The organism is Acinetobacter sp. 197 (assembly GCF_048148385.1).
Taxonomy (GTDB): Bacteria; Pseudomonadota; Gammaproteobacteria; order Pseudomonadales; family Moraxellaceae; genus Acinetobacter; species Acinetobacter pecorum.
Map to the genome: position 1 here is coordinate 115,344 of NZ_JAYWZK010000006.1, position 57,671 is coordinate 173,014.

Consider the following 57,671-nt stretch of genomic DNA (forward strand, 5'->3'; position numbering starts at 1 on the left):
CTCAAAACACAAGAAAAACCCTTATTCGGATATGCTGGCCAAACAGGCTTTAAGATTACTGAATGCCAATCTGCAACGTGTGCTGCAAGACGGCCATGATTTAGATGCGCGTCAAAATATGCTGGTCGGTTCCATGCTGGCTGGACAAGCTTTTGCCAACGCACCAGTCGCTGCCGTACATGCGCTGGCTTATCCGCTTGGTGGACATTTTCATCTGTCACACGGGCATAGCAATGCGCTGGTTCTAACTGAAGTATTAAAGTTTAATGCGCCAGCGGCTAAACAGCTCTATGCGGAATTAATGACCTGGCTGGATCCCCGCAGTAAAGGTTGTCATGATGGTCTGACCGATCTGTTTATTGATCATTTTAATAATCATCTGATGCAAAGCGGTTTGACTCTAAAACTAAATGAGTTGAATGTTCCGGAACATATGCTGCAGGTCATGGCAGAAGATGCGATGCAACAAAGCAGGCTGTTGCAGAATAATCCACGTGAACTCAAGGTGGAGGATGCTTATCAGATTTATCAGGCGATCTATGCCTAGACCAATTTCTACCTAAGCCTGAATAGCTGAGGATTTAATAATAATGAAAGCTACGATCAAACAGCGTGAACACTATATTTTTTTCCTGCCCATTCAAACCCGATGGGCAGACAATGATCTGTATGGCCATGTCAACAATGTCACTTATTACAGTTATTTTGATACCGCCGCCAATGCCCTGCTGATTCAGGAAGCTGCTTTTGACCCAAAATACTCACCCATGATTGGACTGGTCGTCAGCTCCAACTGTCAGTTTAATCAGGAACTGTCTTATCCGGAAATTATTGAAGTGGGCGTAGCCATTGAAAGCATGGGAAGCTCATCGCTCAGCTATGATCTGGCTATTTTTAAACGCAACTCAGATACAGCCGCTGCGCAAGGCAATTTTGTCCATGTATTTGTCGATCGTGAGACACGAAAAAGCTCCACGATTCCAGTTGAAATGCGGGATGCTTTATCTCGATTTGTTGTGACTTAAAATCCAGCCTATTTCAGCTGAATATTTTGCAGTTCACCGTCAAACTGCTGTAACAGATCGCGTACTGCCGGTTCAGTATGTAACAATTCTTCGGCACGTTTAAAAGCACGTGCCTTACGCTGATGCTGCATGGTATACGGCGTTAACTGTTCCACATTCTCAAATTTCACCTGGAAGTTAGTTTGCGGCCATTGCTGTTGCAAAGCTGCTTCCAGATGATGTTGCAACTGGGTTAACAATTGCTGGTACTGTTCAGGAATATGGAAAACGGATTCGCCATTAATCTGACCAGTCATGATGCCATACTGCGCCAGTTCCTGTACGGCCGGAGAAAGCTGGCTGTTACGGAACCAGTACTCCCATTTTTCTACGCTCCACTCGCCTTCTAAGGCTTGCTCAGGTATTTTTAAAATATCCTGTGGCATCAAATTCTGCGTATTTACGTCTTGGGAAATGTCTTCCGGCAAAACTGTCTGTGCAACTGGCTGAACCGGAGCTGTATTTTCAAGAGCAGGCTGATCGGTTGTTTCCTGTGAAAGCTCTATTTCCGGTGCAGCAAGACTAAATTCCTCATCAGCAGACATGATGTCTTGTACTGGCTCACTAGGAATGACGGCATCTGCAGGAATAAAATCTTCAAGCAGGAAATCATCCGAACTGTTGCTAGTAGCCGGTGCTTCTGGCGTACTCTCGATTTCATCAAAACCAAATAAGCCTTTATCATCATTTGGATCAAAAACAATTTGATCACTAGACCGCACTTCTTCAATCACTGTTTGAGTTACTACAGGCTGGACAGGTTCAGGTGCATTGATGCTGGTGGGCTCGTCTTCATCCAAAAAATCATCCGAAGAAGGTTCAGACGCTGATGCGGCATCAATCTCCTCATCCGTATCATCGTCTAGAGAGAAATCATCAAATACCGGTTCTGCCTCCAATGATTGTGTTTCTACTGATTCAGATTGAAGTTGTGTCTGAACAGGTTGCTGTAGGCGTGTTGTATGGGTTGTTGCCTGTTGCGGTGCAGTATCCTGCATCACCGGAATTTCACTTGGTTGTAATGGACGGAAAGCCAGTAAGCGTAGCACCGTCATTTCAAAGCCTTGTTCCTGCGTAACTGCAAGCTGTAAATCGGCACGACCCTTACAGGCAATCTGATAATACAGTTGCAGGTCCTGAGCAGAAATCAGACCGGATAATTGCATGATCTTTCGATTGATCTCAGCACTGTATTTCAGGCTCAGATCTGGCAGATACTGCAATAAAGCCAGTTCATGTAGGGTTGAAATCAGCTGGTCGAGCACCAGTGACACATCCAAAGCTTGCTGACGGAACTGTAGCAATAACTGACTGACTTGCGCTTTCTGATTCTGGTGAATCGCCAGAATCAGATCATAAATAATGGTACGGTCAATCAGCCCTAGCATGTCTTTAACATCCTGATGCTGAATCGCTCCCTGACCATAGGCAATCGCCTGATCGGTCAACGACAAGGCATCACGTAATGAACCTTGCGCAGATTCAGCAATCTGCCAGATGGCATCCTGATCAGACTGAATGCTTTCTTTGCTAAGAATATGGCCCAGATGTTCGGTAATTTCATCGACTGCCAATGGGCGCAAGGTAAATTGCAGACAGCGAGAAATTACGGTAATCGGTAGTTTTTGCGGATCGGTAGTTGCGAACAGGAATTTGACGTGTTCCGGCGGTTCTTCCAGCGTCTTTAACAGCGCATTGAAAGAATGCGTGGACAGCATGTGCACTTCATCGATCAGGTAGACCTTGAAGCGTCCTTGAGTCGGTGCATAAGGAACATTGTCGAGCAGCTCGCGGGTATCTTCCACCTTGGTGCGTGACGCCGCATCAATTTCAATCAGGTCAATAAAACGACCTTCATTGACTGCGGTACAGGTCGCACAGACTTCACATGGGGTCGAGGTAATACCTGTCTCGCAGTTCAAGCACTTCGCCAAAATACGTGCAATCGTGGTTTTTCCGACACCACGCGTTCCCGTAAACAAATAAGCATGATGCAAACGGCCACGTTCGAGCGCGCTGGTTAAAGCACGAGAAACGTGGTTTTGACCCACCAATTCATTGAAATTACGAGGACGGTATTTTCGCGCAAGTACTTGATACATGTATGCTCCTTTTTACAGGTCTAAGCATACTGTTTTTTTATGAAATAGTGAAATGAATGCCGGTTTATAAAGAATAAAAATCCCTTGATCAAAATCATTGAAAAAGGGATATAAAACAAATGCTTTTTTAAAATTAGACCGATTCAAACAGGATAAAGTCACTTTGCATCTGGTAGCGTTTGCCTGTTTGATCTTCACGAATTTCCAGAACATGCTTTTTCAGATCGACATAGAGCAGATTTCGGGTATCGACATTCAGCAGTTCGATCTTTTGTTGTGATTCATCCTGAAACCGAATCTGCCCGCTCATCGTTTCAATTTCATTATGACCACTTAAACTTTCACGCTGTAAAGTAAAGGTCTTATCTTCATTTAAAGTTAAAGCCACTGCCATGCCGGGACAGTCTTCACAACTTGAAAAGCATCCCATACATGGCGTTGTGCCCTGATAATTTCCCACCCATGTGGGTAGCTGCACCTTGGCTTCAGCGACAGTATTTGTAACTGATTGATTTTGATCCTGACAACCCAATAAAGCACCGGTTACCACCAAAGGAATCAATATCACTTTCTTCATGCTTTCATTTCACAGAACTGGAATTCGCCACAAAATAGCACATTTTAAAGGATAGATTAATCCTGGATCAGGGTGATCTAACGCCAGCCTTTGCGCCCGGTCAGTACCGCATCCGCACAGCGCAAGGTTTCCTGAGTCAAACCCCAAAGACGGTAGTCTCCGGTCAATGAACCTGTAGGAAAGTTATGTGTATAGGCAAAACTTAAACCACGCTCAGGATCGCACCAGGCACCAGAGCCATTAAAACCCATATGACCAAAACCTTTAGAGGCTTTTCCTAAAGTGAGAACACGGTGATAACCCAAGCGCCAGTGCATCGGTAAAGGCATAACCCGATCTCTTGTTTTGTATTGCACCTGACTAAGTCGCTGGAATACCTCCTGCGAAATCAGTTGCTGTCCTTGCCATTCACCACGACTGGCCAGCATGGCATAGATTTTTGCCAGACTCTCTGCGGTAAATACTCCATTAGCAGACGGAATAATGGCCTGTAGACCCTCATGACTAAAGAAACTAAAGTTCTTCATGCCCTTAGGAATCATGCCATCCTGAAAATCCTGTGGACTCTGACCACTCCATACCAAGGCTCGTTCCATCAGGCTTGGTTGCCTTGACACAGTTTTTTTCGCAGTCTGTGTTTGAGACTTGGTTATTTTAGGCTTTAAAATAGGTAAGGCCACCCGAGCTAACTCATGCGTCGGTACGCTAAAATAAGCGCCATTTAACTGTAGTGGCTGTACCAGATATTCCTGCATCAGTTCACCCAGTTTTTTACCCGTCGCTTTTTCCAGTACACCACCTACTTGCCAGCCAAAAGTCAGCGGTTGATAGGCTGCATCTGTTGCAACTCGAAAACGTGGTTCCGCTGCCGCAATCCGGTCCAGCATATGCGACCAGTCGGCCATTTCAGTGGCATCATCAATCATATTACGGATATCAAACAGGCCACTTTGATGACTGAGCATATGCGCCAGAGTAATATTTTCTTTACCCTTTTGTGCAAATTCAGGCCAGTATTCTGCAACCGGTCTATCATAATCCAGATAACCTTGACTGACCAGAATATGCGCCAAAGTCGCCAGCACGCCTTTGCCGGTGGAATAACATAGCGACATGGTATCGGGTTGCCAGTTTTCAGTTAAAGATTTTTTACCGGTATAAATATCGACGACCTTTTGTCCCTCAAAATATACCACCAGTGCGGCACCACCCTGTCCGGTACGTGCATCCTGCAAACGGCTAAACTGACGGGCAAGGTCACTGAAACGCTCATCGACATTGCCCTGATAATTATGCTGATCAGCAAACAGATAATCTTTAATTGGCTGCATCATTCTATCCATAGAATATTGATCCCTTAAAATGAAAAAGCCTAAATCGGGTTTAGGCTTTTGATTCAGATTTAAATCGCTTTGATATGACCGGTGACATGCGGTTTTTGATTCTTACTGCTTCGTATCAGAAAATCTGTATCATTCGCTGCCTGCGCGGTCAGGAATTCAACTTTAGATGGCAAGTACATCGGTAACTTGAACCAGACATCAGCTTCATAGGCATCTGGCAATGACAGATTCGCCAGTGCTTTGGCCTTGCTCCACATGCCATGTGCAATTGCCTGTTTAAAGCCAAAGGCTTTCGCTGTGACTGCATGAATATGGATCAGGTTAAAATCACCTGAAGTCATAGCATAACGACGACCAGTATTTTCCGAGATGTTCCATTCATTGTTCAGCTTAAATTCTGATGCCTTACTTTCTGCAGGTTTAGCAGTAGCTTTACCATTAGTCTTTTGACGTGACAGATAAGTCGTTAATCCTTCAACTACGACCTCGCCTCCCACTTTCACTGTAGTAATGAAATCAAACTGAACGCCTTTATCGTGCGGCTGCAATTCGCCAAACTTACATGACAGCGTCAAAGTCTCATTCACACCGATTTTACGGTATTGCTTGACCTGATTACGGATATGTACCAGTCCTAAAATCGGGAACGGAAATGCTTCCGAGGTCATCATGTGCATTTGCAGACTTTGAGATAGCACGGTCAAATAAATAGCTGGAATATAACCATTATTTTTAAAGCCACATACTTCATTATAGGCTTTTAAATGTTTCTGATCGACCTTGAATGAATCCACCACATATTCAACTTGCGGCAGAACTTTTTCAGCTTTCGGCTTTTTAAAAATCAAGCCTTGAATCACTTTTGGATAGGCTAAATAAGGTTTTGGAAGTTGACTAAAATGGCGCGTATTCATACTGAACCTTTGGAAATATTATCTTTATAAAGTGACCTCTCCTGAGCATACTTCAATCATTGTATGAAAGTGAAGCACTGGAGAGGTTTTGAGAATTCTTGGAATTTTCTCTTTAGAATTTTAATCTCCCTGAATTCCCCTTTAAAAGGGGGCTTCTCCTCTCTTTAAGAGAGGTCGGGAGAGATTCCATTAAGCCCCTAATAGGCTTTGACCACAGACACGAACCACGTTGCCATTTAAACCTGTTGAAGCCGTAGAAGCAAACATGGCAATTGTTTCTGCAACATCTACAGGTAGACCACCTTGGCTCATTGAGTTCATACGGCGGCCTGCTTCACGGATTGCAAATGGAATCGCAGCCGTCATTTGTGTTTCGATAAAGCCCGGTGCAACAGCATTAATGGTTATACCATTTTTTAAGGTTGGTGCTGTAAATTTCACCACACCAATCACACCCGCTTTAGACGCTGCATAGTTGGTTTGACCCAGGTTACCTGCAATACCTGAAATTGAGGATACACAGATAATGCGACCATTGGCATTTAGACCATCGTTGGAGATTAAATAGTCATTTACACGTTCAATGGCAGACAGGTTGATGTTAATCACCAGATCCCATAGCTCAGGCTTCATATTGGCCAAAGTCTTGTCACGGGTGATACCGGCATTGTGCACAATAATGTCCAGACCGCCTTGCTCAGCTGCTGCCGCTTTGATTTTCTCACCTGCATCTGCAGCAGTAATATCGATGGCTAAAGTTGAACCGCCAATTTCACCGGCTACACGGTCAAGGTCCGCTTGCTGCTGCGGAACATCCAGACAGATAACATGTGCGCCATCACGTGCCAATACATGAGCAATCGCTTCACCAATACCACGGCTCGCACCGGTCACTACAGCAGTTTTACCCGCTAATGGTTTAGTCCAGTCCACATCCACTTTTTCAGCAGGTGAAACACGGATCACCTGACCAGAAACATAGGCAGAACGTGGAGAAACTGCAAAACGTAAAGCAGACTCAAGGTTTGCTTCAGCACCGGCATCTACATAGATCAGGTTCGCTGCAATACCCTTTTTAAACTCTTTACCCACAGATTTTACAAAACCTTCCAGTGCGCGTTGAGCAATTGACTGACTGACTGATTTAGCAGTTTCAGGCGTAGTCCCCACAATCACGACACGGCCAGAACTTTGGATTTGACGCGCAATCGGGTTGAAGAAATCATAAAGTGATTTTAACTGTTCTGAATTTTCGATCCCTGAAGCATCAAAAATAACGACCTTGAATTTTGATTCTTTATCGCCCGGGTTAAATGCACCCAGATTCAGTCCAGATGCTGCAGCTGCCTGTTGCAACTCAGTATTATTGCCTGCATAGCTATTTGCATGAATATTTGCCAGAACCTGAGCAATAGCACCCGTTAATTGACTTGCTGGTGCTGCGCCCAATAATACTGCACCTTTTACCACTGGCGTAGCAGACTCAAAACGGTCTAAAGAAGTTGGGGATGGTAGACCCAAATTTTTAATGACAAATTTACCAATAGGAGATTTTGCAAAAGTTTGGTACTGATCAGTCATGTTTATTATCTCTCATACAAATTAATTTTTGGTTGATCTAAAGTTATCCTTAAACTTCAATATGATGCCAGACACTTATATTTCAACAGATCCACCAGATTCTGCCTAATCATACTTGAGATAATAGGCAGATGACTTGACCTGAGCGCAGTCTGTAATGTCATTGTAGTCAATACAGCCTATCTTCTTCTGTGCTAATGTAAGCGCCAAGAAGATGATCTATTTGCCTGGTCAAGCCTTATGAGCAAAACAACTCAACAAAATCCAGCAGTCGAGAACCCTGCGACAGAAACTGTGTCAAAACCATCAACGCGTGCTAAGCGTAGCACTAAAAATACTGATACAGTGAATCCAGCAGAAAAAAGTCCGGCTAAAACCACGCGTACACGCAATACGGCTACACGTGCCCAAAAAATGACTTCAAGCCAACAAGATTCAAAATCTATAACACAAACTTCTGTTCAACAGGTACCAAACATGAGCCAAAATACAGTTCGCCGCGTTGCGATCATCGGTGGTAACCGCATTCCATTTGCACGTTCAAATGGTGCTTACTTTACGGCATCCAATACTGATATGTTCACAGCAGCCCTGAACGGTCTGGTTGAGCGTTTTAATCTGCAAGGTCAACGCTTAGGGGAAGTTGTTGCCGGTGCAGTTCTGAAACACAGCCGTGATTTCAATATGACCCGTGAATGTGTACTAAATACTGCTCTTGCAGCTGAAACGCCTGCTTATGACATTCAGCAGGCCTGTGGTACTGGTTTGCAGGCGGCATTTCTGGTTGCCAACAAGATTGCCTTAGGTCAAATCGAAGTGGGCATTGCAGGTGGTGTGGATACAACTTCCGATGCGCCAATTGCTTTTGGTGATGGTTTACGTAAAGCACTGCTTGAGCTGAATATCGCGAAAACTGCAAAAGACCGTCTAAAAGCACTGACCAAGATCAATGTGAAAGACCTGATGGATGCACCAAAAAATGGTGAACCGCGTACAGGTCTGTCTATGGGTGATCATCAAGCGATTACCACACTGGAATGGGGAATTTCCCGTGAAGCACAGGATGAACTTGCTGCATCTTCACACCAGAAAATGGCTGCAGCGTATGAAGAAGGTTTCTTTGATGACCTGATCACGCCATTCTTAGGCCTTGAGCGTGATAACAACCTGCGCCCAGACTCTTCAGTTGAGAAGCTGGCAAAACTTAAACCTGCTTTTGGTAAAGGTGATGCACGTACCATGACGGCGGGTAACTCGACGCCGCTAACAGATGGTGCTTCTTGTGTACTGCTCGCTTCTGAAGAATGGGCGAAGGCAAACGGTCATGAAGTGCTGGCTTACCTGACTTTCCAGGAAACTGCTGCAGTTGACTTTGTCGAGAAAAAAGAAGGCCTGTTGATGGCACCTGCTTATGCAGTGCCACGCATGCTTGAGCGTGCGGGTCTGAAACTGCAAGACTTCGACTATTATGAAATTCATGAAGCTTTTGCATCTCAAGTATTATGTACTTTAAAAGCTTGGGAAGATCCTAAATTCTGTAAGGAGCGTTTAGGTTTAGACGCTCCACTGGGTTCAATTGACCGTGCAAAACTGAACGTAAAAGGCTCTTCACTTGCTGCTGGTCACCCGTTTGCAGCAACTGGCGGTCGTATCATTGCCACAGCAGCAAAACTGATTAACCAGAAAGGTTCAGGCCGCGTACTGGTGTCGATCTGTGCCGCAGGTGGTCAAGGTGTAACGGCAATTATTGAAAAATAATCCGTTGACCGATCCAATTAAAAAGCCCCTCATTTGAGGGGCTTTTTTATGTTTTAGCGATTTGGCATTGGATTATTTTTAAAATATTCATCCACTTTGTTCCACGGTGCAGTCGATGCTACACCTTTCACCATATCTTGGTTTACACCCTGACAAAGCGCGCTGCCCGGCGTTAAATGGAAAGCATTCACATTTGGATCCATATAAGGAATCGAGCCTGGACGGCGCTGGAAATAGAAATTCAGCCAGTCTACCATTGGCTCAAAGCCATAATTCGACATGGCCCATGCACTGTTATGCCCGCCCCAATGATGTCCGAATTCATGTGCAATAATACGATAGCCAGATAATCTGTAGTGGCCATAGAATAACCAGGTATCTACTCCTAATACTGCTCCACCTCCCAGACCACCACCCATATTCGTCACGCCAAGATTAATTTCATTGCGGTTAAGAATTTCTCCATAGATCCGGACATAATCTTCTGGCTGAAAGAAACCGTTCGGTCCTTCTACCTGACCATCATTGCCAAAAAAGTCGTGTCCCATGACAGATTTATGATTAAACCATAAGGTTTCAAATTCTGGAGTACTGAGCATATAGGCCAGGTTGGTCATCATCATGACCCATTCCCGGGCATAGACCGGCGTAATACGGCACCATTTCTTCGGTTCATCATAGGTGCCGAAATAAATTTTCCATTTGGCTTTAATCTGGTTCAGCTTTTTGACGTGCTCATCGGTTTCAGAGCTAATTTTCAGATCAAAAATATTACTTGGGTTTTGCGTGGTCTGACTCAGACCTGCCAGCTGGATCGAGCCTGTGCCATCAAGCAACGGGAAACGGGATTGATCGGTCAACTTGAGATCAAAATTTGCCTTCGAAAATGGCGTCAACTGATCCAGCTTAGCCAGAATTACCCAGTCTTCTGAGTTTTTAATTTTGGCACGAATCTGCAAATCACGTACAGGCACAGCACTGTAGCTTTGCAATTGCAGGCGATTGCCATTCAGTGTTGCCGATAAAATCTGGTCCATATAGACATGACGCTGGCTGCTATTGGTCAAGGTTTCCCATGATTCACCATCCTGTAAAACACGGCTTCTCTCGCGTGCCTGAGATTCGGTCAAGATCACAGGTGGACTGAGTTGATTCGATTTATTCTGTTGCAGGGTCAGCATTGGCAGAATATAAATTTTCTGATTGGCCATGTGTAATAGATTCTGACCATAAATATAAAGATCGCTGGCCTTGGCCAGTCGACTGCTCTGATTTTGCCCTTTTAAAATACAATCTCGGAAGGTATCTATACTTTTATTGGGTAAGATAGAGTCAAGATTAAAGGATTTTTCCTTGTAACTTTCTACAGTGCCATCATTCCGTGACACATAGACCAAGCCATCGTTATGGCGATGCATGACTGCCGACAAATTGGTTTCTGTTAAAATGGGCGCAATATTATTTTCATTTTCCTGAATCTGATTGATATCGTGGACATAGGTCATACCATCCGGCAGGCTGGTATACAGATAATCACCTATGACTTCCATGCGTGCATTACAGTTGCGTGCACAGCCCGGCAAGCTGAGCCGTGCAAATTTCTGCGCTTTTAAATGGTTTTGCGCCGTTACATCACTTTGACGCCACACATTAATGCGGCCTTCAATATCAGGCACATAAACGTAACGATCATCGGCAGTCACTGCATTGCTATGTACCAGCGCATAATTAAGCGCATCGCCCCACCATACACCTGTGCCGAGTGCCATAATGAAGCTCGGCTGTTCACCACTAATATCTAGAATATCAATTCGGTTTGAGCCATAGTTGGCCACATATAAACGCCCTGCATGAATTTCCAGATCATTCAGACTGTCCCATTTTTTGGCCAGACCCGAAATTTTCATAGGATCTATAGAGCTCAGTGCACGTTTTTTTCTTAAGTCATAACGTAAAATATTCGATTCTGCCTGGCTGTTGGCAATATAAAGAACATCGCCCTCTACCACCATGGCGGTAGGATTCCAGCTGGTCAGACCAAAATTTCCTGCGCTTAATTCTGAACCTATATCCAGAACCTTAAACTCTGCAATTTTGCTCAGCTGCTCTCCCGTACCTGGTGTTATCACTGAATCTGGTCCTGTTGGCTGTGAGGTACTGCTATCGCTTCCTCCGCCTCCACATCCAGAGACCAATAATCCAATGAATACTGACAAGACCGTATACCTAAACAACATTAAATTCCCCAATAATTTTAAAAATTAAAATAAAAAATCAGAGTCTTATAGCTTAATTTTCAGTAGGGTTCGAGCATAAAAAATGAGGACCTGATCAAGTCCTCATCGCTGAATATTTCACCTTTGGCATTTTCCCTAAAGGAGTCTGAACTGTGTGGTATTTTTTATGGCTTATGTGATGATGAGATTTTCCGATAATCCGGCTCTAGCCCCAGCCTGGCTTCTAGATGATCATAAATCCACTGGAAGATAAAGGTATATACGAGGATACAAAGGGTTAAAGCTAAGTCCAGCAAAAAAGCTTGACCCAGACTCATGTGTAAGGCATAAGCCACCATTGGAATAGTCGCTAGCATCAAACCGCCTTCGAAGCCAATTGCATGGGCAATCCGCACTTTAATAGTCCTTTTCAGGCGATGTTTCGCTTCAAACTTTTCAAAATAATGATTAAACAGCATATTCCAGAGTACTGAAGTCACAGCCATAGCAATCCCGAGAACGCCTGTTACCTCAAGGGGCATATGCATTAATGTACTTAGCAGTACAGCGATCACGACCAGTAAAATACCTTCATATAAGGTGGCATGAATCAGTCTTCTTTTGGTAATTAACATATCAAATCAGCTTAATTCATCAGAGAGTTTAGAAATTATATTTCATTAAATCTGATTATTCGAGTTAGAATCTATCAATAAAAATGAAAGGTTGAGCTATGAATGTTAATCAGGAACAACTGCTGATGTTCAAAACTGTGATGGAAACCGGTTCTTTCTCTGCGGCTGCGCGTCAACTGGGGAAAGTACCTTCAGCAGTCAGTATGGCGATTGCCAATCTGGAAATTGACCTGAATCTGGAGCTGTTCCAGCGCTCAGGCCGTGAACCTAAACCGACCCCGCAGGCACAGGTACTGTATGAGAAAACCCAGCAATTGCTGGTAGAAATGAACCAGTGGAAACAGCACGCTCAAGCCTTAAGTTCAGGCCAAGAATCTGAACTGAATATCGTGGTGGTATCAGAATTGCTGCATACGCGCTGGACCGATTATATCGTCTTGCTGGAACAGGAATTTCCCTCACTGCAAATCAATGTCTTTAGTGCACCTCAGGAAGATGCACATCGTATGCTCTTTGAAGGTTCAGCACAGCTGGCCCTGATGTTTGAACGCGAACAACTGGAAACCCGTGAACAGTTTGTGGAAGTAAAGCGTGAGGTGCTGGTCGCTGTAGTCGCCAAACAGCATCCCTTAAGTCAGTTTGCTCAAGTCAGCTATGAACAGATTTTGCAAAACAGGCAGATTGTGGTGGCCAGTCGCGATCGCACCATCAAGCCAGAACTGCTCTTTTCAAGAAATTACTGGCGCACCGACAACCATCACTCGGCTTGCAGCATGATTCAGCAAGGACTGGGCTGGGGGGTTCTGCCACTCGAGATGCTGAATGAGCAGCCACATTTGCAAGATCAGTTACAGGTTTTAAACCTGCTCGATTTCACGCCAAAGTTTGCATATTTTGTTGATCTGGTCTGGAGCCGGGAAACCCGACTAGGCACAGCTGCTCATTTTTTGATTGATCACTTGCGCAAACAACGTCAAATCGGGCATTAATCACAGAAATTCAACGACAGTCTACTTGGTTAACCGGCTATTTATGATATATAAGAATGCATAAGCAATAACCATAGAACTAGATCGTAATGACATTAACTGCGTTAAACCAATTAAAAAACTTGACGACCATTGTGGCAGATAGCAGTGATTTAAGTGCAATTGAAAAATTTCGCCCTCTGGATGCGACGACCAATCCATCGCTGATTACTGCAGCAGCGAAACAACCTGAAAATCAGGCTTTAATTGAAGCTGCTTTTGAGCAGGCCCAGCAAGAAGGTTATGTGGATAATGCCCTGATCGAACGTACCATTGATATTTTGACGGTCAAATTCGGGGTTGAAATCTTAAAACTGGTTGAAGGCCGTGTTTCGACAGAAGTCGATGCTTCGCTCTCCTTTGATACCGAAGCTACGATTGCCAAAGCCAAAGAACTGCTGGCACTTTATGCACAATATGGAATTGATTCAGACCGCATCCTGATCAAGATTGCCTCTACCTGGCAAGGTATCCAGGCAGCAAAAGCGCTGGAAGAAGAAGGTATTCATACCAACCTGACTTTATTATTTGGCCAGCACCAGGCCCATGCCTGTGCGGATGCAAAAGTAACCTTAATCTCGCCTTTTGTCGGCCGTATTCTGGACTGGTACAAAAAAGCTGAAGGTGTTGAAGCTTACCCGATTGAAAAAGATCCGGGTGTACTTTCGGTCAAGCGTATTTATGAATTCTACAAGGCACACGGTATTCAGACTGAAATCATGGGGGCCAGCTTCCGTAGTATTGACCAGGTTTTAGGCTTGAGCGGCTGCGACCTGCTCACGGTAGCACCAAACCTGCTGGCCGAACTGGAAAATGATCAGCGTGAAGTGCAAGCGCAACTCTCAGCCAAAGATATTCAAGTTCAAGGTGAACTCAGTCCAATCAGCCATGCCGATTTTGATGCACAATTGAAACAGGATCCGATGGCCAGTGAATTATTGCAAGGCGGCATTGATGGTTTCATTAAAGCACGGGAACAACTGGCTGCTTTATTACGTGAAACTTTCCTGAGTACCACTGAAATTTAAAGAAAATTTAGCCAGTTTCTCCAAGCCGATGTTGCTATAATGCCGCATCGGCTTTTTTGTTCTTGCGAGCTTTTCGTGTTTGGTATCACAGATCTAACGACCTTTATCATTGGAACTACGTTGATTGTGTTACTACCCGGACCGAACTCTCTGTATGTCATGTCGATTGCCTCCCGTTTTGGCATTAAAACAGGTTATAAGGGCGCATTGGGGGTATATACAGGCGACCTGATCCTGATTACATGTACAGCACTGGGTGCGGCCTCGCTTCTACATGCCTTTCCGGTACTGTTTATCGCCCTGAAAATTATCGGAGCGATCTATCTCAGTTACCTCGGTATCAAGCTGCTCATTGCAGCCTATCAGACTTTCTTTCCGGCAAAGGCATCGCAACGTGTACAGATTAAAAAGACGACCTCAGATACGGTAGAATCGATTCAGCCCTTTCGTACCGCACTTACCATTAGCATCTTAAATCCCAAAGCAATTCTGTTTTACCTGTCTTTTTTTGTGCAATTTGTCGATCCTGCCTATCCTTACCCTGCCCTGACATTCACGATACTGGCTGTGATCCTGCAATTGATCAGCATGACCTATCTTTCAATCCTGATTGTTTCTGGGGTTAAACTGGCGTCCTATTTCAACCAGAATTATAAAGTAACTGCCAGCTGTGTCGCGGCGGTCGGGATTCTATTTTGTGGTTTTGGTCTTAAACTGGCGACCTCAACATTCTAGAATCCAGGTTTTTCAACCCCTTTCGCCTTTCTTAAATTTGTTAAAAGCATTGTTTTGATACATGAAAAGCGTATGATTTAAACGCATTTAGAAATAGTGTCATGGATGATGCCTAAACTTTTACAAGATCTCTCCTTTCCTGCCATCATGGCCGGTTTTATTACCTGCATGATTGGTATCAGTGTTTCTGCCGTACTGGTCATTGAAGCTGCGCAAAGTCTGGGTGCCAATGCTGCACAAATCAGTTCCTGGTTATGGGCACTGGGTATAGGTATTGGAGTTTCCGGGTTTCTGCTTTCCTGGAAATATCGCTATCCGATTTCAACCGCCTGGTCGACTGCCGGTCTGGCGCTGGTCATTGCTTCTGCCGGTCACTATAGTCTGGGTGAAGCAATTGGCGCTTTTCTGATTTCAGGTATCCTGATTGCCTGTCTGGGATTTTTTGGAATTTTCGAGCGAATTTTCCAGTTTATTCCACAGAGTTTGACCAGTGCCATGCTGGCAGGCGTGCTACTAAAATTTGGCATCTCGGTCTTTGGCAGTCTGCAACAGTCCTGGACATTTGTACTTTGTGTACTGGCAGTTTATCTGGTTTCCAAAAAACTGAGTATGCGCTATAGCATCGTGATTACTGTCTTGATGGCTATCCTCCTATGCCCTTTCTTTATTGATTTCACTATTCCTGCACTGAACTGGAGTATTGCCCAGCCGGTCTGGACTACGCCTGAATTTAGCCTACAAGCCCTTTTAGGCTTGGCCTTACCCTTATTGGTGATTAACCTGGCATCGCAATACCTGCCCGGCTTGGCTGTGATTAAAAGTTATGGCTATCCACCCAAGGTCAATCCGATTTTAGGCTGGACGGGTATTACCCAGGCAATGTTGGCACCCTTTGGCTGTTTCAGTGTCAACCTTGCCGCAATCAGTGCGGCAGTCAGTCTGGATGCCCAAGCGCATCCTGATCCGGCCAAACGTTATATTGCAGGGATGAGCTGCGGCCTGTTTTATATTTTGATGGGTTTTTTTGCTGCGACCTTGACCAGTGTACTGATGACTTTTCCGGGGATTCTGATTACCGTCTTAGCAGGAATTGCCCTGTTTGGCACCATTGGCCACAATATTGCGCTGGCTTTTCAGGACAGTCACGACCGTGAAGCGGCACTGATGACCTTCCTGTTTAGTGCATCCAATATCCAGTTTTTTGGAATCGGTTCAGCTTTCTGGGGGCTGCTACTTGGTTTGACGGTTTATTTGCTATTTAAACTTAAACCGCAAATGGCATAAGCTTATTGTAGAAATGAGGCAGCTACTTTGTCTGCCTTTTTAATGCCCTGCAGTTTGGGAAAACAGGTTAATCACCACCACACCGGAAATGATCAGTGCAATCCCGATAAAAGCTGGCAAATCCAGCGCCTGCTTAAATATGACATATCCTACAATTGCCGTAAGAACGATACCTACTCCCGCCCAGATCGCATAGGCAATGCCTAAAGGAATTACTTTAATCACCTGAGAGAGTAAATAAAACGCAATACAGAATAAAATGACCACAGCTAGAGAAGGCCATAATCGGGTAAAACCTTCCGACTTCACCAGAAATGTAGATCCAGTTACTTCTGCAATGATGGCCAAAGCCAACAATAAATATGCCCACGAGACAGGATTCATCTCTTAAACTCCAAACTATTTTTTAATGATTTGTCGGGGCTATTGACTAAAACTAAACATAAGAAATTCATCCTGCTTAATCCCATCTTTAAGGGGAAAGCTGATGTAAAAAATCCAGCGTCTTGATAAAAGTTTCCTGACTTTCTTTCTTGCCCATAAAAAACTGATATTCATGAATCAGCCAGGCTTTAGATTCCGGATAAAACACTGCAGTCACCGGAATCTGCTGCTCCTTTAAGGCTTTCACAAAAGGCAAAGACTGGGTATCGGTCAGAAAGTCCTTATTGCCTCCACTGATGAACACCGGTGGATAAGACGGCGTAATATACTGAATCGGAGAAATATGCTTTAAAAATGTCGCATCATTCTTGCGCTCACCCGTATAAGCCTGAATCAGGTTATATACCCCCCACTCCACAATTTTCATTTCTTCAGGTGCAGTGCTGGCAAATGCTTCCAGATCATAAATCCCGCAATGCAGAATCAACCCCTTAAGCTGCCCGGGTTGCAGATAAGGCTGAATACCAGATTGCTCGGCAAATGCGGGATTAGTCAAAAGTGCGGCATAATGACTGGCGAGATTGGCTCCGGCAGAATCCCCGGCCAGATATAGGTTCTGGGCATCAATATGGTAGGTGTCTGCATAGGTATCTAGAAATTTGAGTGCCTGATTGATCTGGTGTAGCTGGCTAGGATAGGTAGCTTTAGGCGCAAACTGATATTGTACGGAGACTACATTATAACCTTGAGCGGCCAGAAGCTTGAAATATCCCCGCGCATGTTCTTTAGAACCTGAAATCCAGCCTCCCCCATGAATCCAGACAATAGTGGGGCGTGGGCCAATACTGGCAATATTCTGTGGCTGATACAGATCCAGAGACAAGTTTTGCTGCGGCGCATAGACAATATTTTGCTGCACGATGACAGCACCAGGCGCATAACGATCCATCAATTTTTGCTGCAAGCCCGTGGTCAGGTTAAAAGCACTGGCAATAACTTTACTGTTCTGTACAGTCTGGCAACCGGAGAGGATGACTGAACTTATCAGCAAAAGATGAATAGCGAAAAACCTCAACACTGTCTCCTCTATATATGATCTAAAAACAGGCTAAAGTAGTCTAAACCATCCTTGTGTAAACGAGGACCATTCATCCAATTTTTTTTGATCATCAAAACTGCTATCCCGAGTTTTTTACTCTGTTTTTTTTCATTACTTTTACATTAAAAATATTTGTAATTTAATGAGTTTTTTCAATTTTACCGCTTTTTTGCAATTGCACCTGTTACAGCACTATGCTATCAATAAACCAAGGCAAAAATTAAACAACCTGCGGAGAAAAGCCATGACCTATCAACATATTTTAGTCCCAGTGGACGGTTCAGAAATTTCCTTTTCTGCAGTAAGACATGCTGCCAAAATTGCCAAGGCATTCGGTAGTCAGCTTTCTCTGATCAGCCTGATTGCAGAAGATCCTTTTACCGAGGCTGATTTTTATTACAGCTCTTCTATCATGAAAGAATATTTTGTCGAGGCACATGCTAATGCCAAAAAGGCATTGAAAGAAGCTACTGCCATCGCAGCCGCTGAAGGTATTGAAGCAGATTCCCGCATTGTCACAGGTTTAGTCAATGCAGAGCATATTGCGCAAACCGCCAATGAAGTAAACGCGGACCTGATTGTCATGGGTTCTCATGGCCGCAAAGGCTTCCAGAAAATGATTCTGGGCAGCTTTGCACAGGATGTTTTGGGTGCAAGTGAAATCCCGGTATTGATCGTGAAAAAATAATCCAGTTACTGCGCATCTTCAAGATGCGCAGTACTTATTCATTTAGCTTTTCAGTTATTTTTGAAGTTCAAACAAGACATCCTGTAGCGATTGATTCGCTCAAGCCATATTTTCCCTTAGCACCATAATAAATATGAGGAAGCACCATGAATAACTATGATCATATTCTCGTAGCAGTCGATGAATCCCCGATTTCATATGCTGCCGCAGAGCATGCCCTCGAGCTGGCCAAAGTTTTTCATAGCCATGTTACTTTGCTCAGTGTGATTGCAGTGGACCCCTTCACCGGCGTAGATTTCTACAAAGTTGCTCCGGCAGTCACAGACTACTTTATGCATGCAGAACAAAATGCTCTTGATCGTTTAAACGAGCTAAAATTGAACTTTGTTCGTGATGGCATAGAGGTTACAACAAAAGTCGTACATGGTATGCCACCCTCAGAAGGCATTATGCAGGCTGCAGATGAATCATCAGCTGATCTCATCATCATGGGCTCACATGGCCGTAAGGGCCTGCAAAAACTGATGCTCGGCAGCGTAGCTCAGAATGTTCTGGCAATTTCTCCAATACCTGTACTCATCGTCAGACAATAATAGTACTGATCAAAGCAGAGCCTGCGTCATGCAGGCTTTTAACGGAGCTTTTGATTGAGTTCATTTAAGAAAATTTCAGCATCAAGTTGGCTTTGAAATACTTTTTGTATTCTCCGACCTGCTGAACAGAATGCGGCGTATATTGAATAGAAATTTCAAATAAACCATTTTCAGGATTCTTGCTGACATGTATGGCAATAATATGCTGGCTATTTAAATAAAAACCATCTTCAATTTTCACTAACATATCTTGGACAACCTCTAGTAAGCGAATCTGTAGATCCCTTTACCTAGCTTACAGCTTAATAAACAAATACTCTTTTCCGTATAATCATACTGTAACACCCTTTGATACTTAACTCGGCCTTTAAGGAAATTCAACTGTATTTAAAGACAGCATTTGAAAAAGTAAAAAAAACCGGATCATGTCGATCCGGTTTTTTAACAATGAATGTTATACACTGAGCATACTATTAAGTGTCTCAGACACATTTTTAGATTTGACCAGTGGCTTTAAGGTTTCAAGTTGAGCTTTTACTTCACTACGTTGTGGTTCCGCCAAGGTATACCAGCGTGACAATACCTGTAGCAAACGTGAGCCCACGATCGGATTTTTCTCATCCAGATATTTTGCCAGACCAATAAAATGCTGTACGCCAAAGCTCCAGGTATTAACTGGGTTGGCATTCAAACCACCACTGACTGCACGAATACGGTTAGGCACCGCCAGATCATAATCCGGATGTTGGGTCAAATACGCAATCGTTGCATCCGTAGCTTTTGGATGTGCTGCCTGAACCATAAACCATTGATCCAGAGACAAGGCTTCGTCTTCAAAACGACTGTAGAAATCGGCCAGAGCTTCTTGTGCTTGTGGCGCATCATTCCAGACCAAAACTTTCAGCGCCCCTAAACGTTCAGACATATTGCCTGTATGATACTGCTCATAGGCCAAGTCAAAGACAGATGCATCTCCCTGACGAGCCATCATCGTCAGCATGATGTTTCTCAGGGCACGCACCCCCATTGCTTGCGAGAAATCAGATTGCAAATCTGGATCCAGACTCAGATAAGTTTCTTTCGCTGTTTCTCCAAAGGCACGGGCCAGAGTATGCAGTAAAGCCTCACGCTTTTCCTGAATCATGGCTGGCTGATAATCCTGATCAATACGGCTGCCCAAGTAACCTTCAGATGGTACATCAAACAGACGTGATGCCAGCACCGGATCTTTCTCAATCATATCCGGCAAGGTATTAAGCATGGCCTGAATATAGATCTCGGCAGGTTGATCATCCAGCAGGATACGTTCAAGTAAGGTTTGGGTCGCCTGCCACTGGTTAAAACCATTGGTCTCATATTGCAACAGGAAAGCCAGTTCTTTTTCTGAATAGTCAAAGTCCAGATTTACCGGTGCAGAGAAATTGCGCAGCAAGGACACTACTGGTTTCGCTGCAACACCACTAAACTCGATCGTTGCCTCATCCTGATCAAACAGATACATACCATCCTTAACGCCATTTTCAAAGAGCGCCTTAGAATTTAGCGTTAGCTGTTCACCGCTTTCAGCATCAAACAGTGCTAAAGCAACTGGAATTGGAACTGCTTTCAGATTCGGGTATTTGGCATGCGGTTTCAGGCTTTGCTTGAAGTGAAGGCGATAGATTTGGGTCTCTACATCGTACTCAGCTTTTACTTGCAGTTTAGGCGTACCGGGCTGGTTGTACCAGGTCAAGAAGTTTGAAAGATCCACACCTGAACCTGCTGTAAGTGCGGCTACCCAATCCTCAACCGTTACCGCCTGACCATCATGACGGCGGAAATATTCATCAGTTCCTTGACGGAATTTTTTCTTGCCAAGCAAGGTCGCCATCATGCGGTTAATTTCCGCACCTTTTTCATAAACAGTGGCAGTATAGAAGTTGTTAATTTCTACAAAATGATCCGGACGCGGTGGATGTGACAATGGTCCTGAATCTTCCGGGAACTGATGCGCTTTCAGAACCGCCACATCATCAATACGCTGTACCGCAGCCGACTGCAAATCTTCCGAGAAAGACTGGTCACGGAATACAGTCAGGCCCTCCTTAAGACATAACTGGAACCAGTCACGACAGGTAATCCGGTTACCGGTCCAGTTATGGAAGTATTCATGGGCAATGACTGACTGCACCCGCATGATGGCGGCATCAGTAGTGTACTCTTCATCGGCCAGCACACATGAAGTATTGAAGATATTCAGACCTTTATTTTCCATGGCACCCATGTTGAATGCACTGGTCGCCACAATCATGTAGTTATCCAGATCATAAGGCAGACCATAATGCTCCTCATCCCAGCGCATGGAATGTTTGAGCGCTTCCATGGCAATCTTGCATTTTGGAATATCTTTTTCTTCTGCATAGATTTCCAGAGCCACATTGCGGCCTTCCGAAGTAACATAATGATCTTTCATCACGGCCAGATCACCAATCACACAGGCGAACAAATAGCTCGGTTTTTTGGTCGGATCCTGCCAGATGGCATAGTGACGATTGGCATCTACTTCACCGGTTTCCAGCAGGTTACCATTCGCAAGCAAGACCGGATATTTCTTGTCTGCCTCTACACGCGTCGTAAAGACCGACAACACATCAGGACGGTCTGGATAGAAAGTAATTTTACGGAACCCTTCTGGTTCATTTTGGGTCACAAACAGATCTGAACTGGCCTGATATAAACCTTCCAGCATCGTATTACTTTCAGGATGGATTTTAACCACAATTTCAAGTGATACCTGATCAGGTGCATTGGCAATGACTAGCTGTTCAGCATCCAGGTGGTAGTCACTGGCATTCAGGGTTTGACCATTTAACCGAATCGATTGCAGTTCCAGATCGCGGCCAAGCAGAACCAGATCACCAGCAGTCTGACGCTGCATCTCCAGCTTGCTGCTGACCAGACTGTGATCACTGTAGACTTGAATATTCAGGTCTACAGAATCGACGACAAAGGAAGGTTTTTGATAGTCTTTTAAATAAATGGTTTGATCCGCTTCGATCACCGGGTTTGCCGCAATATTCATGTCCTGTCCTAATCTTTTATCGTGTTCGACATTGTTCATGTCAAAATCATACGCCAAGTTTGAAACGCTGTCTGTGCATTTGTATTGTCAGATCTAATATGGGCATTTCATGCACCACTTTCAATGCATTCTGCCTAAATGGGCAGCACTCCGCTCTACATAAGAAATATCTGTGCCATAAAAATAGTCAGGATCATAATTTCTTACATTTTCATAAACAACTGATTTAAAAATATATAATTTTATTTGCAGAGTACCGCATAAATCCAGATTAAAAAATGAGCACACTTCTTGCTACAGTTAAACTGTGTTTTTCCACACTTCCAATGAAAGAATAATGATAACGATGATGAGGTGAGTCATGTATTTAAAACAGCATGTAATACGGATCGAAAATATTAAAACTTTGCAGACTCTGGATCAGGCCAATATTGACCATAAAGTGATTGCACTGCTGATGAGCTGTGAAGGCATTCCGCTTCAGGCCCATGAAGTGACTGCCATTCTTAACACCTACGATGCACTCGGTGCCAAAAAAGTACCCTCTAAAAAGGTTCAAGCCTTAATTCATGCCAAAAACCTTGGAGAGCAGGACGATACTTTACCCTGCCCGGTTTAAAAAGTGTCATTTCATGTTTTAAAATCAGAGCTACTTCGGTAGCTCTTCTTCTGTTTGTGTGGCTGTTTTTGATTTTAAAAAATTGCGCCAGTCCACTACGTTTGCATCTCATCAGCCGTGTATAATCAAATGCCCGACCATTCTAGAGTTGCCCGCAACCATGGTATTCAGTGTTCTGCAAAAACAGCTTGATGAAAGTACTCACTGCCCATTGTGTAAGGCATCGATGTATTGGATTGAGGCAGAACAATATGATCAGGAGCTGAGCTATCATGAATGCAGCCATTGCCAGCATCAGCTTTATTCCGATCAAAAGCACAATTGTTATTGTGAACACTGTCTGGCACAGCGTAAACGCATGCTCAAGGAAGTCCGCTTACAGGAAAACCGTCAATATCATAAAAAACAGGATCGACCGGTTCTTGAGCTCAATCAGCTCAGTTTTATCAATAAACTGTTTTTACTCGCGATTCTGGATGAACAGGTGCAGGAATATAGCCAGCACCGCGAATATATTGACTGGCATCAAATTCGATATTATTCCATCAGTCCAAATTATCTGTTTCAACATGGTCTGGTGAAAAGCCTGATCCGGGATCAGGTGCTGATTCCCAAAGATGTCCAGCAGGAAAACCTGCACTATTATATTAATGTGCGTCTGGATGGCTATTCTGAGCCCACCCTATTCAGCATTACCCAGCAGCTGCGCAATTGGTTTTATCAAAACCTGAGCCAAGGTGTGCCCTTTAAAAGTGCAGATGAAGTCAAAGATGCACTCTATTGCCTGCTGTATGAAGAAATCATTCAGTTTGCCCAATTCTATTGCCGTAGCTGGAATGTGCAGATTGCCGGAAATCAGAGCTTTCAGACTTTTTGCTATCGTCTTTTGGATGTACTGGCTGTGGGACAGATTTATTATCTGGTACAAACGGGACTTGAATATCTGTACAAGCAAAAAGCTCTTAAGCCACGCAATGAAAATTTTATTAATACTAATCTGCTAAAAAAAACCTTGCAGCAGTACCGGGAACGTTCCATCACGGAAAAATGGGAAACCTCTACTTTGCCTCGCCCACCTCAACTGGCATTTAGCAAGATGAGCGAAATCCTGTTTTATCGTTTTCTGGGCTATGATGAAAATATCTTCTTTCAGCCAGTGTGGCGTTCGTGGCACAAGATCGAACCTCGCCTGAAATTTTATTCCCAGAAACGTTGTATGCACTGCGGCTCACAGGAACTGTCGGTGGATTATGATGCCAGTGACTATGTCAGCCTGTTCTGTCGTAGCTGCAAGCATCAAGACCATTATTTTACCCGCTGACCGAATAGACAACTTATCTTCCACTTTTATAAATGACCATGATGACGACTTCGATGCAAGCATTACAGCAAACACTTCTGGACCAGATCTGTGAAGCCTGGTTGAAACTTCAGCAACAGCAGCCCTTGGTGCATATCATGACCAATACGGTGGCCAGCAACTATGTCGCCAATATTGTACTGGCTGCACATGCGTCTCCGGCCATGATCGACAATCCGTTTGAAGCTGAAAGTTTTGCCAAGATTGCAGCAGCAATCAGTCTGAATCTGGGCACACCGACGACAGAACAGGTTCATGCGATGCAGATTGCTGCGGAAACTGCACATCAGCTGCAAAAACCTTGGGTGCTTGATCCGGTCGGTTATGGAACAGTTCTGCACTGGCGTTCAGGCATCGCAGATCAGTTGATGCATTTCCATCCTGCCATTTTGCGTGGTAATGCCTCTGAAATTGGTGCTTTGGCCGGCAAGCAGATTGAGTCCAAAGGTGTGGACAGTACGGTAGACAGTGCGGATGTTTATTTACAGGCGCAAAGTTTGCTGGATTATTGTGAATGTATCGCGATCTCCGGTGAATCCGATTACATTATTTCTAGAGACTATCCTGTGATACAGGTGTCAGGCGGTTCTGCTTTACAGCCCCGAATCACGGCGATGGGATGTGCGCTCGGTGCACTGATTGCTGCATATAGCGCAGTAACGTCTCCCGCCCTTGCTGCATTAACGGCACATGTACATTTTGCCATTGCCGGTCAATTGGCATTTGAACGCGCACAACAGTTAGGCAATTTTAATGTTGCCTTTCTGGATGAAATCCATCAACTCAATACTGAAACAATCCGGCAATACGCAAGCTTCAAAATTCTGCCGGAATCCATTTAGTTTATTGGCTGCTTTACGGGGTGTGTAGGCTTAAATAGGTAAACGCGCCCTTATCTAGTTTACCTACTTCCTTTTTATCTTTATCCATATCGATAGAAATCTTCTGTTTGAGTCTTATGCGCCAAGCATTTTGATAAATGCTTTGCTTGATGAGTAGAGCTTCATGAAATTTATATATCGATTTCCTTAAAAAGCATATCTTCCTTTAATTAAGATATCTTTGCATAAGGTTAATTCAGTTCATGTGAATTGTAGTTTATTTTCTTATTCCTATTTAAATAGGACTTTTAAGTTTTGATTAACAGGCTGTATGAATCCACACCCAATGCCTGATCATGCTTATTTTTAATGATCGATTTGACCTCTTTTGGCTTGAAATTTTTAGTGCAATACCCGCATATTGAGCTCAATTTGGAACTTGAAATATAGTATGAATAAACTGATAAAAATTAGTTTAAACAAGGGCTCATATTATTTTAATAAACCAGATTCAACAGACATGCATTAAAAAAAGCCAGCTGCCACTGAAGCAACTGACTTCTAGAATTTGAACAAATAACGTATTTAAAACACCTGTTTAACCTGCGTAATGAATGCTGACCGACTTGATACGATTGCTTTCAATTTCAGTGACTTTGAACTGCACACCTTGATAATTTAACTCGGTGCCCACTTCAACCGTACTGTTGGTTTTATCTAGAATCAGACCCGCCACACTAATATAACCAGCATCTTCATCAATTAGATCAATCATGCCAAGTTCCAGCTCAAGCTGATACAGGTCTAACATACCTGATGCGATCCAGTGCGTATCATCGATTTTAACTAGATCTAGCTGTTCATCAGCATCCGGGAATTCACCCGCAATTGCTTCAAATACATCCAGCGGTGAAATCAGACCCTGTACATTACCAAATTCATCGCTGACCAAGACCAAAGACCCCTTAGAAGTACGCAAGGTATTAATCGCATCAATAACTTTCATTCTTTCAAAGATATAGATTGGACGATGACGTTTAATCAGTGCTTTTAATTCTTCCGGCTCTTCCAGGACATCCAGTAACTCTTTGGCACGTACTACGCTAATGACCTTATCCAGGCTACCGCGACATACTGGGAACAGGCTGTGTGGAACGGAAAGAATTTTTTCACGGATCTCCTCTGGACTATCTTCCAGATCGACCCATGAAATCTGGCTCCGGGGCGTCATGATCGAAGCGACTGAACGCTCTGCAAGGGTAAGAACCCCACCAATCATATAACGTTCTTCATCTGCAAAGGTTTCTTGTGCCTCATTATTTTGAGTATCAGTCGTCTCCAGCTTACCGCCCATCAATTTCAGAATCGAGTCAGCCGTACGATGACGCAAAGGGATCTTCGATTCATGTTTAGCAGCATTACGCTGACCGAACTGGTTAAATGCCTCGATTATGATCGCGACACCAATACCTGAATAGATATAGCCTTTTGGAATATGGAAGCCAAAACCTTCTGCAATCAGACTGATACCAATCAAAAGCAGGAAGCTTAAACACAGAATCACCACGGTTGGATGACGGTTCACAAAGTTGGTTAATGGTTTCGATGCCAGTAGCATCACGCCCATTGCGACAATCATAGCAGCCATCATGACATAAATATTGTCGACCATACCAATTGCGGTAATCACTGAATCTAAAGAGAAAACAGCATCTAAAACAACAATCTGTGCAACAACGGCAGTGAAACTTGCATATACCACGTTGGTAGATACTGTGACTTCAGGTTTGCCTTCAATTTTTTCATGCAGCTCAGTAACGGCCTTATACACCAGGAACAAGCCACCAAATAACAAAATCAGGTCCCGACCGGAGAAGGTCCAGTCAAACACAGTAATCAATGGTTGTGTCAAAGTGACCAACCAGGCAATCGCAAATAACAGGCCTAGACGCATGAATAATGCGAGTGACAAACCGACAACACGCGCTTTATCGCGTTGTTCAGGAGGAAGTTTTTCAGCCAGAATGGCAATGAAGACTAGGTTATCAATACCTAAAACAATTTCAAGAATAATAAGAGTAATTAAACCTACCCAGATTCCGGGATCTAATAAAAATTCCATTAGAGAATTACCCCGTTCGAGTAAGCTAAAAATAGAGATGGAAGATCAACGCACGGCGAGGGATCCATTAAAATAAAACCTATGCAACTTAAGACCATTCCATTATGCATAAACTGAATATTTTGTAATGTATTAATTTACAAAAAAATTACATGGTCATAGGGTTATAGCGGCTTTTTAACTACCTAGCAGATGATGAAATTGATTAATTTAAATTTTTTCTACATAACTTATTATAATTTAATGAAAACTCATCATAAGTTAACTATAGATAGATTATCCCTCTTATTTTAATGTGATTTGAGAAGTGAACTATGCAATATTTTTTCATTGAAGGAACAATCACTTAAAAGTTTAGCTTCGAATGAGCAGTCTAGCGAGTTCACTAAACCACTTTACTGTCGTCTCCTCCTAATCAGTTAATTTATTAAAATACAATATTTTATAGGAAAATTTATTTGGAGCGCCTGATGAGTAATCATCAAGTGTCCTACAACACTTTTCTACAAGCCAAATATCCAATGAAGAATTAAATTTTAACAAAATGTTATCGCCTTTTATCTGATTTTAATGAGCAATCCCTACTCCTGAAAGGGCTGACGTGCAGAACTCGTCAATATCTTGGGCTGTTAAGCAAAACTAAAAAGTGTCAGGACCTTAACATTTTTAAAATAAAGGTTGAAACATGCATAAACTTTTTCATAAAATGAACGGGCCCTAGAACAATAAATACAAGGAACATTTCATGACTAAAAAATATGCAAAATTTTTGCCGTGTACGGAAGAATTTAATTTAGAAAACTTTCCATATTATTGGGTAACTCAGGTTCATGCTCAATACGTCCTTAATGTCGACCATGCACTTAAAAAGTATGGTGTTGACAATTCACGTCGCCGCATTCTTCTTGCCTTAAAATCCAAACCGCATGCCAGTGTTTCTGACTTATCAGAGATGGTTGTCTCTAAAATGTCGACCACGACGAAAATTGTTTACCGCTTAAAAGATGAAGGTCTGGTTGAAACCTATTCATGTGAGGATGATGCACGGATTACCCGGGTGATTTTGACCGAAAAAGGCACGCAAATGACCCATAAGATCAATGACCTGACCAATGTTGTCCTGGAACAGTCCTTTGAAGGCCTGACACCTTTGCAAATTGAAAAAACCATGGAAAGTTTACGTCATATTTTTAAAAATTTAGCTCGTTAAGAGTCTCATTTTTTATTTTAAATAGACGCTGGCGAATTTCTTACATACTTTTAATAATAAATAATTCGCCAGAGCTTTCTAAGAATCAAAAAAGTTTAGTTGCGCACTGACTTTTTTGATTTTTTCTTTAGGTACATGTGAACATTCAAACTCTTCTACCGGAAAACCCTCTACAAAGCTGTGAATAGCTGGATAACTTAGTGTTAGCCATTCTTTTAGGCGCTCTTGAGGAATTACAATCACCGATCGTTTGACATTACCCGGCTCATGAAATTCTTTCATCATTGGATGGTCAATTGCATCCATGGTTATCATGCTGGCCGAGCGTATAATTTCTCCTTGTATCCGAGCAATCTCATAGATGGCCGCGATAAAAGTTGCTTGACCATCTTTACGTCTTATTCCCCAACGTTGCGGTTTATTGTCGAAATATTTGGACTCATAAAATTCTGATACTGGGATGACACCAAAATGACATTTAGCAGTAGCCTCAGCAAAGGTGGGCTTTTCAAGTAAAGTTTCATTTCTGGCATTATAGGTTTTGGTTCCTATTTTTTGATCTTCTGCCCATTTCGGAATAAGGCCAAAGTTCACCAACCGCCACTCTGGTCCTTGAGCTGAATGGAATAAAAGTGGTGTGGCATAATTGGGATAGACCTCTTCTGGATATTCAAAAGGAATTTCTGGCAACTCCAGATTATGCAACTGTTTTAGGGTTAAAGGCTTAAAATTGGCGCACATGCTTCATCAGATAAATCATTTGATTTACAGATTATAACTTGGCGCCTGCAGTGAACCTGTATGGATTATAGGTAAGTTTATATTATTTACTATTATTCACTTGGAACCGTCAGCCAGTGCGTGCGGGTAAACTCTTCAAAAATCCAGCGTCCATTAAAACGTCCCAGTCCTGAATTTTTCTCCCCCCCAAAAGGTGCGTTCGGCTGGTCTGCAACACTAATCCCATTAATATGCGTCATACCAATATCCAGTTGTGCCGCAAAAGCAGTACCTCGCTCGATGTTTGAAGTACATACGGCACTGGACAAACCAAACTCGGTTGCATTGGCCAGCTCTAAAGCATGTGCTTCATCACGGGCTTTTAGGATAGGTAAAATCGGTCCAAAGCTTTCTTGTTGTGCCAGATCGGAATTTTCAGCGACATCAATAAAAATATGCGGAGAAACCAGATTTCCTTCAATGCCTCCTTCATAGACCAGTTGCGCGCCCTGCTCGCTGCCCGTTTGAATGATCTGCTGATGTTTTTTGACCTGACTCTGATTAATGATTGGTCCGATCACGGTATCTTCCAGATTTGGATCACCCACCGGAATCATTTTGACCCGTTCCAGAAGCTTATCTACATATGCATCATGGATAGAGGCATCGACAATAACCCGGTTGGTACTCATACAAATTTGCCCCTGATGCAAGAAACGCCCCATCAAGGTCAGTTCAACAGCCAAATCAAGATCAGCATCATCTAGAATGACCAAAGGTGCATTACCCCCCAGCTCCAGCGCCAGACGCTTGATTCGGGAACTGGCTAAAGCTTTGCTACCGACACTTTTTCCCACTTCAGTCGAACCGGTAAATGAAATCATTTTGGGTACCGGATGCTCAACAAAATAATCCCCGATTTCACTGCCAGCACCGGCAACGATATTCAAAGCACCTGCAGCTAACCCTGCTTCTTCAAAGAGTTTGCCGATTAATGTGCCACCAGTCACCGGGGTATCACTGGCTGGCTTCAGTACAACTGTATTGCCACAGGCAATTGCTGTTGCTACTGAGCGTAAAGACAAATGAAATGGAAAGTTCCATGGGCTAATGACAGCAATCACACCTAAAGGCTTACGCAAAACTAAACTTTTACGTGCCGGATCCTTACTTTCCAGCTGTTCTGTTTGGATCCGGTCTGGAAAATTCAGACTTTCCTGAATAATGCCTAAAGCAGCATTTATCTCAAGGCCTGCCTTAATACGTGTACTACCGGATTCAATGATCAGCCAGTCAATGATTTCGTCACGACGCTGCTGAATAATTGAGATCACATTTTGCAGCACTGTTTTACGTACTTCAATGGATTTCAAGGTATCTTGCTGAAAAGCCTGCGCTGCTGCTGTATAAGCACTGTCTACATCAACAGAACTGGCCGCTGGCATACTAAAAATTTCACTCTGGGTATAAGGATTGATATTTTTTATAATCCTAGTTGAAGTACCGGCTTGCCACTGGCCATGAATAAACTGCTGGTCTAAATTTTGATATACCGTCATCATTTTATTGTTTCCTGGAATACTTTTCCTCACTTTAAGAGTTCGGCTAGAAAATTTCCAGTCAGGACGACAACGGCTTACCATTAGACAATAAAAAAGCCTCCGAAGAGGCTTTTTCAATTAGACAGGATTAGTCACCTGTATAACCTTTCAGTTTTAAACGCGCTGCATGTAAAAGTGGTTCGGTATAGCCTGATGGTTGCTCACCACCTTTAAAGATCAAGTCAGACGCTGCCTGGAATGCAATATTATTGGCAAAGTCATTAGACATTGGCGTGTAAAGTGGATCATTGGCATTTTGCTCATCCACAATTTTTGCCATACGTTGCATAACTTCTTCTACCTGCTCACGACTTACGATACCGTGACGTAACCAGTTAGCAACATGTTGTGAAGAAATACGGAGTGTCGCACGGTCTTCCATTAAACCGACATCATTAATGTCTGGCACCTTAGAACAACCCACGCCTAAGTCTACCCAACGCACTACATAACCTAAAATACCTTGACAGTTATTTTCAAGCTCTTTGAGCTTCTCTTCTTCTGTCCAGTTAGTATCTTTGGCAAGCGGTGGCGTTAACAAGTCATCAAGTGGCAATGCTTCAGTCGCAAGAAGTTCTTTCTGACGGTTTGCTACATTGATTTGATGATAGTGAATCGCGTGAATCACAGCACCTGTTGGAGAAGGTACCCATGCACAGCTTGCGCCTGCTTCAGGATGCTCGGTTTTGGTCTTGTACATGTCCAGTAGCATGTCTGGTTTTGGCCACATGCCTTTACCAATTTGTGCTTTACCACGTAGACCTGCTTGCAAACCAATCATCACGTTACGGTTTTCGTAAGCAGGGAACCAGATTTGGCCTTTGATCTCGCCCTTACGTACGAAGGGACCTGCTTCCATAAAGGTATGGATTTCGTCACCAGTACGGTCCATGAAGCCTGTGTTAATGAAGATGGTACGGTCTTTAGCTTGAGCGATACAGTTCTTCAAGTTCACAGAGGTACGACGTTCTTCATCCATAATCCCGATTTTTAATGTCTTCGCAGGTAAGCCAAGTGCCTGTTCAGCACGCTCGAACAGTTCAACTGCAAATGCAACTTCTTCAGGACCATGCATTTTTGGCTTCACGATGTACATCGAACCCTTACGTGAGTTCTTGATCGTGTTTTCGCCGCGAATGTCAGCAATGGTAAGCAGTGGAGTCACCAAAGCATCCATGATGCCTTCATAGATTTCTTCGCCATCTACCAGAATTGCCGGGTTGGTCATCAAATGACCCACGTTACGAAGTAACATCAATGAACGACCGTGAACCTTAGTTTCACCGCCTTCAACATTTTTGAAAGTACGGTCTTCATTTAGTTTACGTGTAACAGTTTTGCCATTCTTTTCGATGGATTCTTCCAGCGTACCGCGCATCAGGCCTAACCAGTTACGGTAACCTTCAACTTTCTCTTCGGCATCTACTGCTGCAACCGAGTCTTCCAAGTCTTGAATGGTGGTTACAGCTGCTTCAAGTACCACATCTTTTACGCCAGCAGCGTCAGTTTGACCAATCGGGCTAGTGGCATCAATTTGAATGATGGCATGCAGGCCGTTGTTTTTTAAAACAACTTCTGTTGGTGCAGAGGCTTCACCGTTATAACCTACAAATTTAGACGCATCTGCAAGCGTTGTGGTTGAACCGTCTTTCAGGCTTACAACTAAAGCATTACCTTCAACTGCGTATTGAGTCGCATCGGCATGTGAACCTTGCGCCAGAGGGAAAGTTTCATCCAGGAAGTTTTTCGCAAATGCGATAACTTTCTCACCACGTTTCGGGTTATAGCCTTTGCTTTTTTCCGCACCATCTTCTTCAGAGATCACATCAAAGCCATAAAGTGCATCGTACAATGAACCCCAACGTGCATTCGCTGCGTTCAGGCAGTAACGTGCATTACGTACTGGTACCACCAACTGTGGACCTGCCAATACTGCAATTTCTTCGTCTACATTTTCAGTGCTGATTTGAAAATCTTCTACTTCTGGTAACAAGTAGCCAATTTCAGTCAAGAAAGCTTTGTAAGCTTGTAATTCAAATGTGTTATTGCGGTGCCATTCATCAATTTTTGCCTGAATGTCATCACGCTTAGCCAAAAGTGCTTTATTTTTAGGGCTAAGATCAACAACGACTTGTTCAAAGTTCTTCCAGTATGTTTCGCTGTCCAAACCAGAACCTGGTAGTGCTTCATTTTCGATAAAATCGTAAAGTTCTTTAGCAATCGCTAACTTGCCTTTTTGAATACGTGCAGTCATTGTCTTTCCTGATATTGCTACTTTTTATACAAGAGATTCTAGTATACCGATTAAAATCTAGCTGAATAGTATTATCACATTGCTAAATACTGAGCATTTTTTCCAATATGAATACCCTCATAAACATATTTGATTCAGCTCAGCCACAATTAGATATCATTATGCTAAATACCCTAATGACAGTGTATAAAGTTTTCGAAATGTAGAAATTAGACTTAAGTTCAGATTTTCGAGCAAAAATTATGCATTCTAGTTATACACGATCATATTTAGATCAAGATTAAGCCATGTTTGATCAGGCTTGTCGATAATTTAACTACCTATTTTTATAAAAAAAGCGCCAGTAAATAACCAGCGCTTTTATTGTTATTCTTCGTTTAAAGAGACTATTTTCTCGATCTGACGATGTTCTGAATTCAGGTATTCATCCGACTGCATTTCCAGCAAACGGGAACGGGTTCGTTCAATTTCAAAGGCCAGCTTCTCTCCCTGATAAATATCCACAATATTATCTTCCGAGGTCAAGAGCAACTTGACGCCGCGGTCATAAAACTCATCTACCAGATAAATAAAACGGCGCGTGCCATCACTCAGAAAATCGGTTAGATGCGGAACATTGCTGACCAAAACAGTATTATAAATATTGGCGATTTCAATAAAATCAGCCGGGCTACGTGGTTTTAAACATAGTTCAGAGAATTCACACCACAATACATCTTCGGTATGCGCTACGGTTTCAACAATACGGTTGTTGATAATAATCGGTTCTTCAGAGCGTGTTTGAGTCTGGGTTAAAGCATTAAAGCGCTGCGCAATCCAGTTTTTATGATCATGTGTTAACGGGAATTTAAACAATTGTGCCTGTTTTAAAACCCGTAAACGGTAATCGACTCCGGCATCGACATTTAATACCACACAATTTTTCTTGACCAGTTCAATCGTTGGCAAGAAACGGTCGCGGTGAATCCCGTTTTTATATAACCCGTCTGGTGCAATATTCGAGGTAGCGATCAAGGTAATGCCGCGCTCAAACAACTTCTGGAATAAATCGCTCAAGATCATTGCATCTGTCACATTCGATACAAAAAACTCATCAAAACAGATGACGACTGCTTCTTTATAAATCCGGTCCGCTACGATATCTAGCGGATTACGCTGCCCGGATAACTTATTTAATTCATGATGCACATGCTGCATAAAATGATGAAAATGCATCCGGGTTTTACGGCGAAACGGAATGGAATCATAGAACTGATCCATGAGCCAGGTTTTGCCACGCCCCACCCCACCCCACATATATACTCCTTTCGGAGATGTCTGACGGCGAAAGCGGCGGAATGCTTTTTTCGATGCCTTAAATCGCTGAATCAATTCCAGCCAGACACGATTCAGTTCATGTACTGCCATCGCTTGTGCTTCATCAGGCATAAACTGTCCAGAAGATATTGCTTGTGCATAACGTTCTGCAGGAGAAATCGGACTAAAGGCGGTGCTGTGCTGTGAATTAAAATCGGACATAGAATTTCGTACTATTTGGGATCAATTTAATTATAACGGAGTTTAATCAACACGCTATAACACTTTGGCATAAACAAACTTAGGCTATTTTATATATTGCCGAGGACTTTGCCCAAACCAGCGTTTAAAGGCATGGTTAAAAGCGGCCGGCTCGGAATAGCCCAATAATTCTGCAATCATTTCAATCGAATACTGCTTATATTCAATTAATCGCAAAGCTTTATCTTTAATAATCTCTTCACGAATCTGCTTATAACTGGTATCACATTGCTGTAACTGATGCCGCAAGGTCCGTTCGGGAATATTCAGTGCCTGTGCAGTTTCAGCCATACTTGGCATTAGACCGCTTTGGATTTCCAGATAATCCTGCACCCGCTGCACCACAGTCGGTGTCTTTTCGTCCTCCTGCAACCGCTCTAGCTCAGCCAGACATTTGGCTTCATAGATTGCAAAAGTTTCCTCATCCTTCGAGGGAATTTTAATATCCAGAACCGCTTCATCAAACCAGAATGCCGCCCGAGGTGCATCAAACTGTACCTGATTCCCATAATAATCATGATAGATCTTTAAGGTATTCGGATTTGCCGGATAGGCAAATGGCAACTCAATCCGCAAATCAGGTTTGGATAAACCCATCATTTTGTAAATTTCCCGGATAAACTTAAAAGTTCCGGAAATCTCCGCCTGTGCCAGCAACCTTCCCAAATGGTCATCTAGCTGCTTGGCTCGATAACATAGCGCACTATAATGTTCGCTATGCTCCAAAGCCAATTGACCGGTCAGATGCGTCAACTGCTGAAAACGGATCACCTGATTCAGTGCATCACGTACCGTAGGGCTCGTCACCAGCAACATGAGTAAGGGACCATAGCCTGCCAAGGCATAATGCTGGCCAATCAACAATCCCTGTTCAGGCTGAATTTCCTGCCCCACCACCTTGAGCACATCATTTTCCAGACTCGGATGGATAATCGAGCTTGGATCAAAGGCATCTACACGCAGCCCAATGTTTTGCAGTTTCTGATCGACCTGCATACCAGCCTTACGCATCCCTTGAATCAAATACATCAGACTGAGAACAGAACGTTTCATAACCATACAAGTACAATGTGATTTCTCTAGTTGTACTATAAAAATAATATGCCGGCTATTGCCGTTTAGATCAATTTTCTGTCTAATCACTAAGGAGCAGATTACGATAAATATCCCACATTAAAATAAGCAAGGAATGTACAAATGCTAGATCACGCCACTGCTACAGGCTCCCATCCCCATACCAAAGTTGCCATTATTGGAGCCGGTTTCGGCGGTATTGCCATGGCAATACGTTTACAGCAACAGGGTATTTATGACTTCGTTATTCTGGAAAAAGGAAGTGATTTTGGTGGGACTTGGCGAGATAACCAATATCCGGGAGCAGCCTGTGATGTGCAATCACATTTGTATTCCCTGTCATTTGCTCCAAAAAGCAATTGGTCCAGACGTTACGCTGAAGCACCAGAAATATTTTCTTATATTCAGGATCTGGTAACTGACTATAATCTCCGTGCTTTCTGCCGTTTAAATACTGAAGTTCTGGCTGCACATTACCAGGCAGATCGCTGTCTATGGCAATTACAGCTTCAGGATCAAAGTATCCTTGAAGCCCAGTTCGTTATCTTCGCTTCTGGGCCATTGCATATTCCCCAAATCCCACATATACCCGGTATTGAGAAATTTCAGGGCAAAGTCTTTCATTCCGCACAATGGGATCACACATATGACCTGAATGGCAAAAATGTTGCTTCAATCGGGACAGGTGGTAGCGCGATTCAATATATTCCGGAAATCGCTCCACAATGCAAACAACTTTACGTCATGCAACGTACAGCGGCCTGGATCATTCCTCGTGATGAACGTATCTACCCCGACTTTGAAAAGAAACTATTTAAAAAATATGACTGGTTTCGAAAGTTACATCGCACCCGCCTGTATTGGTCAAATGAATCGCGTGTCGTACCGATTGTCAAACCTGGCATTATGAAATTCACCCAAAAACTGGCAGAACTGCTGATTAAATATGAGGTTAAAAATCCTGAATTGGCCAAACAACTGACTCCCGATTACATCATGGGCTGTAAACGCATTCTGGTTTCAAACCGCTACTTTCCGACTTTTAACCGCCACAATGTAGAACTGGTGACCGAGAAGATTCAGGAACTGACTGAACACAGTATCATTACACAAGATGGAAAAGAGCGGCCGATTGACTGTCTGATTTATGGTACCGGATTCATTACAGATCCACGTATCTATATGAAGAATTTTCAATGCACCGGACTCCATGGTGCAGAGCTGAATGACGTCTGGAAACAAGGCGCTGAAAGCTATTATGGAATTTGTGTAAAAGATTTTCCAAACCTGTTTCAGTTATTGGGACCCAATACTTTATTGGCGCACAATTCTGTGATTTTTATGATCGAGGCGCAAGTTGAGTATATCTTGCAACTAATAAAACTAGTCGATCAATCTCATAGTGATGCCATCATGGTCAAAGAGCAGGCGCAAGATACATTTAATCAGCAGGTGCAACATATGTTTGAAAAGACTGTTTGGCAATCTGGCTGTGTAAGCTGGTATCAGCAGGAAGGTGGTAAGAATTTCGCCTTGTGGCCGACTTATACCTGGAAATACTGGCTAAAAACCAAAAAAATCAATGCTGCAGATTATCAATTATTCAATAAACTTACCTAAAAGACTTTAGCATCCGATATCAAGCGATGGCATAATTTAAAGGTAAATTTTTCAATCCATTAAACTTATGCAATCGCTCTGGCTCATCTTTCAGCTTCTATTCTGTCTAGCACTCGGTTTTGCTATGGCAAAACGAATTCCGCAACCTATTATTAAAATCTGTTTCAAGCTATTGCCCTATTTTAGCTATGTATTATTGATTGCAATTGCCTTTGAATTTTCACAGCTTGTCGATGAATTACAGCATCCTCTCCAGATTCTGAGCACCTCGATCAGTATTGCCTTTCTGACTTCACTCGGTGCTTTTGCATTTTGTTATCTTCTATTTAAATGGGCAGGTTATCTTCCTAGTTCCGGTCGGGTATCCGTCGACCTGGTGCTTAAATCCCTGCTAAACATGAGCTATGCCTTTTTGGCTCTCGCCGGCGGATACTTTTTACATGCAGGCTTGAGTCTATTTGATCTGTCCCTGCAAATCAGCACCTGGCATTTATTACTGGTATTTATGTTCATGATTGGCCTAGATCTGGCCAACTCACCCTTAGATCGATCCTGGTTAAATTTTAAAATTCTACTGGTCCCGATCGGTTGTATTTTTGGTTCATTATTTGCAGTCATCGCATATTCATTCTGGAATACCCAGATGGATCTGAAAGATTTGATCATGCTGTCACAAGGCTATGGCTTTTATTCGATGTCAGGCGTCGTTGTCACGGAACTTCGTAATGCTGAACTCGGCAGTATCGCCCTGATGAATGACCTGTTTAGAGAAATTTTTGCCATTTTACTGATGTATTGTATGGGCTGGAGATATCCAAGATCTGCGATTTCAGCAGCGGGTGCAACTGCAATGGATGTGACTTTACCGATGGTTAAACAGGCCTGCGGGCATGATTTTATTCCGCATGCCATGGTCAGCGGTTTCATTTTGTCACTGTTAGCCCCAGTCATGGTAAGTGTACTGGCAGTGATTTAATTACTTTATCGCTTTCTCACTCTCTTCCCTGAGTCAGTTTTAAAGCAGGGTTTTAAAACGAAACACAAACAAGGAGGCTGAGAGGGCTGACTAAAAACTTAAATCAATATCACTTAAGGCATCGCCTACTGTTTCAACAACATCCGAAACCAGACTGATAGCATCAGATGCCAAACTGACCACATCAATTCCCGCTGTCCAATCTGTTGAGCTTGCCTGTTATTGCTGCTGTTCTTGTTGCTGAAGCTGTTCCGCCTGTTGAACACTTTGAATCAGATCATTCTGTTCCTTTTCTGAAGGTAATTCAGATGCATTCATAGGTTTTCCTTTAATTATTATTGATATTTTCTGAATATATAAAAAAAGCCTTTCATTGGAAAGGCTTTTTGTTGGTCAAATCATATTACAAGGTATCTAGAATATCTTTTAAGGTTTGGCGCATATTTTTAGACTGGGTAATCGGACGACCAATCACCAGATGCGTTGAACCATCTAGCATCGCCTGTTTTGGTGTTACAATACGTTTCTGGTCATCTGCATTTGACCCTTCTGGACGAATGCCGGGTGTCACTAATGCAAAGTCTTTTCCAATCGTTTCACGCAACATTTTTGCTTCTTGAGCTGAGCAGACCACACCATCTAGACCACTGTCTTTGGTCAGCTGAGCCAGATGTTTTACATGCTCATTGGGTTCAATATCCAGACCAATATCCTTTAAGTCTTCACGGCCCATCGAGGTAAGAACTGTGACGGCAATCAACTGAGTCTTATAATTACCTGCTTTTAACCGCTCTACACAGGTTTCCATCATTTTACGGCCACCTGAAGCATGTACATTGACCATCCACACTCCCAGATCTGCTGCCGCGCATACTGCCTGTGCTGTTGTATTTGGAATGTCATGAAATTTCAGATCCAGAAATACATCAAAACCTTTATCTTGAAGTGCTTTGACAATGATTGGCCCCTCATGGGTAAATAACTCTTTGCCAACCTTTACTCGACATAAAGCAGGATCTAGCTGTTCCGCAATCGTTAAGGCATCAAATTGGCTTTTAGCATCCAGTGCAACGATGATACTCATGAGTAGACCCTTCAAATTGACAAAATTAAGATATTATACGGACTAAGCTCATGCCGACCAAGAATATTTTCACAAAATATACTTGGTAATTCAAACTAAGTTATTTATTTATATAATTTTAAATATTATTTTAGCTATAATTATATATAGATAAATAATAAAAAACGCCTTTAAAGCTAAGTTAAAAGGCGTTTAATTAAAATTGGCAATATAAAATGTTTAAAAACAACTTTTGCCTGGCACTTTCACCTAAAGTGGTGTCGATGGTCGGTCATTAGAATTAATATCTAACACAGTTTTTTCATGCCGGGTATGGACGGCTGCTTCAGCAGCCATTAACTTGGCTGAATTCAATTGTTCTTTACGTAGGTGTTCAATGTCTTTACGAAGCCTTTTAATTTCCCAATTCGCCTGAAAAACCCTGAAGATCTGAACACCTAATAACAGGCCCAAAACTACACCCAAAGATAAAGTGAGGAGAAGTAATAATCCCAGGCGCATTGCTGGAACTTGAGTAAATAACAAGTCCACTGACAATTCAGTACCATTTTGCAGAACTAAAGCTAATGAATAACCAAACAGTACTAATAATAGAATGACCAGAACGTAACGCATGAGCACCCCGTATATTTACAATTATTTTTGTGCAGACTCGTTTACCGCATCACGAAGTGCCTTACCTGGTTTGAAGTGCGGAACTGCTTTTGCAGCCACTTCTACTGATTTACCAGTTTTAGGGTTACGCCCTACGCGCGGTTCACGGTGATGCAATGCAAAACTACCAAATCCACGAATCTCGATACGATTATCAGATGATAAAGCCTCTATCATTTGATCGATCATGATTTTAACTGCTTCTTCCACTAAGGGTTCAGCCAAATGCGGATTTTTTAACGCAATACGCTCTATTAAGTCAGACTTATTAAGTGCTTCAGTAGTCATCTGCGACCTCTTTAATTATCAAGCTACTTGGGATCTATTTCCAGATAATAACCTGTTTAAATACAAAACGGTAGCGCAATAATTAAATACTACGCTACCGTTTACAGTATTTGTATAAAAAGTATTAGTTAATTTACATTAACAATACAATTCAGACGCTTACTTAGTTGCTCATTTGCGCCTTGATCAGGTCACCAATAGTTTTAGGACCATTGTCTTGACCAGCTGGTGCTGTTTTCAAGTTAGCAACTGCTTCTTTCTCTTCAGCTTCGTCTTTCGCTTTGATAGACAAGTTGATTGCGCGAGATTTACGATCAACGTTGATGATCTTCGCTTCAACTTCTTGACCAACTTCAAGGAACTTAGTTGCATCTTCAACGCGATCGCGATTGATTTCAGATGCTTTCAGAGTCGCTTCAACTTCGTCAGCCAACTTAACAGTTGCGCCTTTAGCATCAACTGCAGTTACAGTACCTTTAACCAAAGCACCGCGTTCGTTAGCAGCAAGGAAATCATTGAACGGATCGTTGTTCATTTGTTTGATGCCAAGGCTGATACGGTTGCCTTCAGCGTCTACAGAAAGGATAACCGCTTCAACAGTGTCGCCTTTCTTGTAACGACGAATTGCTTCTTCGCCTTGTTCGTTCCAAGAAATATCAGACAGATGAACTAGACCGTCGATACCGCCTGGTAAACCGATGAAGATACCGAAGTCAGTGATAGATTTGATCGTACCAGAAACTTTTTCGCCTTTGTCGTGCTCTTTAGCAAACTCTTCCCATGGGTTAGCACGAGTTTGTTTGATACCAAGAGAAATACGACGACGCTCTTCATCAACCTCAAGAACCATAACATCAACTTCGTCACCAATCTGAACAACTTTAGATGGGTGGATGTTTTTGTTTGTGTGGTCCATTTCTGAAACGTGTACTAAACCTTCAACGCCTTCAGCGATTTCAGCGAAACAACCGTAATCAGTCAGGTTAGTTACGCGCGCTTTAACGATTGAACCTTTAGGGTAACGGTTCATGATCGCTAACCATGGATCTTCGCCAAGTTGTTTAAGACCTAGAGAAACACGGTTACGTTCGCGGTCGAATTTAAGTACTTTAACAGTAACTTCTTGACCCACTTCAACCACTTCTGAAGGATGCTTGATACGTTTCCAAGCCATGTCAGTGATATGAAGAAGACCATCAATACCGCCAAGGTCAACGAATGCACCGTAGTCAGTAAGATTTTTAATAGTACCAGTAACTGTTTGACCTTCTTCAAGCTGAGCAAGAAGAGCTTCACGGTCAGCTGAAGATTCAGCTTCCATAACAGCACGACGTGAAACAACAACGTTGTTACGTTTAGCGTCAAGTTTGATTACTTTAAATTCTAACTCTTTGCCTTCTAGGTGAGTAGTATCACGAATAGGACGAGTATCAACTAAAGAACCTGGAAGGAACGCACGTACTGGACCGATGTCAACAGTGAAACCACCTTTAACTTTACCAGAGATAACACCAGTAACGATTTCGCCGTCTTCAAAGATTTTTTCAAGTTTAGTCCAAGTTTCTGCGCGTTTAGCTTTTTCGCGAGAAAGAACTGTTTGACCCATACCGTTGTCAAGTGCTTCAACAACTACGTCTACAGTGTCGCCAACTTGAACTTCAAGTTCACGTTGTTCATTTAAGAACTCAGCACGGTCAACAACGCCTTCAGATTTAAGGCCAGTGTCAACAGTTACCCAATCAGAGTCAATGCTTACTACAACGCCCTGGATTACTGCACCCTTTTCAACGTTGAGGTTTAATTCGCTTGCTTCAAAGAGGGCTGCAAAAGATTCGGTCATGATATTTCCGATAAAGTCAGCGGTCTTGGATCAGACAAGGCCGGTTTAATTAAGCATCTACATAGTCCATATAAAACTGATCAAGCTATGCGTTTGCTGATAAAATTGGGTTAATTTGCTAACTGCTGATCTACATAAGTAGTCATCAGCTGGAATACTTCATCGATGTTCAAATCTGAACTGTCGATAATGTAAGCATCATCGGCAGGCTTGAGCGGAGCGACAGTGCGTTCCATATCTCGTTTATCGCGTGCAATGATATTAGCTAAAATGTCGTTTATTTTAACATCCAGCCCCATACCCTGCAACTGCTTTACACGTCTTTGCGCGCGCGATTCAGCCGAGGCAGTCAAATATATCTTGGCTTGGGCGTTAGGAAAGATGCTGGTTGCCATATCACGCCCGTCCGCCACCAAGCCCGGCGCCTGTGCAAAAGCATGTTGACGTGAAACCATGGCGGTTCTAAGCTCAGGAATTGCTGCGACTTTTGAAGCAAATTCCCCCACCCGCTCAGTACGAATGGTTTGGGACACATCTTCGCCATCCAGCCACACCTGCACCCCGGTGTCTGTATTCACAAACTGGATATCCAGATTTGTTGCGATTTGTACGCATTCTGGCAATTTGGTATCCAATGAGTCCAGCAAATCATGATGATGCAATGACAAACCCAAAAGACGGTATAAAGCACCAGAGTCTAATAAATGAAACTGATAATGCGCAGCCAGTTTCGCTGCCAACGTACCTTTGCCCGACCCACTTGGACCATCAATGGTAATAATTTGAACTGTCATTGCTTTCCCGTTGTTGTTTAAACAGATTTTGCGAGTTTTGTCAGGCCTAGTTTAATCGCTGCCCGTAACTGTGCAAGGATTAATTTACTCACAAAAGGTGCTCGTGCCTGCAATTCAATCGTATAAGTCACTAGTGTTTTATCATCAGTCAGCGCTTCAAATTCAATAATACCCAAATGATGCTTGATCAGCGGATTTTTAATAATCTGGTATTCGATGCGGCTATTCGGCTCGAACAGAGTAATTTGTTCTTTCAGCGGCTTCACTGGCCCCACCCCCATTGCACGCACTGAACCCAGCCCATCTGGATATTCAACATCTGCAGAATCCTTGATTCGCTCAACCTGCATCGGTGCAAAAGCCACATTATAGGTGGCATGCTTGGACATCAAATTAAAGACATCATCAATTGCTGCCGGAAATTCTTTTTTTACTTGAATACTGTTCATTATTATTCCTGAAAATTACAGATATTTGAAAGTGAGCAAATTCTAGCGGATAAGCTAGAATTATTTCTGCGTATTTAATGACTTTTCTTGTAACTTGAGTTGCCGTTTCTGTTCACGACGCACTTTAAAAAATACACTTAACTGTTCCGAGCATTGCTGCTGCATACAACCCGCCTTGAAAGGAAACACATGATTATAATAGCCAGTTTCAAACAGTTGGCGTGCGCTCACCAGTGAGCCTGCTTTCGATTCAAATGCCCCAAATACTACCCGTGAAACCCGTGAATGAACCAGTGCGCCGACACACATGGTGCATGGCTCGAGGGTTACATACAGTACCGCATCTTCAGGTAACCGATAATTTTGAATGTTTTGACAAGCATCCCGCAGTGCAACAATTTCTGCATGTGCAGTCGGATCATTTAATGTGATCGGCGCATTAAACCCTTGGCCAATGATCTGATTCTGGCTGACAATAATCGCACCCACGGGAATTTCACCCTGTGCAGCAGCAAGTGCAGCCTGCTCGTAAGCATGCTGCATCCAGTATTCATCTGTAAATTGTGTTTCGGACATTGAGACTTAAATCACACCATACTGCTTGAGCATGTCATTCCAGCTTTCAATAGTCGTAACTGGAGGATTTTGAGATAAGATTCCTTTCAAGCTCATATCTGTACCCTTTTTCCATTCAGGAGAAAGATCTTTATCGACCAGACGTGCTCGTACACCCTCAACAAAATCATGATGACGAATTTTCCAGTCTGATATCTGAACTTCCAATTCAAAAACTTCCTTCCAGGAATGTACCTGCTTACCCCATTGCCATAATAGCCAGGTCAAGGCTGCAGTGGTGGGTGAACCTTTTTTAAGGTTTTCACTGGCCTGACGTAACCAGTCACTGCGTGCGTCACTGAGGCCAATAATTGACTCATAATCATGCTCAAAGTTGATACCACGACAAACACTATGAATGACATCCAGGGAGTTTTGCAGCGGTCCTGGACCTACCGGACGGTGCATACTGTTCAGGGTGTCATCAATGGCACGAAAGTCACCTGCAGGATAATGACCCCAATCGATATTAACGACTTTATGCAAAACTGAATCACGCTGTGCATCACAAATATGGGTGGCCCAGCCAATCCCGTAAGCGCCGGCAGCAGTCATAATAGAACCGGTCAAGCCTGTGAATAGACCTAGTGCACCACGATCCGCCAAGAAACGGGTTGCACCTACATCTGGATATAAACCGATATTAATTTCAGGCATCGCCAAACGTGAATACGGCGTCACCAAACGGAAAGGCGCAGCCATAAACAGGCCCAAGCCACCACCCATCACATAACCCTCGCCCCAGACTAAAACGGGTTTGGCATAATTATGCAATAACAGATCGAGCGCGTATTCCTGCTCAAAGAACTTATTGGCAGCCGCCACTTCATCATTAATGACCAGTTGACGCAGCTTACGTACATCCCCACCTGCGCAGAAAGCTTTCGGTGTGGTTGAGTCCAGCCAGATGGCTTTGACGCTGTCATCATTATGAAAATCCTGAAATACTTCCAGAAGTGCGGAAGCAATCGATTCATCCAGCGCGTGCAAAGATTTTGGTCGATTCAAGCGAACGATACGCCAGCCATTGTTCGCTTCTTCAACAATCAGATCCGGATGGTAAGGTTTAGTTACAGGAGAATATGTCATGCGTCCAGCTGCCAATCTATAGGCTCAATGCCATGTTGTTTGAGATAATTATTTGTTTTCGAAAAAACTTTACAACCAAAAAAACCACCCCGGTTAGCCGACAAAGGCGACGGATGCGCTGCTTTTAATACCAGGTGTTTATTTTGGTCAATGCGCTGTCCTTTACGCTGTGCGTATGCGCCCCAAAGAATAAATACAATATGTTCACGCTGTTCATTCAATACATCAATGACGTGATCAGTAAAATCTTCCCAGCCACGTTTCTGATGTGAAGTTGGTTGAGCGGCTTCCACTGTCAGTACAGCATTCAGCAGAAGTACGCCCTGCTCCGCCCAGTGCGTCAAGTCACCATGCTTAGGAATCTTTATGCCTAAATCATTGTGCAACTCGTGAAAGATATTACGTAAAGATGGGGGCAATGCAACCCCTTTTTGCACTGAAAAGCTTAAGCCATGTGCCTGATTTGGACCATGATAAGGATCCTGACCAATAATTACGACCTTGACCCGATCTAGCGGCGTAGTATTCAAAGCATTAAAAATCAGGTGATTCGGTGGATAAATGACTTTATCCGCTTTTTTTTCTTCAAGGAGAAATGCTTTTAATTCATCCATTTTCGGACTGAGTAAAAAATCACTCAATCCGTATTTCCAGCTTTCATCCAACTGAACTTTATTCAGTTTGGCCAGTTGCTGTTCATTTAAAGACATTCTTCAATCCTAAATCTATGTCAATCGATTTAAAGTCATGCAGACTCTAGATCTGTACCTGTAAATCCACTGCAGGGTTATGAAATGGCACACCCTGTTTCAGCTTGGCAAACATGTCCGGATCTGCCCATTCAGCCTGCACCTGCTCCGAGAACTCGATCTGGTCAAGACTCAAAACACCCATCTGTTCATTTTGAATATCTTCTAGAAAACTCTGTGCATAGCCTGTGTCGGTTTCATGCACAATCACAGAATAGACTTCAACATCACCTTCGCCATTTTGCGTTACCGTCGATGCCAGCACCTGCTGTGCCAGAAAGAAGAAAATGCGAGAAAACTGTTCTGCAGACGGCGAAACCGGCAAAGAAACCCAACGCGCACTAAAATTCTTGCAAGCCTGAATATATTCAGGATCATCTTTTTGCCAGAAGCAGATTGCATGGTCAAATGAATCAAAGAAATCCTTAATCACCCCTTTGAGCAGACCAAAATCATAAACCATCTGGCCATGATCCAGCTTCGAGGCTTTCAGCAATAACTCGACTTTATAGCTATGGCCATGGATCGAACGCTTACAGCGATCTGACGTGCAGTTACGCACAATATGAGCATTCTCAAACTTAAATAACTTACGAATTAACATATGCCGTAATGTCGTCAAAAAATAGGTGAATTAATTATGATTATAAAGCAAAAGTAGAGCTTTGAGGATTAATTTTGCTGTTTAGCATGATAGGGAAAAGGCATCAAGCCATATTCAGATCCATTCGATTTGTATAATTTATAAACTATACTTAAAAGGGCGCCATGCTGCGGTAAGCGACATAAACCTGTTTATCCCGACGCACCAGCTCACTGCTAAACTGACGCTTGCGCTCACTTAAAACCACTTCAATTTGGGCTTTAAAATAATTGGATTGCACTCCAAGCAGACTGTTCAACACATTTCGCTTAGCTGCCTCGACCTGAGCAAAAGGCTCAAGCGCCCATAACTCAGAAACATTGGAAAAATGCTCCAAATTGGCCTGACGCTGATCCAGTAACTGCTGCACTGCATTCACATCAAGCTTTTCATCCATACTGGCCAGAAGAAAAGCCGAGGCTGTATTGATATTGACTGTACTGTCCTGCATGGGTGCGGCACTGAGATAAGATTCAATCAGTTTATATTTATTTTCTTCAAAGCCGCGAATCAGTTTTAATTCTTCCACACTATGAAACTTTGCGTTTGGGGGCAAAGCCGCATTGGGCAAGCCTTGATAATAATTAGATTCAGCACCCATCGAACCGCTGGGAATCTCATTTTCATCCTGCCAGTCAATGACTGCTTCACTCAGCTGTGCGGGTAAACCGGCGCGCTTTAAGATCAGCTCAAACCATACCTTGGCATTTTCATTCACCGTACCTTCAGCAGTGACCAGGCTATTTAAATTAAACTTGCCCGATTCATCCTGTATTATTCCTGAGACATACCCGTCTTCTACCGGAAAAGCCGGCATGGGCTGCGCCCAGGTTTCCTGTAAATGATCAACCTCAGCGGCATTTTCGGCATCATCGACCAAGAGTTCTGAAAAAAAGGCCTCAGCACTTTTGGCATATATAAGAGACTGATTTTGGCGCATCAGATAAGCAGTACTTTCTGCTGTGGCAGCCTGACGCTTTGCAATTGTGGCAGCGAGAATAGTCGCCAATGCCACCATCACTAAAATGGTAATCAGTGCAATGCCTTGTTGCTGTTTGATCATGATCGCTTTTTTCATTTTCATTTCTTATTATTCTTAGCCTGGTTGGCCTGTATTCTGAGCATCAAGCAAAAAATCTGTGTTTAACAAACTAAATATCCATTCATAGCTAATAGCATTTACGGTTAAATTGATTTTAATCCCTTTGGGCAAACGTTGCTTCTGCTCTAACTGGTTCAGATCCACAGAGGCATCCGGCCATTGCGTGAGTTCATTCGGATTAAGCACCACAATCTGAAATTGTTCAACTTCCGACAATAAAACACTAGATTCCGGCTGGTCTTGGCCGGTTTGATTCAGGTTCCGGTATTTCAGGCGATAAAGTTTCTGCTCATCAGGCCGGTATTGATATTCAATGCGCTCATCGGGAGAAATTCCTTCTTGCAAAGGATCAGTTACCCCGGTTTTACTGAAATTAAAGCGTCCGTTCTGCAACACCAGAGCCGGCTGTATATCTCCATTAATGTTGGCCGTTAAGGGCACTGCCTGTACGGTATCTCGTAGAATTTGCTGATATGTTTCCTGTAACTGCCCTAAACGCTGTTCATGAATCACATTCTGATCTTTGGTTTTGACAATATAATCAAAAACTTTCCAACCTAAAGCAGACAATACTGCAAAGATCGCAATTGCGACCAATAATTCAACCAGGGTAAATCCTTTAGGTTTCATGGAGTATTGTTCATGCGATGATTAAAGAACGTCAGGCTGCTGATACCAGATTCTACCTGACCATTGTCCGGGTTGATCAGACTGACCTGCAACTCAATTCGTTGTACGTTGGGACTTACTGTCGGTTCACTGCGTTTATCGATTTTCCAGGTTTCACCTTGCTGGGTCAGCTGTTTAGAAGCCGTCCCTTCCATCCATTCCTGATTAATTTCCATTTTTGCCACTTCATTTAAAGCAATAAACTGCGCCTTAGTCCGCAAAATAGCATTTGAGGTCGACTGGGTATATTGCATTGCGACTTTGGTCAAGGTCATGGCTGCTGTCGCAAAAATTGCCAGGGCCACCATGACTTCCAGTAAGGTAAAACCTGAGCGAGGATAAACGAAACAACGTTTCGTCCGAGTGCAAGATGACGAACTCCGTTCGGAGTGCATACGATTAGGTCGAGTAATATTCGACCTGAGCGGCATTGTCGCGCAAGAAAGTTCTATAACTGTGCAAGAAGAAGTCCTATGCTCGCAGCACACATGATCAAATCCATGAACACTCGACTTAAACGACTTGATAGCATCCGAGCCAGCATTCTGCTTGAAATATCTAGATTTCATTGATTTTACCCAGATGGTCAACTTCAATGGCAGCTCCTATTTCACGCTCTTCGAAAAAGAACTGAATCCGTACCGGTTTAACCTCACCATTGCCGAGCCAGATTAACTGAGGAGAATTTGCCTGAGTCAGATCACGGTTTTTTGCATTGGCAAAACGCTGCTGCTCCAAGGTCTGAATCTGGAAGGAAACATGATCAGGCAAACTGCGCAATTTAAAATCTGCATAACTTTGCCATTTCTCATTTTGCAGGTTCTGACCGCTCTGCTCTGCTGAACGATACTCTATAATTCCATAACGAAATGGCGTGACATCTGTCGCAGTCTGAACATCAAGCGCGAGTATCCTGGACTGGTCATTGGCTTCTCGTAATACCCGCTGCAAGTCCATTAATAAAATTTCACGCGCCTGCATGGCCTTACGCTGATCGACACCACTGGTATTTAACAGCACCAAAGACGCCATGATACCCATGATCACAATCACCACCATCAATTCGATTAAGGTAAAGCCACGAACTGCGCTGTGAGGCGATCTGATCATAGGACGACCTTAGGCAAACTGCTCGGCAGGATGTACCTGCTTGGGCAAAGCCAGTGCCTGATCAATATAGGCCACACGCAAGGTATCTCGTGAACCCAGATAACGCTGATAGAAACTGGAATTGAGAATTGCTGCAGCACCATGGGTCAGCGACCAGATCGAAGCCAGATAATCGCGTACTGACATATGGCTGTTGATGGATGCCAGATAAGTTTCTGTCATACGGATAATCAGACGTAAGCGCTGTTTACGTACCTGATAAAGTTCGCTAAACAGGTGCTGAATTCCAACGCCAGTTGTTGACAGGCGTTCTTCAATCTGGTGAAACAGCACGGTACGCTCAGGATGATGCAAATGATGCAGCATAAAGAAGGCCAGATGTTCAGGAAAAGCTTTATCGCTATCCTGAATCATTTCCAGCAACATGCGCTCATTACGGATAATCAGCAGCATGTATAGCTCATCTTTACTCTGGAAATGTTTATAAAGTGTCCCTTTGGCCAGATCAAGCTCGGCAGCAAGCGCATCTAGCGTCATTCCCGCTTCACCATTTTCCAGCAGGAGCTGTTCTGCAACTTGAAAAATCAAGGTTTCTCTTGCTCGAAACTGAGCCTGACGATCCATCTTCACCCTATAAACTCTCTTGTACTTTATATAACTTTATTTACTTTAAATTCAGAAGATTTTCAAAGTTCTGCTTTGTGATATAAGCCATTTCTTCTATTGACTTATCATATACATCGCAAAGCGCTTTGGCTACATAAGGAACGTATTTAGGCTCATTAGATTTACCACGATACGGCATTGGCGCAAGATAAGGACTATCAGTTTCAATCAGCACACGATCCAGCGGAACCTGCTTGGCGACATCACGCAAATCTTGCGCATTCTTAAAGGAAACAATTCCGGAAAATGACACATAATAACCACAGTCCAGTACTGCTTTTGCAGTTTCCCAGTCTTCGGTAAAACAGTGCAAAATCCCGTGAGTCGATTTTTCCGCCCGGATAATATCGACAGTATCATGCTTAGCGGAACGAGTATGAACGACTACAGGTTTTTTCACGATTTGTGATGCATGGATATGCCGGGCAAAGCAGGCTTTCTGTTCTGCAATAAAATCGGTACTGTGATAATAGTCCAGACCGGTTTCACCGAGCGCCCAGACTTTTTCCGGTTGCGCCAGCTCGACCAGATATTCAGTTGTGGCACGCGCCATGGTGGCAGCATCTTCGCAAGGATGTACGCCAACGGTATAACCGACATCTGCATGACGCGCGGCAATTTTGGCCAGCTCGATATGATCATCCAGATCGACCGAGATACTCATGAATTTGGAAACACCGGCTTCACGAGCCTGAGCCAATGCCTGATCCAGATCACCATGATATGGTGTCAAATCAAGCAGGGTTAAATGACAATGAGTATCTACAAACACAATGCGTTCCTACCAAGGGTAAATTAACTACATAGTGTAACTTTTACGTCCTTCAGATTTAAGACCTGCAACCAGACGATCTGCTTCATTTTTGAAATAAACGCCTTTTTCACCGCTTAACTGGATGCCAAAGCCTTGGGGCTTGATGCCATTCTGCTTTTGCGAGACCCAGATGACTTTACCAGTTAAAGGAATTTTCTGGGTCTGGTCAGGCAAAGTTGTCAATACAAAAACTTCTTCGCCCAGTTTGACCGGCTGCTTGGAAGGAATAAAAAGCCCACCACCCACAACATAAGGCATATAGCTGGCAAACAATGTTTCGATGTCAGGAATAGTAGCCTGAATAATACCGCCCATACGTGGTTGCATGTGATTTCCCCTTAATTAAAGATTCATCAGCTTGATAAACAATTCATCAATGACCAGATTGCTCTGGACATTCTGTTCAAGGTATTGCTTGGCTTGCTGAAAATCCTCATAAATTTTAAAAAGTGCTTCTAATGAATATTGTTCGGCAAGTACATTGAATTCAAGGTCAATGTTTTTCACCGTCTGATTTAGCTTGACACAAATTAAATCGGACAACAAGTATTCAAACATTTGAGCAAAGTCACTAAAATTCAGGTTTTTATTCCATTTGGTCGCAATTGCCAGTGGCATATTTTTTTGCATGACCAGTTTTTGCCAGTCTTGCAGAAAGTCCTGACGCAGTGGCAGCCAAGCACTTTGTGCAACCTCTAATGCCTGTAATGGCATCTGATTAGACAGGTTCATCAATAACTGTTGTTGGCTAGCACCTGCATCCGGGAGCTGATTCTGGACATAATCGCTAAATTGTTCTGCGGAAATCCGGTCCAAAGCAAAATGCTGCAAACGACTGCGGATGGTCGCAGGCAATTTTAAATAATGATTCGCCAGTAAAATAATAACTGTATTATCACCGGGTTCTTCCAGTGTTTTGAGCAAGGCATTGGCAGAGGCAATATTCAAGGCTTCTGCCGGTTCAATCACAATCACGCGCCAGCCATCTACAGTCTGTTGCACAAAAGGCAATAAATCACGAATCTTCTCAATCTTGATTTTGGCATTCTGTTTTTTATTGTCGTCATCGGTACTGATATGCACATAGTTGGGATGGGTGTCTGCCTTTAACCATTGACAGCTACTGCATTCACCACATGACCCCACAGGCTGACGATTCAGGCATAACACCCAAGCCAGAAACTGTTGGGTAAACGCTTCTTTGCCACAGCCTTTTTTTCCATAAAACAATAAACCATGCCCAAGCTTGGGAAAGCGCCCGGTCAGGGTTTCCCAAACCTGTTGCTGCCATGGATAGATATGTGCATTGACATCAAAAGGCATGTATTTGACTCTTCTTAGGCAAAATGGGAAAGATCCATCTGATTCAGGCGATCCAGATCTTCCTGGGTATCTACCCCTGGCGGCAAATTGGCTTCAGCCACGGCAATGGCGATACGGTGTCCATTTTCCAGTACCCGTAACTGTTCTAGAGATTCCAGTTTCTCCAGCACACCCATTTCCCAGGTCACATATTCTTGCAATAGTTTGACCCGATAGGCATATAGACCTAAATGACGATAGGCCTGATCATGCAGCTTCGGTTCAGCCAGTTTCGCACCATCACGGTCATAAGGAATGGTAGCACGGCTAAAATACAGTGCCTGCTGGTGTTTTGACATGACGACTTTTACAATGCTGTCACGCTTGAATTCATCCAATTGATGGATCGGCTCACATAGCGTCGACATGGAAGATTCAGGCTGATCTTCTAGAAGTTGAGCAACCTGTTTTACCAGTTGCGCCGGCAGTAAGGGTTCATCCCCCTGTACATTAACAATGATGTCATCACTGGCCCAACCTTTGATTCGAGCCACTTCACTCAAGCGGTCTGTGCCGGAAGGATGATCTGCCGAGGTAATCACCACATCAACGCCTTCAGCACGGCAAACGGCAGCAATACGCTCATCATCCGTTGCCACACACAGATCGTCAAAACCTTGCACTTTTTTGGCTTGATCCACTACCCGCAGAATCATGGGACGACCATGAATTTCCAGCAACGGTTTACCCGGCAGACGTGAACTGGCGAAACGTGCAGGAATAACAATGTGTTTCATAATGAATGAGCCTTAAGAAATTTGAATACCGTATTGTTGTAACTGTTGCTGCAAGACTGTATAGCAGGCTGGCGATAGGACTGCATCGACTGGCACCACCCAGATATCCTGTTTAAAATCTGGATATTGTTTAAGTAGCGCCATAATTTTTACTGCGTCTTTTTCAGTCGTAATAATCGGATTGTTATCATCGAACTGTAAATCTTCAATATCATAGTCATGATGATCTGGAAACTCATGACACTGAAATTGTTCTATGCCTAAATTTTGCAAGGTCTGATAAAACCGCTGTGGAAAGCCAATGCCGACTACCGCATAAAAAGCCGCTTGAGGGTTAAAGATTTTAGTGCTGCCCTGATTGAGCAAATAAGGCTGTGATGCAGCCAGATGCATATTCAGTTCAGAACCTGGATGGGCTGCATGCTCAATTACGGTTCCCGTTTTCAAACGGGTCACTGGTTCACGTAGATAACCTTCTGGAAGCAGTTTCTGATTACCCAGACCGCGATTATTATCCAGCACAATCCACTCAATCTGGCGGTTCAAGGCCCAGTGCTGCAGGCCATCATCACAGATAATCAGATCCAGCTCATGTTTCTGCAATAACAGTTCAATACTTTTCTGCCGGTTGGGACCAACTGCCATCGGCACGCCTGTTGCCTGTACAATCAAGGCGGGCTCATCTCCGACAATCTCCGGCAGGGTATTAAAGTCGACATAGGCAGGAAATGGACCTTGGCCGCCATAGCCTCGACTGATCACGCCTACCCGAACATTTTTCACGGTTAAATAATCCACCAGATGAATCAGCAAAGGTGTTTTACCGCTACCACCGACTGTGATGTTACCAATCACCATAACGGGAATCGGCGCGCTATAACTTTTTTTAATGCCTTTTTGATAAAGCCAGTGATTGCCGACAAAACCCAGGCGATATAACCATGACAAAGGACGCAGCACCACCAGCCACTTTGCCTGTGCATTCCAAGCATCCTGAATGATTTGTGCCAGTGCCATAAGTTACTGTTCCTCAAAGTTACGCTGATGCAACTGATAATAAGCACCATGTAGCGCAATCAGTTCGGCATGACTGCCCTGCTCAACAATACGGCCCTGATCCATAACTACAATACGATCAGCATTTTCAATCGTCGATAGACGATGTGCAATTACGATGGTGGTACGGTCCTGCATGGCTTTATCAAAGGCACGCTGAATAAAGTATTCCGACTCGTTATCCAGCGCACTGGTCGCTTCATCCAGAATCAGGATAGAGGCATTTTTTAAAATTGCGCGTGCGATGGCGATGCGCTGACGCTGGCCACCAGACAGGTTTAAACCCTGGGCACCTAACTGAGTATCATAACCTTGCGGCAATGCCATAATAAAATCATGCGCATAGGCTGCCTTTGCTGCAGCGATAATATCTTCATCGGAAGCACCTTCAAGCTGACCATAAGCAATATTTTCCCGCACGGTTCGGTTAAACAGTACGACTTGCTGGTTCACCATGGCAATCTGGGTACGCAACGCGGTAAGTTCAAAATTTTCAATCGGTTTCTGATCCAGCAGGATTTGCCCCGAAGTTGCATCCTGATAACGCACCAGCAGATTCACCAGCGAGCTTTTACCGGCCCCAGAACGACCAACCAGCGCCACTGTTTCACCGGCCTTCACCTTTAAATTAAAATCATGAATGGCATGATGACCATCATCATAAATCAGGTTGACATCTTTAAATTCAATGTCGCCTTTTAAGCTATCAGTCAACGTCCCGGTATTTTTTTCTTCAGGCATATCCAGCAATTCAAATACTGAATGCGCTGCGGCCATACCACGTTGAATTTTTTCATTGATATCCGTCAAGGCTTTGATTGGTCTTGCCAGCATACCCGCCGCAGTAATATAAGCGACAAATTCACCCGCAGAGGTATCACCCAGAATTTGCGGACGCAAGGCAATAAACATCACAATACTCAGTGAAATCGACATGATCAGCTGAACCACAGGACTATTCAACTGTTGTACAGCAACCATTTTCAAGCCACGACGCAAGTTTTCCAGCGAGTTCTGTTTAAAGCGTTCCTGCTCGTAGTTTTGTCCACCAAAGCCCTTGACGATCAGGTTGGCATTCACCGTTTCCTGCACCACATGGTTCACATCACCCATGGTGTCTTGTACTTGCTGCGATAATTTACGCATCCGTCTTGCAGCTTTACTGATAATAAAACCGATGACGGGTGCAAAAATCAGGATACACATGGTCAGACGCCAGTTGGTATACAACAGGTAGCCTAATAATGCCAGAGTGATCAAACCTTGTTGCAACAAGGTTCTTAGGGCTTCAGTTGAAGCGGCGGTTAGCTGCTCCACGTTATACATGATTTTGGCAGTAATATGCCCGCTGGTATTGTCCAGATAATACTGGGACGGTAAACGCAGCAATTTTGCAAAAACTTCCTGACGGATATTGAACACCAGATTCCGGGAAATCACCGCAGTAAAATACCCCCCCATGAACAGACCCAAGCCCCGGAAGAACATGAGTATGACCACCAAAAATGGGAAAAGTGAAGTGAAACTCTGGTCTTTATTTTGAATCGCCTCAATAATATATTCCAGCAATTTGGCGACAGAAACTTCTGTGGCCGCATTAATAGAAAAACCTACTAGGACAAGTAATGCGATGCCCCAAAATGGTTTTAAATAACTTAAAAGGCGAAGATAGACCTTAAAATCGTGCTTCACTAATAACCTCGGGTAGGTACTTTGGTACTGATATTGATATTCACAAAGCCGAGCTGCCCGGCCACATCCATGACACGAATCACGTCCTGATGACTGGCTTTTGCGTCAGCTGCGATGACAAACATTAAATCACGGCGTTCATTTGAAATCTGTTTAATTGCAGTACTTAAATCCGCAACTTCCTTGCTGACCAAGGATTGACCGTTGACTGCATAATGACCATTAGCATCCACAATCACTTCAACTTTCTGATCATAGCTTTTAGGCGGTACTCCTTGCGCATCAGGCAAGGTCAGGTTCATTCGGCTCATTTGACTAAAAGTCGTCGACAAAAGCAAAAAGACCAGAATAAACAGCAGACAATCAATCATTGGTGTCAGATTAATATGTACATCTTCCACCTGGTTGCGTTTGAATTTCATCATCCGCCTCCTAGCTGGCTTTTTGCATATCTTGGTCTATGTCTGCATGATTGCGATAAAAAAGATCCGCATGAAACAAAGTCGCTTGCTGCTCAAGTTCAGCCACATATTCCTGAACAAGACGCTGAAAATAACGGTGCGCAAACAGTGCAGGAATTGCAATCAGCATACCGGCTGCTGTGGTAATTAAAGCCTTGGAAATACCGGGCATCATCAAGACCGGATCACTTCCAGTTCCCACATCGATCATCAGGAAAGATTCAATAATCCCAAGTACAGTCCCCAACAAACCGAGTAAGGGTGCAACTGCACTCAGCGTACCCAGAAAATTAATATTTTTTTCCAGATACCCGATTTCCTGTGAAGCCGCTACTTCCATCTGCGCGCGAGCATACTGCTCACCCTGCTGTTTAGTCGCATAACCTGCGGTAAATACCCGGCCCAAAGTACTACGCTTTAAGGCCGCACTTTGATTCATTTTTTGCATGACTTGTGCAGCATTTTGCGACGAACCCATTAACAGAGTCAACGGAAGTACTGCGTTCTTTTTCAGGCGAATCAGGCGTTCGATCGAAATCGCCAGCATAAAGATAGAACACAAGACCAGTGGCAGCATGAGCCAGCCACCTGCTTTAACCAATTCCCACATCTAATTTATTCCCCAATAAAAAATAGATAAATTTATTCATCTTCTAAAATAGACAGAATGCCATCAAGTTCTTCTAAAGAGTGATAGCTAATAACCAGTTTTCCTTTGCCTTGCTTGTTATAGTCAATTTTAACATCTGCACTGAAACGCTCCGAAAGGCGCTGAGTCAATTGTTGAATATCTGGTGCTACTGCTTCTTTTACTTTTTCTTGTTTAGGTGTATTGAAATCGCGGACTAACTGCTCGGTTTGGCGCACAGACAGACTTTTTTCAATCACAATATCCGCTACTTTAAGCTGATCTTTAGCTTTTAAGGTTAAGATCGCACGTGCATGTCCCATATCCAGCAAACCCTGCTGCATAAAGTCTTTTACTTCTTCAGCCAGGCTAAGCAAACGAAGCAGGTTGCTCACTGTTGTACGGGCTTTACCCACTGTATCGGCAATTTCCTGATGGCTTAGGCCAAATTCTTCATGGAAACGCTGTAAGGCCAGCGCCTGATCAATCGGATTCAGATCTTGACGCTGGATGTTTTCAATCAGCGCCAGTGCAATCGCAACCTGATCATTCAGATCCCGTACAATCGCAGGAATTTCAGTTAAACCCGCTAACTGTGCCGCACGCCAGCGACGCTCACCTGCAATAATTTCATACGGATAGCGCTCATCATCAACCGGTCGGATCACAATTGGCTGCATGATGCCATGCTTTTCAATCGATGCCGCCAGTTCCTGCAAATCCTGCTCGTTAATATAACGGCGTGGCTGGTATTCACCGCGCTTGAGCAAGTTTACATCGATCTGTTTCAGCTGACCATGATCAATGCCTTGGGCTTCCATCTGTAATTTTTCTTTTTGAATTGATCCCAGCAAGGCATCCAAGCCACGACCTTTGGCGAGTCCACGTTTCTTGACGGTCATGCTTTACTTCCTTTTTTCACTTTGCTTTTCTTTAATACTTCAGCTGCCAGATTTAAGTAGGCAACTGCACCCTTTGAGCTTTTTTCAAAATAAATCACTGGCAAACCGTGCGCCGGCGCTTCAGCCAGACGTATATTTCGTGGAATCACGGTTTCATACAGTTTTTTACCAAAATATTGTTCCAGTTCTTCAGATACATCACGGGTCAAGGCATTGCGTGCATCGTACATGGTGCGTAATACC

At 43.4% G+C, this 57,671-nt stretch carries 56 protein-coding genes and 1 pseudogene (2 of these 57 cut by a window edge); 15 read left to right on the forward strand and 42 right to left on the reverse strand.

Annotated elements, in window-relative coordinates; all coding sequences use genetic code 11:
• Window positions 1-547: the 3' end of an iron-containing alcohol dehydrogenase gene (locus VXQ11_RS07830; RefSeq protein ID WP_416705778.1), read on the forward strand. 614 nt of this gene lie to the left of the window's left edge; 547 of the gene's 1,161 nt are visible here — the last part of the coding sequence; the start codon falls outside the window, past its left edge; it ends in the stop codon at window positions 545-547.
• Between the two features lie 43 nt (window positions 548-590).
• The gene (locus VXQ11_RS07835; protein ID WP_416705779.1) at window positions 591-1,025 is read left to right on the forward strand and encodes an acyl-CoA thioesterase; all 435 of its coding nucleotides are present in this window, start codon (window positions 591-593) and stop codon (window positions 1,023-1,025) included.
• An 8-nt stretch (window positions 1,026-1,033) separates the two neighbouring features.
• Here the strand turns inward: VXQ11_RS07835 and dnaX are convergent, their stop codons facing one another.
• From dnaX to VXQ11_RS07860, 5 genes are all read right to left on the reverse strand, one after another.
• Entirely contained in the window at window positions 1,034-3,166 is a 2,133-nt protein-coding gene (dnaX, locus tag VXQ11_RS07840; protein WP_416705780.1) for a DNA polymerase III subunit gamma/tau, read from the reverse strand.
• A 133-nt stretch (window positions 3,167-3,299) separates the two neighbouring features.
• The gene (locus tag VXQ11_RS07845; RefSeq protein WP_416705781.1) at window positions 3,300-3,743 is read right to left on the reverse strand and encodes a copper resistance protein NlpE N-terminal domain-containing protein; all 444 of its coding nucleotides are present in this window, start codon (window positions 3,741-3,743) and stop codon (window positions 3,300-3,302) included.
• A gap of 77 nt (window positions 3,744-3,820) precedes the next feature.
• A complete protein-coding gene (locus VXQ11_RS07850; RefSeq protein WP_416705782.1) occupies window positions 3,821-5,074 on the reverse strand; it encodes a serine hydrolase domain-containing protein in 1,254 nt (417 codons plus the stop codon).
• 71 nt (window positions 5,075-5,145) lie between these two features.
• Complete coding sequence (locus VXQ11_RS07855) at window positions 5,146-6,000, reverse strand: MaoC family dehydratase (RefSeq protein ID WP_416705783.1); 855 nt, start codon at window positions 5,998-6,000, stop codon at window positions 5,146-5,148.
• A gap of 189 nt (window positions 6,001-6,189) precedes the next feature.
• Window positions 6,190-7,581 carry a 3-oxoacyl-ACP reductase gene (locus VXQ11_RS07860; RefSeq protein ID WP_416680679.1) on the reverse strand — a complete coding sequence of 464 codons (1,392 nt, stop codon included), beginning with the start codon at window positions 7,579-7,581 and terminating at the stop codon, window positions 6,190-6,192.
• 240 nt (window positions 7,582-7,821) lie between these two features.
• Between VXQ11_RS07860 and VXQ11_RS07865 the strand changes: the two genes are divergently transcribed.
• Window positions 7,822-9,339 carry an acetyl-CoA C-acetyltransferase gene (locus tag VXQ11_RS07865; RefSeq protein WP_416705784.1) on the forward strand — a complete coding sequence of 506 codons (1,518 nt, stop codon included), beginning with the start codon at window positions 7,822-7,824 and terminating at the stop codon, window positions 9,337-9,339.
• Window positions 9,340-9,392: 53 nt separating this feature from the next.
• On the opposite strand, the gene VXQ11_RS07870 is transcribed toward VXQ11_RS07865, so the two are convergent.
• Together VXQ11_RS07870 and VXQ11_RS07875 are read right to left on the reverse strand one after the other, a co-directional pair.
• Entirely contained in the window at window positions 9,393-11,576 is a 2,184-nt protein-coding gene (locus VXQ11_RS07870) for a hypothetical protein (RefSeq protein WP_416705785.1), read from the reverse strand.
• 164 nt (window positions 11,577-11,740) lie between these two features.
• Complete coding sequence (locus tag VXQ11_RS07875; protein WP_064096540.1) at window positions 11,741-12,190, reverse strand: AceI family chlorhexidine efflux PACE transporter; 450 nt, start codon at window positions 12,188-12,190, stop codon at window positions 11,741-11,743.
• Window positions 12,191-12,288: 98 nt separating this feature from the next.
• On the opposite strand from VXQ11_RS07875, the gene VXQ11_RS07880 reads away from it, so the two are divergent.
• The 4 genes from VXQ11_RS07880 (at window position 12,289) to VXQ11_RS07895 (ending at window position 16,265) form a co-directional block, all read left to right on the forward strand.
• The gene (locus VXQ11_RS07880; RefSeq protein WP_416680685.1) at window positions 12,289-13,179 is read left to right on the forward strand and encodes a LysR family transcriptional regulator; all 891 of its coding nucleotides are present in this window, start codon (window positions 12,289-12,291) and stop codon (window positions 13,177-13,179) included.
• A gap of 89 nt (window positions 13,180-13,268) precedes the next feature.
• Window positions 13,269-14,246: a transaldolase gene (tal, locus tag VXQ11_RS07885; RefSeq protein WP_064102706.1), complete on the forward strand. Its 978-nt coding sequence runs from the start codon at window positions 13,269-13,271 to the stop codon at window positions 14,244-14,246.
• A gap of 75 nt (window positions 14,247-14,321) precedes the next feature.
• Window positions 14,322-14,981 (forward strand): leucine efflux protein LeuE, encoded by a 660-nt coding sequence (leuE, locus tag VXQ11_RS07890; protein WP_064102707.1) that lies wholly within the window; start codon window positions 14,322-14,324, stop codon window positions 14,979-14,981.
• A 108-nt stretch (window positions 14,982-15,089) separates the two neighbouring features.
• Complete coding sequence (locus VXQ11_RS07895) at window positions 15,090-16,265, forward strand: benzoate/H(+) symporter BenE family transporter (protein WP_416705802.1); 1,176 nt, start codon at window positions 15,090-15,092, stop codon at window positions 16,263-16,265.
• Between the two features lie 39 nt (window positions 16,266-16,304).
• Here the strand turns inward: VXQ11_RS07895 and VXQ11_RS07900 are convergent, their stop codons facing one another.
• The gene (locus VXQ11_RS07900; protein ID WP_004645439.1) at window positions 16,305-16,649 is read right to left on the reverse strand and encodes an SMR family transporter; all 345 of its coding nucleotides are present in this window, start codon (window positions 16,647-16,649) and stop codon (window positions 16,305-16,307) included.
• Between the two features lie 88 nt (window positions 16,650-16,737).
• Window positions 16,738-17,724 carry an alpha/beta hydrolase gene (locus VXQ11_RS07905; protein WP_416705786.1) on the reverse strand — a complete coding sequence of 329 codons (987 nt, stop codon included), beginning with the start codon at window positions 17,722-17,724 and terminating at the stop codon, window positions 16,738-16,740.
• A gap of 268 nt (window positions 17,725-17,992) precedes the next feature.
• Here VXQ11_RS07905 and VXQ11_RS07910 point away from each other — a divergent pair, with 268 nt between their 5' ends.
• Complete coding sequence (locus VXQ11_RS07910) at window positions 17,993-18,436, forward strand: universal stress protein (RefSeq protein ID WP_064096545.1); 444 nt, start codon at window positions 17,993-17,995, stop codon at window positions 18,434-18,436.
• A gap of 146 nt (window positions 18,437-18,582) precedes the next feature.
• Window positions 18,583-19,029: a universal stress protein gene (locus tag VXQ11_RS07915; RefSeq protein WP_064096546.1), complete on the forward strand. Its 447-nt coding sequence runs from the start codon at window positions 18,583-18,585 to the stop codon at window positions 19,027-19,029.
• Between the two features lie 38 nt (window positions 19,030-19,067).
• Here VXQ11_RS07915 and VXQ11_RS07920 read toward each other — a convergent pair.
• Window positions 19,068-19,276 (reverse strand): annotated as a pseudogene (locus tag VXQ11_RS07920) (hypothetical protein).
• Window positions 19,277-19,483: 207 nt separating this feature from the next.
• Complete coding sequence (gene pepN, locus VXQ11_RS07925; protein WP_416705803.1) at window positions 19,484-22,090, reverse strand: aminopeptidase N; 2,607 nt, start codon at window positions 22,088-22,090, stop codon at window positions 19,484-19,486.
• Window positions 22,091-22,451: 361 nt separating this feature from the next.
• On the opposite strand from pepN, the gene VXQ11_RS07930 reads away from it, so the two are divergent.
• From VXQ11_RS07930 to thiM, 3 genes are all read left to right on the forward strand, one after another.
• A complete protein-coding gene (locus VXQ11_RS07930; RefSeq protein WP_064102710.1) occupies window positions 22,452-22,709 on the forward strand; it encodes a hypothetical protein in 258 nt (85 codons plus the stop codon).
• Window positions 22,710-22,869: 160 nt separating this feature from the next.
• Window positions 22,870-24,030 (forward strand): hypothetical protein, encoded by a 1,161-nt coding sequence (locus tag VXQ11_RS07935; RefSeq protein WP_064102711.1) that lies wholly within the window; start codon window positions 22,870-22,872, stop codon window positions 24,028-24,030.
• A gap of 32 nt (window positions 24,031-24,062) precedes the next feature.
• The gene (gene thiM / locus VXQ11_RS07940; protein ID WP_144723790.1) at window positions 24,063-24,911 is read left to right on the forward strand and encodes a hydroxyethylthiazole kinase; all 849 of its coding nucleotides are present in this window, start codon (window positions 24,063-24,065) and stop codon (window positions 24,909-24,911) included.
• A gap of 577 nt (window positions 24,912-25,488) precedes the next feature.
• Here thiM and VXQ11_RS07945 read toward each other — a convergent pair.
• Window positions 25,489-27,012 carry a TerC family protein gene (locus tag VXQ11_RS07945; protein WP_416680696.1) on the reverse strand — a complete coding sequence of 508 codons (1,524 nt, stop codon included), beginning with the start codon at window positions 27,010-27,012 and terminating at the stop codon, window positions 25,489-25,491.
• 745 nt (window positions 27,013-27,757) lie between these two features.
• Here VXQ11_RS07945 and VXQ11_RS07950 point away from each other — a divergent pair.
• Entirely contained in the window at window positions 27,758-28,222 is a 465-nt protein-coding gene (locus VXQ11_RS07950; protein WP_064096552.1) for a MarR family winged helix-turn-helix transcriptional regulator, read from the forward strand.
• A 78-nt stretch (window positions 28,223-28,300) separates the two neighbouring features.
• Here the strand turns inward: VXQ11_RS07950 and VXQ11_RS07955 are convergent, their stop codons facing one another.
• The 5 genes from VXQ11_RS07955 to VXQ11_RS07975 form a co-directional block, all read right to left on the reverse strand.
• Window positions 28,301-28,963, reverse strand: a complete 663-nt coding sequence (locus tag VXQ11_RS07955) for an SOS response-associated peptidase (protein ID WP_191730588.1) — start codon at window positions 28,961-28,963, stop codon at window positions 28,301-28,303.
• Window positions 28,964-29,055: 92 nt separating this feature from the next.
• Window positions 29,056-30,504 carry an aldehyde dehydrogenase family protein gene (locus VXQ11_RS07960; protein WP_416705787.1) on the reverse strand — a complete coding sequence of 483 codons (1,449 nt, stop codon included), beginning with the start codon at window positions 30,502-30,504 and terminating at the stop codon, window positions 29,056-29,058.
• Window positions 30,505-30,631: 127 nt separating this feature from the next.
• On the reverse strand, window positions 30,632-32,797 hold the full coding sequence (locus tag VXQ11_RS07965) for a malate synthase G (RefSeq protein WP_416705788.1): 2,166 nt from the start codon (window positions 32,795-32,797) through the stop codon (window positions 30,632-30,634).
• A 366-nt stretch (window positions 32,798-33,163) separates the two neighbouring features.
• Window positions 33,164-34,315, reverse strand: a complete 1,152-nt coding sequence (gene zapE / locus VXQ11_RS07970) for a cell division protein ZapE (RefSeq protein ID WP_416705789.1) — start codon at window positions 34,313-34,315, stop codon at window positions 33,164-33,166.
• A gap of 84 nt (window positions 34,316-34,399) precedes the next feature.
• Window positions 34,400-35,407: an AraC family transcriptional regulator ligand-binding domain-containing protein gene (locus VXQ11_RS07975; RefSeq protein WP_416680702.1), complete on the reverse strand. Its 1,008-nt coding sequence runs from the start codon at window positions 35,405-35,407 to the stop codon at window positions 34,400-34,402.
• Window positions 35,408-35,551: 144 nt separating this feature from the next.
• Here VXQ11_RS07975 and VXQ11_RS07980 point away from each other — a divergent pair, with 144 nt between their 5' ends.
• A complete protein-coding gene (locus VXQ11_RS07980) occupies window positions 35,552-37,048 on the forward strand; it encodes a flavin-containing monooxygenase (protein ID WP_416705790.1) in 1,497 nt (498 codons plus the stop codon).
• 67 nt (window positions 37,049-37,115) lie between these two features.
• Window positions 37,116-38,024 (forward strand): lysine exporter LysO family protein, encoded by a 909-nt coding sequence (locus tag VXQ11_RS07985; protein WP_064096557.1) that lies wholly within the window; start codon window positions 37,116-37,118, stop codon window positions 38,022-38,024.
• A gap of 403 nt (window positions 38,025-38,427) precedes the next feature.
• On the opposite strand, the gene pyrF is transcribed toward VXQ11_RS07985, so the two are convergent.
• The 25 genes from pyrF to VXQ11_RS08110 all read right to left on the reverse strand — a co-directional run.
• Window positions 38,428-39,108: an orotidine-5'-phosphate decarboxylase gene (gene pyrF, locus VXQ11_RS07990; protein ID WP_416705791.1), complete on the reverse strand. Its 681-nt coding sequence runs from the start codon at window positions 39,106-39,108 to the stop codon at window positions 38,428-38,430.
• 249 nt (window positions 39,109-39,357) lie between these two features.
• The gene (locus VXQ11_RS07995; protein WP_064096559.1) at window positions 39,358-39,723 is read right to left on the reverse strand and encodes a lipopolysaccharide assembly protein LapA domain-containing protein; all 366 of its coding nucleotides are present in this window, start codon (window positions 39,721-39,723) and stop codon (window positions 39,358-39,360) included.
• Between the two features lie 21 nt (window positions 39,724-39,744).
• Window positions 39,745-40,050, reverse strand: a complete 306-nt coding sequence (locus tag VXQ11_RS08000; RefSeq protein WP_064096560.1) for an integration host factor subunit beta — start codon at window positions 40,048-40,050, stop codon at window positions 39,745-39,747.
• 163 nt (window positions 40,051-40,213) lie between these two features.
• Window positions 40,214-41,890: a 30S ribosomal protein S1 gene (rpsA, locus tag VXQ11_RS08005; RefSeq protein WP_064096561.1), complete on the reverse strand. Its 1,677-nt coding sequence runs from the start codon at window positions 41,888-41,890 to the stop codon at window positions 40,214-40,216.
• Window positions 41,891-42,000: 110 nt separating this feature from the next.
• Window positions 42,001-42,684 carry a (d)CMP kinase gene (cmk, locus tag VXQ11_RS08010; RefSeq protein WP_144723781.1) on the reverse strand — a complete coding sequence of 228 codons (684 nt, stop codon included), beginning with the start codon at window positions 42,682-42,684 and terminating at the stop codon, window positions 42,001-42,003.
• 17 nt (window positions 42,685-42,701) lie between these two features.
• Window positions 42,702-43,133: an SRPBCC family protein gene (locus VXQ11_RS08015; protein ID WP_144723780.1), complete on the reverse strand. Its 432-nt coding sequence runs from the start codon at window positions 43,131-43,133 to the stop codon at window positions 42,702-42,704.
• 60 nt (window positions 43,134-43,193) lie between these two features.
• Window positions 43,194-43,709 carry a tRNA adenosine(34) deaminase TadA gene (gene tadA / locus VXQ11_RS08020; RefSeq protein ID WP_064102717.1) on the reverse strand — a complete coding sequence of 172 codons (516 nt, stop codon included), beginning with the start codon at window positions 43,707-43,709 and terminating at the stop codon, window positions 43,194-43,196.
• A 6-nt stretch (window positions 43,710-43,715) separates the two neighbouring features.
• Entirely contained in the window at window positions 43,716-44,837 is a 1,122-nt protein-coding gene (locus tag VXQ11_RS08025; RefSeq protein ID WP_064102718.1) for an enoyl-CoA hydratase/isomerase family protein, read from the reverse strand.
• A complete protein-coding gene (ung, locus tag VXQ11_RS08030; protein WP_064102719.1) occupies window positions 44,834-45,547 on the reverse strand; it encodes a uracil-DNA glycosylase in 714 nt (237 codons plus the stop codon). Before ung ends, VXQ11_RS08025 begins: the two co-directional genes overlap by 4 nt.
• Window positions 45,548-45,593: 46 nt before the next feature.
• The gene (locus tag VXQ11_RS08035; RefSeq protein WP_144723777.1) at window positions 45,594-46,190 is read right to left on the reverse strand and encodes a 6-carboxytetrahydropterin synthase; all 597 of its coding nucleotides are present in this window, start codon (window positions 46,188-46,190) and stop codon (window positions 45,594-45,596) included.
• Between the two features lie 151 nt (window positions 46,191-46,341).
• Complete coding sequence (gene gspK, locus VXQ11_RS08040; RefSeq protein WP_144723776.1) at window positions 46,342-47,313, reverse strand: type II secretion system minor pseudopilin GspK; 972 nt, start codon at window positions 47,311-47,313, stop codon at window positions 46,342-46,344.
• A gap of 12 nt (window positions 47,314-47,325) precedes the next feature.
• A complete protein-coding gene (gene gspJ / locus VXQ11_RS08045) occupies window positions 47,326-47,961 on the reverse strand; it encodes a type II secretion system minor pseudopilin GspJ (RefSeq protein ID WP_191730584.1) in 636 nt (211 codons plus the stop codon).
• Window positions 47,958-48,527 carry a type II secretion system minor pseudopilin GspI gene (gspI, locus tag VXQ11_RS08050; RefSeq protein WP_416705804.1) on the reverse strand — a complete coding sequence of 190 codons (570 nt, stop codon included), beginning with the start codon at window positions 48,525-48,527 and terminating at the stop codon, window positions 47,958-47,960. The genes gspJ and gspI overlap by 4 nt, the downstream gene beginning before the upstream one ends.
• Window positions 48,528-48,558: 31 nt before the next feature.
• The gene (locus VXQ11_RS08055; protein WP_144723775.1) at window positions 48,559-49,110 is read right to left on the reverse strand and encodes a type II secretion system protein; all 552 of its coding nucleotides are present in this window, start codon (window positions 49,108-49,110) and stop codon (window positions 48,559-48,561) included.
• 9 nt (window positions 49,111-49,119) lie between these two features.
• Window positions 49,120-49,734: a TetR/AcrR family transcriptional regulator gene (locus VXQ11_RS08060; protein WP_064096571.1), complete on the reverse strand. Its 615-nt coding sequence runs from the start codon at window positions 49,732-49,734 to the stop codon at window positions 49,120-49,122.
• A gap of 40 nt (window positions 49,735-49,774) precedes the next feature.
• Entirely contained in the window at window positions 49,775-50,548 is a 774-nt protein-coding gene (locus tag VXQ11_RS08065) for a TatD family hydrolase (protein WP_064102724.1), read from the reverse strand.
• Between the two features lie 27 nt (window positions 50,549-50,575).
• Window positions 50,576-50,917, reverse strand: a complete 342-nt coding sequence (locus tag VXQ11_RS08070; RefSeq protein ID WP_004645468.1) for a PilZ domain-containing protein — start codon at window positions 50,915-50,917, stop codon at window positions 50,576-50,578.
• Between the two features lie 15 nt (window positions 50,918-50,932).
• Window positions 50,933-51,913, reverse strand: coding sequence for a DNA polymerase III subunit delta' C-terminal domain-containing protein (locus tag VXQ11_RS08075; protein ID WP_064102725.1), 981 nt, complete (start codon window positions 51,911-51,913; stop codon window positions 50,933-50,935).
• Between the two features lie 14 nt (window positions 51,914-51,927).
• The gene (gene kdsB / locus VXQ11_RS08080; RefSeq protein ID WP_416705792.1) at window positions 51,928-52,689 is read right to left on the reverse strand and encodes a 3-deoxy-manno-octulosonate cytidylyltransferase; all 762 of its coding nucleotides are present in this window, start codon (window positions 52,687-52,689) and stop codon (window positions 51,928-51,930) included.
• Between the two features lie 12 nt (window positions 52,690-52,701).
• Entirely contained in the window at window positions 52,702-53,706 is a 1,005-nt protein-coding gene (lpxK, locus tag VXQ11_RS08085) for a tetraacyldisaccharide 4'-kinase (protein WP_416705793.1), read from the reverse strand.
• 3 nt (window positions 53,707-53,709) lie between these two features.
• Window positions 53,710-55,437 carry a lipid A export permease/ATP-binding protein MsbA gene (gene msbA / locus VXQ11_RS08090; protein WP_416680716.1) on the reverse strand — a complete coding sequence of 576 codons (1,728 nt, stop codon included), beginning with the start codon at window positions 55,435-55,437 and terminating at the stop codon, window positions 53,710-53,712.
• Window positions 55,437-55,859, reverse strand: a complete 423-nt coding sequence (locus tag VXQ11_RS08095; protein WP_064096577.1) for an ExbD/TolR family protein — start codon at window positions 55,857-55,859, stop codon at window positions 55,437-55,439. Before VXQ11_RS08095 ends, msbA begins: the two co-directional genes overlap by 1 nt.
• A gap of 10 nt (window positions 55,860-55,869) precedes the next feature.
• Complete coding sequence (locus tag VXQ11_RS08100) at window positions 55,870-56,508, reverse strand: MotA/TolQ/ExbB proton channel family protein (RefSeq protein WP_064102730.1); 639 nt, start codon at window positions 56,506-56,508, stop codon at window positions 55,870-55,872.
• Between the two features lie 32 nt (window positions 56,509-56,540).
• Window positions 56,541-57,428 (reverse strand): ParB/RepB/Spo0J family partition protein, encoded by an 888-nt coding sequence (locus VXQ11_RS08105; protein WP_004645475.1) that lies wholly within the window; start codon window positions 57,426-57,428, stop codon window positions 56,541-56,543.
• Window positions 57,425-57,671, reverse strand: the 3' portion of a protein-coding gene (locus VXQ11_RS08110) for a ParA family protein (RefSeq protein WP_064096579.1). The gene runs 536 nt beyond the window's last position; only the last 247 of its 783 coding nucleotides appear in the window; its start codon lies beyond the right edge, outside the window; its stop codon occupies window positions 57,425-57,427. Before VXQ11_RS08110 ends, VXQ11_RS08105 begins: the two co-directional genes overlap by 4 nt.

Excerpts from the sequence above, each read along its gene's own strand:
- VXQ11_RS07960 (WP_416705787.1), bottom strand. The coding sequence starts at position 30,504 with ATGATGACGGTATATCAAAATTTAGACCAGCAGTTTATTCATGGCCAG.
- VXQ11_RS07935 (WP_064102711.1), top strand. The coding sequence starts at position 22,870 with ATGGTATTCAGTGTTCTGCAAAAACAGCTTGATGAAAGTACTCACTGC.
- dnaX (WP_416705780.1), bottom strand. The coding sequence starts at position 3,166 with ATGTATCAAGTACTTGCGCGAAAATACCGTCCTCGTAATTTCAATGAA.
- tadA (WP_064102717.1), bottom strand. The coding sequence starts at position 43,709 with ATGTCCGAAACACAATTTACAGATGAATACTGGATGCAGCATGCTTAC.
- VXQ11_RS07865 (WP_416705784.1), top strand. The coding sequence starts at position 7,822 with ATGAGCAAAACAACTCAACAAAATCCAGCAGTCGAGAACCCTGCGACA.
- VXQ11_RS08100 (WP_064102730.1), bottom strand. The coding sequence starts at position 56,508 with ATGTGGGAATTGGTTAAAGCAGGTGGCTGGCTCATGCTGCCACTGGTC.
- lpxK (WP_416705793.1), bottom strand. The coding sequence starts at position 53,706 with ATGGCACTGGCACAAATCATTCAGGATGCTTGGAATGCACAGGCAAAG.
- zapE (WP_416705789.1), bottom strand. The coding sequence starts at position 34,315 with ATGTCCGATTTTAATTCACAGCACAGCACCGCCTTTAGTCCGATTTCT.
- VXQ11_RS07855 (WP_416705783.1), bottom strand. The coding sequence starts at position 6,000 with ATGAATACGCGCCATTTTAGTCAACTTCCAAAACCTTATTTAGCCTAT.
- tal (WP_064102706.1), top strand. The coding sequence starts at position 13,269 with ATGACATTAACTGCGTTAAACCAATTAAAAAACTTGACGACCATTGTG.
- VXQ11_RS07915 (WP_064096546.1), top strand. The coding sequence starts at position 18,583 with ATGAATAACTATGATCATATTCTCGTAGCAGTCGATGAATCCCCGATT.
- VXQ11_RS07845 (WP_416705781.1), bottom strand. The coding sequence starts at position 3,743 with ATGAAGAAAGTGATATTGATTCCTTTGGTGGTAACCGGTGCTTTATTG.
- VXQ11_RS08015 (WP_144723780.1), bottom strand. The coding sequence starts at position 43,133 with ATGAACAGTATTCAAGTAAAAAAAGAATTTCCGGCAGCAATTGATGAT.
- VXQ11_RS07850 (WP_416705782.1), bottom strand. The coding sequence starts at position 5,074 with ATGCAGCCAATTAAAGATTATCTGTTTGCTGATCAGCATAATTATCAG.
- VXQ11_RS07955 (WP_191730588.1), bottom strand. The coding sequence starts at position 28,963 with ATGTGCGCCAATTTTAAGCCTTTAACCCTAAAACAGTTGCATAATCTG.
- VXQ11_RS08075 (WP_064102725.1), bottom strand. The coding sequence starts at position 51,913 with ATGCCTTTTGATGTCAATGCACATATCTATCCATGGCAGCAACAGGTT.
- pepN (WP_416705803.1), bottom strand. The coding sequence starts at position 22,090 with ATGAATATTGCGGCAAACCCGGTGATCGAAGCGGATCAAACCATTTAT.
- VXQ11_RS07880 (WP_416680685.1), top strand. The coding sequence starts at position 12,289 with ATGAATGTTAATCAGGAACAACTGCTGATGTTCAAAACTGTGATGGAA.
- kdsB (WP_416705792.1), bottom strand. The coding sequence starts at position 52,689 with ATGAAACACATTGTTATTCCTGCACGTTTCGCCAGTTCACGTCTGCCG.
- VXQ11_RS07910 (WP_064096545.1), top strand. The coding sequence starts at position 17,993 with ATGACCTATCAACATATTTTAGTCCCAGTGGACGGTTCAGAAATTTCC.
- VXQ11_RS08095 (WP_064096577.1), bottom strand. The coding sequence starts at position 55,859 with ATGAAATTCAAACGCAACCAGGTGGAAGATGTACATATTAATCTGACA.
- VXQ11_RS07985 (WP_064096557.1), top strand. The coding sequence starts at position 37,116 with ATGCAATCGCTCTGGCTCATCTTTCAGCTTCTATTCTGTCTAGCACTC.
- ung (WP_064102719.1), bottom strand. The coding sequence starts at position 45,547 with ATGTCTTTAAATGAACAGCAACTGGCCAAACTGAATAAAGTTCAGTTG.
- VXQ11_RS07870 (WP_416705785.1), bottom strand. The coding sequence starts at position 11,576 with ATGTTGTTTAGGTATACGGTCTTGTCAGTATTCATTGGATTATTGGTC.
- VXQ11_RS07930 (WP_064102710.1), top strand. The coding sequence starts at position 22,452 with ATGTATTTAAAACAGCATGTAATACGGATCGAAAATATTAAAACTTTG.
- VXQ11_RS08025 (WP_064102718.1), bottom strand. The coding sequence starts at position 44,837 with ATGACATATTCTCCTGTAACTAAACCTTACCATCCGGATCTGATTGTT.
- VXQ11_RS07895 (WP_416705802.1), top strand. The coding sequence starts at position 15,090 with ATGCCTAAACTTTTACAAGATCTCTCCTTTCCTGCCATCATGGCCGGT.
- pyrF (WP_416705791.1), bottom strand. The coding sequence starts at position 39,108 with ATGAGTATCATCGTTGCACTGGATGCTAAAAGCCAATTTGATGCCTTA.
- VXQ11_RS07875 (WP_064096540.1), bottom strand. The coding sequence starts at position 12,190 with ATGTTAATTACCAAAAGAAGACTGATTCATGCCACCTTATATGAAGGT.
- VXQ11_RS07980 (WP_416705790.1), top strand. The coding sequence starts at position 35,552 with ATGCTAGATCACGCCACTGCTACAGGCTCCCATCCCCATACCAAAGTT.
- VXQ11_RS07950 (WP_064096552.1), top strand. The coding sequence starts at position 27,758 with ATGACTAAAAAATATGCAAAATTTTTGCCGTGTACGGAAGAATTTAAT.
- gspJ (WP_191730584.1), bottom strand. The coding sequence starts at position 47,961 with ATGAAACCTAAAGGATTTACCCTGGTTGAATTATTGGTCGCAATTGCG.
- cmk (WP_144723781.1), bottom strand. The coding sequence starts at position 42,684 with ATGACAGTTCAAATTATTACCATTGATGGTCCAAGTGGGTCGGGCAAA.
- thiM (WP_144723790.1), top strand. The coding sequence starts at position 24,063 with ATGACCATGATGACGACTTCGATGCAAGCATTACAGCAAACACTTCTG.
- VXQ11_RS07835 (WP_416705779.1), top strand. The coding sequence starts at position 591 with ATGAAAGCTACGATCAAACAGCGTGAACACTATATTTTTTTCCTGCCC.
- rpsA (WP_064096561.1), bottom strand. The coding sequence starts at position 41,890 with ATGACCGAATCTTTTGCAGCCCTCTTTGAAGCAAGCGAATTAAACCTC.
- VXQ11_RS07995 (WP_064096559.1), bottom strand. The coding sequence starts at position 39,723 with ATGCGTTACGTTCTGGTCATTCTATTATTAGTACTGTTTGGTTATTCA.
- VXQ11_RS08055 (WP_144723775.1), bottom strand. The coding sequence starts at position 49,110 with ATGATCAGATCGCCTCACAGCGCAGTTCGTGGCTTTACCTTAATCGAA.
- gspK (WP_144723776.1), bottom strand. The coding sequence starts at position 47,313 with ATGAAAATGAAAAAAGCGATCATGATCAAACAGCAACAAGGCATTGCA.
- VXQ11_RS08000 (WP_064096560.1), bottom strand. The coding sequence starts at position 40,050 with ATGACTACTGAAGCACTTAATAAGTCTGACTTAATAGAGCGTATTGCG.
- VXQ11_RS07900 (WP_004645439.1), bottom strand. The coding sequence starts at position 16,649 with ATGAATCCTGTCTCGTGGGCATATTTATTGTTGGCTTTGGCCATCATT.
- VXQ11_RS07945 (WP_416680696.1), bottom strand. The coding sequence starts at position 27,012 with ATGGAATTTTTATTAGATCCCGGAATCTGGGTAGGTTTAATTACTCTT.
- VXQ11_RS08035 (WP_144723777.1), bottom strand. The coding sequence starts at position 46,190 with ATGTTAATTCGTAAGTTATTTAAGTTTGAGAATGCTCATATTGTGCGT.
- VXQ11_RS07975 (WP_416680702.1), bottom strand. The coding sequence starts at position 35,407 with ATGAAACGTTCTGTTCTCAGTCTGATGTATTTGATTCAAGGGATGCGT.
- VXQ11_RS08070 (WP_004645468.1), bottom strand. The coding sequence starts at position 50,917 with ATGCAACCACGTATGGGCGGTATTATTCAGGCTACTATTCCTGACATC.
- VXQ11_RS08060 (WP_064096571.1), bottom strand. The coding sequence starts at position 49,734 with ATGGATCGTCAGGCTCAGTTTCGAGCAAGAGAAACCTTGATTTTTCAA.
- VXQ11_RS07965 (WP_416705788.1), bottom strand. The coding sequence starts at position 32,797 with ATGACTGCACGTATTCAAAAAGGCAAGTTAGCGATTGCTAAAGAACTT.
- VXQ11_RS08105 (WP_004645475.1), bottom strand. The coding sequence starts at position 57,428 with ATGACCGTCAAGAAACGTGGACTCGCCAAAGGTCGTGGCTTGGATGCC.
- VXQ11_RS07860 (WP_416680679.1), bottom strand. The coding sequence starts at position 7,581 with ATGACTGATCAGTACCAAACTTTTGCAAAATCTCCTATTGGTAAATTT.